This window comes from Cryobacterium sp. TMT1-19, from assembly GCF_004403055.1.
GTDB lineage: Bacteria > Actinomycetota > Actinomycetes > Actinomycetales > Microbacteriaceae > Cryobacterium > Cryobacterium sandaracinum.
In genome coordinates, this window is the sequence record NZ_SOHB01000001.1 from 1 (window position 1) to 57438 (window position 57438).

50 protein-coding genes, 2 pseudogenes and 1 riboswitch (1 of these 53 only partly in view) are annotated in these 57438 nt (G+C 68.2%); of the genes and pseudogenes, 27 read left to right on the forward strand and 25 right to left on the reverse strand.

The genetic code is table 11. The features are described from left to right. Nucleotides 1–176: 176 nt before the first annotated feature. A complete protein-coding gene (locus E3T40_RS00005; protein ID WP_134542364.1) occupies nt 177–2444 on the reverse strand; it encodes an ABC transporter ATP-binding protein in 2268 nt (755 codons plus the stop codon). 145 nt (nt 2445–2589) lie between these two features. On the opposite strand from E3T40_RS00005, the pseudogene E3T40_RS00010 reads away from it, so the two are divergent. Beyond that, a pseudogene (locus E3T40_RS00010) lies at nt 2590–2766 on the forward strand (ATP-binding cassette domain-containing protein); the annotation flags it as partial. A gap of 121 nt (nt 2767–2887) precedes the next feature. On the opposite strand, the pseudogene E3T40_RS00015 reads toward E3T40_RS00010, so the two are convergent. From E3T40_RS00015 to E3T40_RS00040, 6 genes and pseudogenes are all read right to left on the reverse strand, one after another. After that, nucleotides 2888–3985 (reverse strand): annotated as a pseudogene (locus E3T40_RS00015) (MFS transporter). An 84-nt stretch (nt 3986–4069) separates the two neighbouring features. Then, nucleotides 4070–4540 carry a 6,7-dimethyl-8-ribityllumazine synthase gene (gene ribH / locus E3T40_RS00020; protein WP_104100365.1) on the reverse strand — a complete coding sequence of 157 codons (471 nt, stop codon included), beginning with the start codon at nt 4538–4540 and terminating at the stop codon, nt 4070–4072. Further along, entirely contained in the window at nt 4537–5799 is a 1263-nt protein-coding gene (ribB, locus tag E3T40_RS00025; RefSeq protein WP_134542342.1) for a 3,4-dihydroxy-2-butanone-4-phosphate synthase, read from the reverse strand. The genes ribH and ribB overlap by 4 nt, the downstream gene beginning before the upstream one ends. Beyond that, nucleotides 5796–6428, reverse strand: coding sequence for a riboflavin synthase (locus E3T40_RS00030; RefSeq protein WP_134542343.1), 633 nt, complete (start codon nt 6426–6428; stop codon nt 5796–5798). Before E3T40_RS00030 ends, ribB begins: the two co-directional genes overlap by 4 nt. A 7-nt stretch (nt 6429–6435) precedes the next feature. Then, nucleotides 6436–7452, reverse strand: coding sequence for a bifunctional diaminohydroxyphosphoribosylaminopyrimidine deaminase/5-amino-6-(5-phosphoribosylamino)uracil reductase RibD (gene ribD / locus E3T40_RS00035; protein ID WP_104194183.1), 1017 nt, complete (start codon nt 7450–7452; stop codon nt 6436–6438). Nucleotides 7453–7550: 98 nt separating this feature from the next. After that, a riboswitch (FMN riboswitch) is annotated at nt 7551–7682 on the reverse strand. A gap of 81 nt (nt 7683–7763) precedes the next feature. Continuing rightward, nucleotides 7764–8549, reverse strand: coding sequence for an IclR family transcriptional regulator (locus E3T40_RS00040; protein WP_104171359.1), 786 nt, complete (start codon nt 8547–8549; stop codon nt 7764–7766). A 208-nt stretch (nt 8550–8757) separates the two neighbouring features. Here E3T40_RS00040 and dhaK point away from each other — a divergent pair, with 208 nt between their 5' ends. From dhaK to E3T40_RS00060, 4 genes are all read left to right on the forward strand, one after another. After that, nucleotides 8758–9756, forward strand: a complete 999-nt coding sequence (dhaK, locus tag E3T40_RS00045) for a dihydroxyacetone kinase subunit DhaK (protein ID WP_104171360.1) — start codon at nt 8758–8760, stop codon at nt 9754–9756. A gap of 4 nt (nt 9757–9760) precedes the next feature. Next, on the forward strand, nt 9761–10405 hold the full coding sequence (gene dhaL, locus E3T40_RS00050; RefSeq protein ID WP_104171361.1) for a dihydroxyacetone kinase subunit DhaL: 645 nt from the start codon (nt 9761–9763) through the stop codon (nt 10403–10405). A 3-nt stretch (nt 10406–10408) separates the two neighbouring features. Beyond that, nucleotides 10409–12859 carry a phosphoenolpyruvate--protein phosphotransferase gene (ptsP, locus tag E3T40_RS00055; RefSeq protein WP_134542344.1) on the forward strand — a complete coding sequence of 817 codons (2451 nt, stop codon included), beginning with the start codon at nt 10409–10411 and terminating at the stop codon, nt 12857–12859. 338 nt (nt 12860–13197) lie between these two features. After that, nucleotides 13198–14343, forward strand: a complete 1146-nt coding sequence (locus E3T40_RS00060; protein WP_104171363.1) for a glycerol dehydrogenase — start codon at nt 13198–13200, stop codon at nt 14341–14343. Nucleotides 14344–14400: 57 nt separating this feature from the next. Here the strand turns inward: E3T40_RS00060 and E3T40_RS00065 are convergent, their stop codons facing one another. Then, a complete protein-coding gene (locus E3T40_RS00065) occupies nt 14401–15369 on the reverse strand; it encodes a sugar-binding transcriptional regulator (RefSeq protein ID WP_104171364.1) in 969 nt (322 codons plus the stop codon). A 102-nt stretch (nt 15370–15471) separates the two neighbouring features. Here E3T40_RS00065 and E3T40_RS00070 point away from each other — a divergent pair, with 102 nt between their 5' ends. The 4 genes from E3T40_RS00070 to E3T40_RS00090 all read left to right on the forward strand — a co-directional run bounded on the left by E3T40_RS00070 (nt 15472) and on the right by E3T40_RS00090 (nt 21123). Beyond that, nucleotides 15472–17226 (forward strand): glycerol-3-phosphate dehydrogenase/oxidase, encoded by a 1755-nt coding sequence (locus E3T40_RS00070; protein ID WP_199180972.1) that lies wholly within the window; start codon nt 15472–15474, stop codon nt 17224–17226. A 210-nt stretch (nt 17227–17436) separates the two neighbouring features. Beyond that, the gene (locus E3T40_RS00075) at nt 17437–18201 is read left to right on the forward strand and encodes an MIP/aquaporin family protein (protein WP_104171365.1); all 765 of its coding nucleotides are present in this window, start codon (nt 17437–17439) and stop codon (nt 18199–18201) included. Nucleotides 18202–18269: 68 nt separating this feature from the next. Next, nucleotides 18270–19784, forward strand: a complete 1515-nt coding sequence (gene glpK / locus E3T40_RS00080) for a glycerol kinase GlpK (RefSeq protein WP_104171366.1) — start codon at nt 18270–18272, stop codon at nt 19782–19784. A 448-nt stretch (nt 19785–20232) separates the two neighbouring features. After that, entirely contained in the window at nt 20233–21123 is an 891-nt protein-coding gene (locus tag E3T40_RS00090) for an endonuclease domain-containing protein (RefSeq protein ID WP_134542347.1), read from the forward strand. Between the two features lie 460 nt (nt 21124–21583). On the opposite strand, the gene E3T40_RS00095 is transcribed toward E3T40_RS00090, so the two are convergent. The 10 genes from E3T40_RS00095 to E3T40_RS00140 all read right to left on the reverse strand — a co-directional run bounded on the left by E3T40_RS00095 (nt 21584) and on the right by E3T40_RS00140 (nt 30616). Further along, nucleotides 21584–22468 carry an HAD family hydrolase gene (locus E3T40_RS00095; RefSeq protein ID WP_134542348.1) on the reverse strand — a complete coding sequence of 295 codons (885 nt, stop codon included), beginning with the start codon at nt 22466–22468 and terminating at the stop codon, nt 21584–21586. Nucleotides 22469–22471: 3 nt separating this feature from the next. Continuing rightward, on the reverse strand, nt 22472–22624 hold the full coding sequence (locus E3T40_RS16490; protein ID WP_174843615.1) for a hypothetical protein: 153 nt from the start codon (nt 22622–22624) through the stop codon (nt 22472–22474). Between the two features lie 4 nt (nt 22625–22628). After that, complete coding sequence (gene trpS / locus E3T40_RS00105; RefSeq protein ID WP_104171369.1) at nt 22629–23633, reverse strand: tryptophan--tRNA ligase; 1005 nt, start codon at nt 23631–23633, stop codon at nt 22629–22631. Between the two features lie 64 nt (nt 23634–23697). Then, on the reverse strand, nt 23698–24465 hold the full coding sequence (locus E3T40_RS00110) for an exodeoxyribonuclease III (protein WP_241981614.1): 768 nt from the start codon (nt 24463–24465) through the stop codon (nt 23698–23700). A gap of 190 nt (nt 24466–24655) precedes the next feature. Further along, entirely contained in the window at nt 24656–25747 is a 1092-nt protein-coding gene (locus E3T40_RS00115) for a YihY/virulence factor BrkB family protein (protein WP_134542350.1), read from the reverse strand. Between the two features lie 99 nt (nt 25748–25846). Further along, nucleotides 25847–26635: a succinate dehydrogenase iron-sulfur subunit gene (locus E3T40_RS00120; protein WP_174843616.1), complete on the reverse strand. Its 789-nt coding sequence runs from the start codon at nt 26633–26635 to the stop codon at nt 25847–25849. 1 nt (nt 26636) lies between these two features. Beyond that, a complete protein-coding gene (gene sdhA, locus E3T40_RS00125) occupies nt 26637–28451 on the reverse strand; it encodes a succinate dehydrogenase flavoprotein subunit (RefSeq protein ID WP_134542351.1) in 1815 nt (604 codons plus the stop codon). A gap of 17 nt (nt 28452–28468) precedes the next feature. Beyond that, nucleotides 28469–28921 carry a succinate dehydrogenase hydrophobic membrane anchor subunit gene (locus tag E3T40_RS00130; RefSeq protein WP_104100347.1) on the reverse strand — a complete coding sequence of 151 codons (453 nt, stop codon included), beginning with the start codon at nt 28919–28921 and terminating at the stop codon, nt 28469–28471. A gap of 13 nt (nt 28922–28934) precedes the next feature. Then, complete coding sequence (sdhC, locus tag E3T40_RS00135) at nt 28935–29348, reverse strand: succinate dehydrogenase, cytochrome b556 subunit (protein WP_134542352.1); 414 nt, start codon at nt 29346–29348, stop codon at nt 28935–28937. 113 nt (nt 29349–29461) lie between these two features. After that, nucleotides 29462–30616 (reverse strand): glycosyltransferase family 1 protein, encoded by a 1155-nt coding sequence (locus tag E3T40_RS00140; RefSeq protein ID WP_134542353.1) that lies wholly within the window; start codon nt 30614–30616, stop codon nt 29462–29464. A gap of 79 nt (nt 30617–30695) precedes the next feature. On the opposite strand from E3T40_RS00140, the gene E3T40_RS00145 reads away from it, so the two are divergent. From E3T40_RS00145 to E3T40_RS00190, 10 genes are all read left to right on the forward strand, one after another. Continuing rightward, a complete protein-coding gene (locus E3T40_RS00145) occupies nt 30696–31817 on the forward strand; it encodes a mannose-1-phosphate guanylyltransferase (RefSeq protein ID WP_134542354.1) in 1122 nt (373 codons plus the stop codon). Nucleotides 31818–32029: 212 nt separating this feature from the next. Further along, entirely contained in the window at nt 32030–33124 is a 1095-nt protein-coding gene (locus E3T40_RS00150) for a BMP family protein (protein ID WP_104100343.1), read from the forward strand. A gap of 177 nt (nt 33125–33301) precedes the next feature. After that, the gene (locus tag E3T40_RS00155) at nt 33302–34822 is read left to right on the forward strand and encodes an ABC transporter ATP-binding protein (RefSeq protein WP_134542355.1); all 1521 of its coding nucleotides are present in this window, start codon (nt 33302–33304) and stop codon (nt 34820–34822) included. Beyond that, nucleotides 34819–36087 (forward strand): ABC transporter permease, encoded by a 1269-nt coding sequence (locus E3T40_RS00160; protein ID WP_174843617.1) that lies wholly within the window; start codon nt 34819–34821, stop codon nt 36085–36087. Before E3T40_RS00155 ends, E3T40_RS00160 begins: the two co-directional genes overlap by 4 nt. Beyond that, nucleotides 36084–37379: an ABC transporter permease gene (locus E3T40_RS00165; protein ID WP_370287836.1), complete on the forward strand. Its 1296-nt coding sequence runs from the start codon at nt 36084–36086 to the stop codon at nt 37377–37379. Before E3T40_RS00160 ends, E3T40_RS00165 begins: the two co-directional genes overlap by 4 nt. 5 nt (nt 37380–37384) lie before the next feature. Beyond that, nucleotides 37385–37813: a cytidine deaminase gene (locus tag E3T40_RS00170; protein ID WP_255453782.1), complete on the forward strand. Its 429-nt coding sequence runs from the start codon at nt 37385–37387 to the stop codon at nt 37811–37813. A gap of 2 nt (nt 37814–37815) precedes the next feature. After that, entirely contained in the window at nt 37816–39129 is a 1314-nt protein-coding gene (locus tag E3T40_RS00175; protein ID WP_104100341.1) for a thymidine phosphorylase, read from the forward strand. Nucleotides 39130–39225: 96 nt separating this feature from the next. Next, nucleotides 39226–40347: an adenosine deaminase gene (locus E3T40_RS00180; protein WP_134542356.1), complete on the forward strand. Its 1122-nt coding sequence runs from the start codon at nt 39226–39228 to the stop codon at nt 40345–40347. Nucleotides 40348–40388: 41 nt separating this feature from the next. Continuing rightward, complete coding sequence (locus tag E3T40_RS00185) at nt 40389–40853, forward strand: PTS sugar transporter subunit IIA (RefSeq protein ID WP_104171377.1); 465 nt, start codon at nt 40389–40391, stop codon at nt 40851–40853. After that, complete coding sequence (locus tag E3T40_RS00190; protein WP_104100338.1) at nt 40850–41122, forward strand: PTS sugar transporter subunit IIB; 273 nt, start codon at nt 40850–40852, stop codon at nt 41120–41122. Before E3T40_RS00185 ends, E3T40_RS00190 begins: the two co-directional genes overlap by 4 nt. 113 nt (nt 41123–41235) lie before the next feature. Here the strand turns inward: E3T40_RS00190 and E3T40_RS00195 are convergent, their stop codons facing one another. Continuing rightward, entirely contained in the window at nt 41236–43029 is a 1794-nt protein-coding gene (locus E3T40_RS00195; RefSeq protein WP_134542367.1) for a phospho-sugar mutase, read from the reverse strand. Nucleotides 43030–43163: 134 nt separating this feature from the next. Continuing rightward, nucleotides 43164–43997: a purine-nucleoside phosphorylase gene (locus E3T40_RS00200; protein ID WP_104100337.1), complete on the reverse strand. Its 834-nt coding sequence runs from the start codon at nt 43995–43997 to the stop codon at nt 43164–43166. Nucleotides 43998–44188: 191 nt separating this feature from the next. On the opposite strand from E3T40_RS00200, the gene E3T40_RS00205 reads away from it, so the two are divergent. Beyond that, a complete protein-coding gene (locus E3T40_RS00205) occupies nt 44189–45625 on the forward strand; it encodes an NAD(P)H-quinone dehydrogenase (RefSeq protein WP_104194458.1) in 1437 nt (478 codons plus the stop codon). A gap of 87 nt (nt 45626–45712) precedes the next feature. Here the strand turns inward: E3T40_RS00205 and E3T40_RS00210 are convergent, their stop codons facing one another. Continuing rightward, nucleotides 45713–47518, reverse strand: a complete 1806-nt coding sequence (locus E3T40_RS00210; RefSeq protein ID WP_134542357.1) for a biotin carboxylase N-terminal domain-containing protein — start codon at nt 47516–47518, stop codon at nt 45713–45715. A 109-nt stretch (nt 47519–47627) separates the two neighbouring features. Further along, nucleotides 47628–48281, reverse strand: a complete 654-nt coding sequence (locus E3T40_RS00215) for a nucleoside triphosphate pyrophosphatase (RefSeq protein ID WP_134542358.1) — start codon at nt 48279–48281, stop codon at nt 47628–47630. Between the two features lie 45 nt (nt 48282–48326). Between E3T40_RS00215 and E3T40_RS00220 the strand changes: the two genes are divergently transcribed. The 4 genes from E3T40_RS00220 (at nt 48327) to E3T40_RS00235 (ending at nt 52728) form a co-directional block, all read left to right on the forward strand. Continuing rightward, complete coding sequence (locus tag E3T40_RS00220; RefSeq protein WP_104171380.1) at nt 48327–49640, forward strand: class I SAM-dependent RNA methyltransferase; 1314 nt, start codon at nt 48327–48329, stop codon at nt 49638–49640. 79 nt (nt 49641–49719) lie between these two features. Then, the gene (locus E3T40_RS00225; protein WP_104194459.1) at nt 49720–50406 is read left to right on the forward strand and encodes a response regulator transcription factor; all 687 of its coding nucleotides are present in this window, start codon (nt 49720–49722) and stop codon (nt 50404–50406) included. Beyond that, nucleotides 50393–51691: a sensor histidine kinase gene (locus tag E3T40_RS00230; RefSeq protein ID WP_134542359.1), complete on the forward strand. Its 1299-nt coding sequence runs from the start codon at nt 50393–50395 to the stop codon at nt 51689–51691. The genes E3T40_RS00225 and E3T40_RS00230 overlap by 14 nt, the downstream gene beginning before the upstream one ends. Then, nucleotides 51688–52728, forward strand: coding sequence for a hypothetical protein (locus tag E3T40_RS00235; protein WP_134542360.1), 1041 nt, complete (start codon nt 51688–51690; stop codon nt 52726–52728). Before E3T40_RS00230 ends, E3T40_RS00235 begins: the two co-directional genes overlap by 4 nt. Nucleotides 52729–53123: 395 nt before the next feature. Here the strand turns inward: E3T40_RS00235 and E3T40_RS00240 are convergent, their stop codons facing one another. Together E3T40_RS00240 and E3T40_RS00245 are read right to left on the reverse strand one after the other, a co-directional pair. Then, nucleotides 53124–53426, reverse strand: coding sequence for an acyl-CoA carboxylase epsilon subunit (locus E3T40_RS00240; protein ID WP_233194038.1), 303 nt, complete (start codon nt 53424–53426; stop codon nt 53124–53126). Between the two features lie 9 nt (nt 53427–53435). Next, the gene (locus E3T40_RS00245) at nt 53436–55049 is read right to left on the reverse strand and encodes an acyl-CoA carboxylase subunit beta (RefSeq protein ID WP_370287838.1); all 1614 of its coding nucleotides are present in this window, start codon (nt 55047–55049) and stop codon (nt 53436–53438) included. A 185-nt stretch (nt 55050–55234) separates the two neighbouring features. Between E3T40_RS00245 and E3T40_RS00250 the strand changes: the two genes are divergently transcribed. Further along, nucleotides 55235–56077: a biotin--[acetyl-CoA-carboxylase] ligase gene (locus E3T40_RS00250; protein ID WP_104194430.1), complete on the forward strand. Its 843-nt coding sequence runs from the start codon at nt 55235–55237 to the stop codon at nt 56075–56077. Between the two features lie 6 nt (nt 56078–56083). Next, a complete protein-coding gene (locus E3T40_RS00255; protein ID WP_241981611.1) occupies nt 56084–56641 on the forward strand; it encodes a PH domain-containing protein in 558 nt (185 codons plus the stop codon). Here the strand turns inward: E3T40_RS00255 and E3T40_RS00260 are convergent. After that, on the reverse strand, nt 56638–57129 hold the full coding sequence (locus E3T40_RS00260) for a GtrA family protein (protein ID WP_134542361.1): 492 nt from the start codon (nt 57127–57129) through the stop codon (nt 56638–56640). The two genes, E3T40_RS00255 and E3T40_RS00260, sit on opposite strands and share 4 nt — an antisense overlap. A gap of 121 nt (nt 57130–57250) precedes the next feature. On the opposite strand from E3T40_RS00260, the gene E3T40_RS00265 reads away from it, so the two are divergent. Then, nucleotides 57251–57438 carry the start of a 5-(carboxyamino)imidazole ribonucleotide synthase gene (locus E3T40_RS00265; RefSeq protein WP_104194432.1) on the forward strand. 949 nt of this gene lie beyond the right edge of the window, so 188 of the gene's 1137 nt are visible here — the first part of the coding sequence; its start codon is at nt 57251–57253; the stop codon falls past the right edge of the window.

Here is a 57438-nt window from a genome sequence, read left to right on the forward strand (position 1 = left end):
ACGCCCTCATCGCCCTCGCCATGCTCAGCCTCGGCGGCCACAAACCCGCACTCCCCGGCCGGGATTAACCCACGGTTACGACAGGAGAGCCGAGATTTTGGCTAGATCGGGTGTTTCAGGCCCAAAACTGGCGGTTTAGACTAAAAACTCCGTCGAATTGGTTCGGGCAGCCCAGACTAAACGAGCAGCTGGTGCTTGGCGAGCTCGCGGTAGAGCGGCGTCGAGGCGACCAGCTCGGAGTGCGTGCCGGTGCCGATGACCTGGCCGTGGTCGAGCACCACGATCTGGTCGGAGTCGACCACGGTCGACAAGCGGTGCGCGATCACGATCAGGGTACGGTCCACGGCGACCGCGTCGATCGCGGCCCGCATCTTCTGCTCGTTGACGCCGTCGAGACTCGAGGTGGACTCGTCCAGCAGCAGGATGGGCGGCGCGGCCAGCAGGGCGCGCGCGATCGCCAGCCGCTGGCGTTCGCCGCCGGAGAGCATCACGCCGGACTCGCCGACCGCCGCGCCCAGCCCGGCCGGGTCGCGCTCGAGCACCTCGGAGAGGTTCACGGCGTGCAGCACGGCGATGCACTCCTCGTCGGTGGCGTCGGGCGTGGACAGGGTCAGGTTGTCCCTCAGCGAACCGGCCAGAACGGGGGCGTCCTGTTCGACGTAGCCGATCTGCGAGCGCAGCGCGGTGCGGTCGAGGGTGCGGATGTCCAGTCCCCCCATGCGCACAACGCCCCCGGTCGGGTCGTAGAAGCGCTCGATCAGGGCCAGGATGGTGCTCTTGCCGGCACCGGACGGGCCGACCAGGGCGGTGCGCTTGCCGCGCGGGGCGTCGAAGGAGACGCCGCGGAGCACCGGGCGGGGCTTGCCGGCGGCGTCGGCGCCGCTGCGCTCGGTCGCCCGTTCGGTCGCCTGCTCGGCAGCACGGTCGGCCGCGGCCGCGGCGGCGCGGTCAGCGGCCGCGAGATCTGCCTCGACGAGGTCGGGTTCGGCCAGCACGGCCTCCATCACGGCCGGAACCACGATGGCGGTCTCGAGCACGAACGGAGCCGCGACGGCGGTCTCGATCATCGCGTTCTCGGCGGCGACGAGCTCGGCGTCGGAAGCCGTGTGAGCGGAACGCCCGGCACCGGAAAGAGCGGCGGCATCCGCCGACGCGGCCGCAGCAGAGCCGATAGCCCCCGCACCGGCTGCGGCGCCGGCAACACGGCCGACACCGGCAGCACCGGCAGCACCGGCCTGCGACCCGGCCTGCGACCCGGCCTGCGACCCTGCCTCCGACCCTGCCTCCGACCCTGCCTCCGACCCTGCCTCCGACCCTGCCTCCGCACCCGCGGCATCCGTCGCTGCCGAGGCGACCAGGTAGCCGAACTGCACGTTCTCGAACGAGATCGCCGGGGCATCCGGCCGCACCGACTCGTTGGCGGCGCCGACCGTGATGGCCAGAGGGGCGATGTCGCGGTCGAACTGGTCCTCGGTGGGCAGGTCGATGATCTCCTGGATGCGGCCGAGGGCGCCGAGCGCGGCGTTCACGGAGGTGATGGCGCCGAACGCCTGGCCGAGCGGCACGATCATCAGAAACAGGAACAGGATGAACGCGATCAGGTCCGCGATCGTGATGGTGCCGCTGGCCACGCGGAAGCCCCCCACGCCCAGCACGACCAGGAACGACACCTGCATGGCGATGCCGGCGATCGGCACGACGAGGGCCGAGATCCTCGCGACCTGGATGCCCATCCGCCAGGCGCCCTTGGCGTCCTCCTCGACGGCGGCGATCTCCCGGTCGGTGGCGTTCGAGGCGCGCACGGTGCGCACCGCGCTGATGGCGCGCTCGACACTGGCGGCGAGGTCGCCGACCTTGGCCTGCGCGGCGAGGCTGGCGGCACGGATGCGCTGCGACAGCAGTGTGACGGTGACCACCGACACGGCGATCACCAGTACCGTCAGGCCGAGCAGCACCGGATCGATCACGAGCATGGCGATGAGCGCGCCGACGAACGTGAGCGAGCCGCCGATCGCTTCGACCAAACCCTGGGTGAGCACGGCCCGCAGCAGCGTGGTGTCCGACCCCACCCGGGAGACCAGGTCGCCGGTGCGGCGGGTGTCGAATTCGCTGATCGGAAGGCGGAGCATCCGCCCGATCAGTTTGCGGCGACTGGAGAGCACGACGCCCTCACCGGTGCGCTGCAGCAGATAGTGCTGGTAGCCGCTGATCAGGGCGGAGACGACGACGAGTGCGACCAGCGCCCACACCAGGCTGCCGAGCGCGTCACCCTCCTGCACGATGGTGATGACCTGGCTGACCAGGAGCGGCTGGGCGAGGCTGGCGAGGGCGCCGAGGATGCTGAGTACGACGACGAAGCCGAGCACCTTCTTGTGCTCGAGCAGATACGGGACCAACTGGCTGAACGTCGCGCGGGGTCCGCCGGCATCGTCGCGGCGCCCCATCCGGCCGAGGCGACCGCGACCGGCCGTGCGGCCGGCCGTACTGGTGGGCGGGCGGGCGGCGGAACGGGGGTTGCTGGGGGTACTCACTGAATGAGCTTAACCGCATCCCGCTTGGGATGGGCCCGGCGGTCTCCAGTAGGGAACCGTGCCGGAGCCCGTCGTCGTGGCCCGGAATCTCGTCACGAGGCACCAGGATTTCGCCGCCGTGGACGGCATCTCCTTCGAGGTGGCGCCCGGCGAATCCTTCGGACTGCTCGGCCCGAACGGGGCCGGCAAGACCACCACCATGCGCAGGCTGGGCGCCGTCTCGACCCGCACCGGCGAGACCTATGATCCTGCTCGGCCTGGCCTTCACGACCCGGCGCCTGCGCATCCTGTTCCTCGACTGACCCGGGTCTCGACAGGCTCGACCACCGGTGGTCGAGAGCCGGCCGAGAGCCAGGTCAGTGCTCGATGTCGATGTCGCGGGTCTCGCGGCTCAGCAGCAGGGCGACCAGGGTGATCACGGCCATCACCGAGAGGTAGACGCCGACCCAGAACGGGCTGCCCTCGCCGAGGGTCCACAGCCAGATCGCGATGAACGGAGCCACCGCCGCCCCGAGGATCGAGCTCATGTTGTACGCGAAAGCGGAGCCGGTGTAGCGCACGCTGGTCGGGAACAGCTCGGGCAGCAGCGCGCCCATCGGCCCGAAGTTCATGCCCAGCAGCGGCACGAAGAGCAGGCCGAATCCGATGATCGCCAGGGTCACGAAGATCAGGGTCTTGCGGCGCCCGTGCCTGTCGGCCTAGGGGCCGGAGGCCAACGTGAATATGCCGAAGACCAGCACGTAAGTGGCCAGCATGATGAAGGTGCCGAGGATCAGCTGGCGCCAGTGCGACCGGAACACGGCCGCGAGCGGCAGCTTCTCCACCCGCTTGGTGGCGACGACCTGTGTGAAGGCGTCGGATTCGACCAGGCGCAGGCGGACCCAGAGGCCGACGACGGCCATCACCGCGGAGAAGAGGAACGGGATGCGCCACGCCCACTCGAGGAACGCGTCCGAGGGGCGGGTCGGGTCGTCAGCGGGTCGGGTCGTCACCGGGCAGGGCCAGTGTGATGGCCAGGAACAGGCCGTTGGCGATAATGAAGCCGAGCGGGGCGCCGACCTGCGGGAACGTGCCGTACCAGGCGCGCTTGCCGACCGGGGCGTTCTCGGTCGCGACCAGCGCGGCGCCGGACCACTCCCCGCCGAGTGCGAAGCCCTGGGCGAGGCGCAGGACCACGAGCAGGGCCGGCGCGAGCCAGCCGATCATGGCGTAGGTGGGCAGCAACCCGATCAGGAAGGTCGCGATGCCCATGGTCAGCAGTGCCCCGACGAGAGTGGCCTTGCGGCCCCTCTTGTCGCCGAAGTGGCCGAAGACCAGCGCGCCGATGGGGCGGGCCACCATGGCCGCGCCGAAGACGGCGAACGACGCCAGCTGCGCCGTGGTCTCGTTTCCGGTCGAGAGAACAGGTGCGGGAAGTCGAGAAGGGCGGCCGTTTGTGACAGCCGCCCTTGCACCCTACGTCCGGAGTCTTGGCTCCGCTAATCCTCGGCTCACGCTCCGGTAACGATACGGATGCCGCCGCGCACCATGGTCGTGTCTTACTCGCGCAGCTTCTGCAGCAGCTGAGCGGTCGCGATGGCCGCCGCGGCCGCCTCTTCGCCCTTGTCCTCCTTCGATCCGGGCAGGCCCGCCCGGTCCAGGCCCTGCTGCTCGTCGTCGAGGGTGAGCACGCCGAAACCCACCGGCTTGCCGGTGTCCAGCGCCACCCGTGTGAGGCCATCCGTTGCCGCCGACGACACGTACTCGAAGTGCGGGGTGCCGCCACGAATGATCACGCCGAGCGCGACAACCGCGTCGGCGCCGTTGTCGAGGGCCACCTTGCACGCAACCGGCAGCTCGAAGCTGCCGGGAACCCGCACGAGCGAGTAGCGGGCACCGGATGCCTCGAGCACCCGGGTCGCACCGGCGATCAGCCCGTCGGTGATCACGTCATGCCAGCGTCCGGCGACGATCACGATGTCCAGCCCGGTTCCGTCGATCTCGATCTCCGGGGAGCCTGCTCCGCTCATAGTGCGATTCCTTTCAGCATGTCTGCTTCTGTGATGTGGTGGCCCATCCGGTCGCGCTTGACGGCCAGGTAGTCCTGATTGTGCGTGCCGACGCCGACGACGAGCGGCACTCGCTCGGTCACGGTGATGCCGTGCGCCTCGAGCTGGCGCACCTTCTCCGGGTTGTTGGTCAGCAGCCGCACGGCGGACAGGCCCAGGTCGTGCAGGATGGCCGTGGCGGCGCCGTAGTCTCGGGAGTCGGCGGGAAGGCCCAGCGCCACGTTGGCGTCGAAGGTGTCCAGGCCGTCCTCCTGCAGCTTGTAGGCGCGCAGCTTGTTGACCAGCCCGATGCCGCGGCCCTCCTGGCCGCGCAGGTAGACGACGACGCCGCCGAGCTCCTGAATGGTCTCCAGGGCGGCATCCAGTTGAGGCCCGCACTCGCATTTGAGCGAGCCGAACGCCTCACCGGTGAGACACTCGGAGTGCACTCGCACGATCGCGCCGTCGGCGGGGGTGCCGGAGACGATGGCCACGTGGTCGGCGCCGGTCATCCGGTCCCGGTAGGCGCGCACCTGGAAGTAGCCGTGCCGGGTGGGCACCGTGGTCTCCACCTCGAAGTCCACCCGCGGCGATTCGAGGATCGGGCTGACTGTGGGCAGCTCGGTGTCGGTGTGGAACTCCTGCAGGTAGGCGATCAGGTCCTTGATGGTGATCACCAGCACGCCCTCGCGCTCGCCGAGGGCGAGGAGCCCGGGCAGGCGCATCATCTCGCCGTCTTCGGCGACGATCTCGCAAATTCCGGCGACCGGTACGAGGCCGGCCAGTTTCATCAGGTCGACGGCCGCCTCCGTGTGGCCGTCCCGCTCGCGCACACCGCCATCCCTCGCGCGCAGCGGCATGATGTGGCCGGGCCGGTGCAGGCTGGACGGCGTCGAGGCCGGATCGGCCAGCACGCGCAGGGTGTGCGCGCGGTCGGCCGCGCTGATCCCGGTGCTGAGCCGGTCGGCCGCGTCGACCGACACCGTGTAGTTCGTGCCGCGGGGGTCCTCATTGTTCGGCACCATCACCGGCAGATCGAGCTTGTCGGCTAGGTCGTTGGTCATCGGCGCGCAGATGAAGCCGGAGGAGTACCGCACGGTCCAGGCGATCCACTCCTGCGTGGCCATCTGGGCGGAGATGATCACATCGCCCTCATTCTCACGGCCCTCGTCGTCGGCGACGATGACCGGTTTCCCGAGCCGGAGGGCATCCAGCGCGGTAGGAATGTCGGCGAGGCTCATGAGTGGCTCCTTTTCGATCCGGCGTCCGCCAGGGAGAGCATGCGCTCCACGTGGCGGGCCAGGATGTCGGTTTCGATGTTGACGTGATCGCCGATCGTGCGCTGTCCCAGCGTCGTAACGGTGAGGGTTTCGGGGATGAGAGAGACTTCGAACCACTGGTCCGGTTCGCTCGCCGGGCTGATGTTGCTGACGGTCAGCGAGACGCCGTCCACGGCGATGGAGCCCTTGCCCACCACGAGCGGGGCGAGTTCGGCGGAGAGGCTGAACCGCAGCACCCGCCAGGCCTCACCGGGGGTGACGGCCAGCAGGGTGCTGGTGCCGTCGATGTGGCCCTGCACGATGTGGCCGCCCAGGCGGTCGCCGACGAGGGCGGCGCGCTCGAGGTTGACCGGGCTGCCGGCGCGGGCGGCATCGAGGGTGGACATGAGGAGGGTCTGGGCCATCACGTCGGCGGTGAAGGTGTCGCCGGTCTGCTCCACCACGGTGAGGCAGACGCCGTTGACCGCGATCGAGTCGCCGTGGCCGGCGTCGGCTACGACTCTCGGGCCGCGGATGGTGAGGCGGGCGGCATCCGTGGATCGCTCCACCTTCTCGACCTGGCCGAGTTCCTCGATGATTCCGGTGAACATGATTGTCCTATCTCGGCCGGGCGACGACGAGGAGGTCGTCGCCGAGTCGGTCGTAATGGTCGATGGCCAGGCGGCGCTGGTCGGTGATGCCGGCCACCCCGATGTCGCCCAGGGCGAGCCGGGCGCCGCCGAGCAGCGTTGGCGCTAGGTACACGAGGTACTCGTCGACCAGCCCGGCCGCGACGAACGCACTGGCGAGAGTGGGCCCACCCTCGATGAAGGCGTGACGGATGCCGCGCCGGTGCAGGTCGTGCAGCACGGCCAGCAGATCGTCGGTGGCGAAGAAGAGGGGCGGATGCGGGTGGGCGCGGAGGGCGGCGTCGTTGGGGATGCCGCGGGTGCCGATCACGACCGGCACCGGCTGCGTGGGCAGAAGCTTTCCAGCGGCGTCGCGGGCGGTCAGGGCAGGGTCGTCGGCGAGCGCGGTGCCGGTACCGACGAGGATGGCGCCGGCTGCCGCGCGCCGCCGGTGCACGTCCTGCCGGGCCTCCGGTCCGGTGATCCAGCGGCTGGTCCCGTCGTCGGCCGCCGCGCGCCCGTCGAGGCTCGACGCCCACTTGAGCGTCACGAAGGGGCGCCCGAGACGGGCGGCGACGAGCCAGTCGGCGAGGAATCGTTCGACCTCGTCGACGAGCAGCCCGCCGGTGACGTCGATTCCGGCGCCGTGGAGCCGGTCGGCCCCGCCGGAGGAGCCGACGCCGGGGTCGGCGACGGCGTAGACGACCCGGCGGACGCCGGCGTCGATCAGGGCGAGCGAGCAGGGGCCGGTGCGGCCGGTGTGGTTGCAGGGTTCGAGGGTGACGACGGCGGTGGCACCGCGGGCGGCGCCGGCGGCGAGTCGGCTCAGGGCGACAACCTCGGCGTGGGGGGTTCCGGCGCCGAGATGCCAGCCTTCGGCCAGGACCTGCCCGGAATCGTCGAGGAGAACACAGCCGACGCGGGGGTTCGGGCCTGTGGCCGGCCCATTCGCGGCCAGCGCGAGCGCACGCCGCATGATGGCTTCGAGCGCCGCTTGTTCCGTCATTCCCGTCCTGTCCGTTGGTGCAACGAACTCCGGGTTTGCGGTGCGGCGAACACCATGTGGGTTGCGAAACCCGCCGACCGACCGGAATGGTCCATCGACTCGTGCGCCTCTCATCCGGACTTTAACCGTCGGTGCTGGAATTTCACCAGCTCAACCGTTCCGCTTTGGGAGCGGCACGGGTCGCGGACTTTCACCGCCGGTTCGGACTTACACCGACCCCGGAGCACGTTTCATATAACTACTACTAGTTATATCCCAACGCGTCGGCCACAGAAAAATTCCCGTTCGAGAGTGCGGCCTGCGATGGGCGCTCACGACTGCGGATGCGCGGCGACGGCCGGTTGGGGGGCCCGCGGCGGCCAGGTGCTGGCGCCGAGTTCCCGGGAGATGTTCCGGGCCGTCTCACGCAATCCGTTCAGCACGCTGGAGTCGGGAGGCCACTCGCTCGACGGTACGACAACGGCGACCGCGGCTATGACATTGCCGCGGGTGTCGACCACGGGCGCCGCGATCGACGACTCGCCCAGCACGGCCTCGTCCTCTTCGGTGGCGATGCCGTTGCTCACGATCGACACGAATTGGATGGCCAGCTGAGCCGGGTCGGTGATCGTGGCGCCGGTGAGACTGCGCAGGGGCATCCCCAGCAGTCCGGAGGCGTATTCCGGACTGTATGCGAGGAGAACCTTGCCCATTGCCGAGGCGTGGGCCGGGATGGACAGGCCCGTTTCGGGCATCTGCTGGCTGCCGTCAGGCCGCTGGTTGTGGTGAATGATGATGACCTCGTCGAACAATTGCACCCCCAGACGTGTGGACAGTCCGGTTCTGCGCGCGAGTTCGAGGGTCCAGCGCATGGCCCGCGCGCGCACGTCGAGCGTGTCGAGGTAGACATTCGAGAGTTTGAGCAGGGCCGGACCGAGCATGTACCGGGTGCCGCCAGGCTCCTGCGCGACAAGACCGTGGCCCTGCAGCGATTTGACGATGCCGTGCACGGTCGAGACCGGCAGCCAGAGTTCGGTGGCGAGTTCGGTGATGCCGAGGTGGCGTGCGCCCTGCAACGTCGACAGCACTTTCGCCGCACGATCGATGGCTTGAATCACAGCTGCACCTCCGGTTGATTCCTTAAGTATGCCGCGTCACCAACGCGTCTTCATGCAACGTGTTGACATCGGCCCACTCTCTGGAGGATATTCGACATTATCGAATTGCGTTCTGTATTTCTTTGAGTCGCGAGGGAACGTGTCTCGCGGATCCAGCTCGAAAAGTTCAACGGAGAGCAAACATGAAGATAATCCTGGAGGTCTCAACATGAAGAAACTAATCAATTCCCCGGAGACGGTTCTCGCCGATTCCCTCATCGGCGTGGCGGCCGCACACCCGGAACTTCGCGTCGACCACGTCAACCGCATCATCTACCGGACAGACCCGACCAGAGCAGGCAAAGTCGCCCTGCTCTCTGGTGGGGGAACCGGCCATGAGCCGCTCCACGGCGGTTTCGTCGGTGTGGGAATGCTTGACGCGGCCTGCGCCGGGGCGGTCTTCACCTCGCCGACACCCGACCAGATGCTCGAAGCCACGAAAGTCGTGGACAGCGGAGCGGGCGTGCTGCACATCGTCAAGAACTACACGGGCGACGTGATGAACTTCGAAATGGGCGCGGAACTGGCCGCGGCTGAGACCGGGATCGAGGTTGCCGTCGTGGTCGTCAACGACGACGTCGCGGTCGAGGATTCCACCTTCACCGCAGGCCGCCGGGGCGTCGGCACCACTGTCCTGCTCGAGAAGATCGCGGGTGCGGCAGCCGAGGAAGGCCGCGACCTCGCGGCCGTCACCGCGGTGGCCCGCCAGGTCAATGAGTCCGGCCGTTCCATGGGCGTGGCCCTCAGCAGCTGCACGGTTCCCGCGGCCGGGAAACCGACCTTCGAACTTGCCGAAGGCGAGATGGAGATCGGCGTGGGCATTCACGGGGAGCCGGGCCGCCGCCGCGTGCCGCTGGCCGGGGCCGCCGAGGTTGCCCGTCTGCTCGTCGAGCCGATCCTCGCCGACCTGGACTTCACCGGCGCCCCGACGATCGTGATGGTGAATGGGCTGGGCGGAACCCCGTTGATCGAGCTCTATGTCATGTATGCCGAAGTCAGGAAGATCCTCGACGCCGCCGGCATCACGGTTGCCCGCTCCCTCGTGGGCAACTACATCACCGCGCTGGACATGGCGGGCTGCTCCGTCACGATCCTCAAGGCCGACGAGGACCTGCTTCATCTGTGGGATGCGCCGGTGAACACCCCCGGGCTGCGCTGGGGAATCTAGCACCATGACGAATGACACGATCAGCCTTGACCAGCTCACCGGCTGGCTCACCCGTTTTCGCGACTTGGTGACCGAGCAGGTCTCGTACCTCACCGAACTGGATTCGGCCATCGGCGACGCGGACCACGGCTCGAACATGACCCGCGGCATGGGTGCGGTCCTCGAGAAAATCCAGGCCTCACCGGTCGTGGCCGTCGACGAACTGTTCAAGGGCGTGGGCATGACCCTGGTGACGTCCGTGGGTGGTGCCAGCGGCCCCCTGTACGGCACCTTCTTCCTGCGGATCGGTACCTCGGCAGGACCGGTCAGCACCCTGGACGCGCCCGGCCTGGCGGCCGCGCTTCGTGCAGGGCTGGGCGGCGTCGTTGCCCGCGGCAAGGCCGAGGCCGGGGATAAGACCATGTTCGACGTCCTCGCTCCCGCGCTCGACGCGTTCGACGCCGACCTCGTCGTTTTCTCCGATATCTCCTCGGCGGCCCGTGCTGCCTACTCCGCTGCACAAGCGGGGCGGGATGCTACCGCACCCCTGATCGCCCGCAAGGGCAGGGCCAGTTACCTGGGGGAACGCAGCATCGGCCACATCGACCCGGGAGCCGCGTCGACGTCGCTGCTTTTCCAGGCTCTGGCCGAGATCCTCGACAAGGAGTAGATCGTGATCGGAATCGTAGTGGTATCGCACAGCCCCCGGCTCGCGCAGGCAGCAGTGGACCTCGCAGTGGAAATGGTCGGGGTCAACGGCCCGGCCATTGCGATCGCAGCCGGTGCCGGCGCAGGAGTGATCGGAACGGACGCGTCCAAAGTCGCCGAGGCCATCGCCGAGGTTTCCTCTCCCGAGGGCGTGCTCGTGATGATGGATCTGGGATCGGCTGTGATGAGCGCGGAAATGGCGCTGGAGTTCTCGGACGACCCCGACCTGCCCGTCCGGCTCAGCAGCGGTCCCTTCGTAGAGGGCCTGATGGCCGCAGTGGTGCGCGCGGCGGGTGGCGCCACCCTTGACGAAGTGGAACGTGAGGCCCGAGGTGCTCTTCGCGCCAAGCAGAGTCACCTGGGCGACGAGGACCCGGCCGGCCTGCCGGTCGACTCCGGCCCGGCGGCGGAACACACGATCGAGGTGACGTTGCTGAACCCCGACGGCCTGCACGCGAGACCGGTCTCGATGCTCGTCACCGCCATCAGCGCCTTTGAGGCGACGGTGACGGTCGCCAACCTCCGCACCGGCCGGCCCCCGGTGCCGGCTAACAGCCCGACTGCCCTGTTGATCGTCGGCGCCCGGAAGGGCGACACGATCTCCGTCGCGGCGGCCGGGCGGCAGGCTGTGGAGGCGCTCGAGGCCGTGAGCGAACTGGTCGGGAAGGGCTTCGGCGAGCTCGCGGCCGCCCACGCTCCCGCGCCCAGGCCGGCATGTTCCGCGTCGCGGCCGCAGGCGCGGCCGCAGGGCGGGGCGCCGTCGAGCGGGCCTCTGGGCGTGAGCCCCGGCTTCGCCGTCGGTCCGATCGTGCGGATGCAGGAACCGGTGGACGAGCCGGGGCCGGCAGTCGCACTCCCCCTGCGCGAGCGGGCGGCGGCCGGGGAGAGGATCGTGGCCGCCGCGGCATCCGTAGCCCTGGCCCTGCGGGACAAGGCGGCCCGGGTGTCGGGAGCGGCGCGTGGGATCCTGGAGGCAACGGCGCTGATGGCGGCGGATCCCGGGCTGATCGATGCTGCCGTTTCCCGAGTGACCGGGCAGGGCCACACTCCGGAGCGTGCCGTCTGGGCGGCTGTGGGCGAGGTCACAGCGGTTTTTAAGGAGCAAGGTGGGCTCCTCGCCGAACGTGTCTCGGACCTGCACGACGTGCGCAACCGCATCGTGTCCGAGTTGCTCGGCCGACCGGCACCGGGCCTGCCGTATCGTGTGGAGCCGTATGTGCTCGTGGCCCGGGACCTGGCCCCCGCCGACACGGCGCTGATCGACCCCACGGTGTGTCGGGCGATCGTCACCGTCGAGGGCGGGCCCACCTCCCATACGGCCATTCTCGCGCGGGCGCTTGGCTTGCCTGCCGTGGTGGCGGCCCGCGATGCGATGGACCTGCCCGAGGGAAGCGTGGTGATCGTTGACGGCACGACCGGTGAGATCGTCGTGGCCCCCACCGACGAACAAGTGTTGCGAGCCGAGGAACAGATCCGCCGGGTGATCACCTTCGACGGTGCGGGAAGGACCAGGGACGGGCACCGCGTGCAGCTCCTCGCGAACGTGGCTTCGCCTGACAGCGTTGCCGCCGCGATCGAGGCGAATGCCGAGGGTGTCGGCCTCTTCCGCACCGAATTCTGCTTCCTCGACCACGCCGAGGCTCCGGGACTCGACGAACAGGTCGCCGCGTACCGCCAGGTGTTCGCCGGATTCCCCGGGAAGAAGGTCACTATCCGAACGCTGGATGCGGGAGCCGACAAGCCGCTGGCCTTCGTCACGGCGGCCGACGAAGTCAACCCTGCCCTGGGCATCCGGGGGTATCGCACAGCGTGGCAGCGGCCGGAACTGCTGGACACTCAGCTGCAGGCCATCGCAGCGGCGGCCGCCGCGGAAGACGCCGACGTCGGCGTCATGGCGCCGATGATCGCGACCGTCGACGAGTCCGTGGACTTCGCGGCCCGCTGTGCCGCGCACGGCCTGCACAACGTGGGCGTGATGATCGAGACACCCGCTGCCGCTATCACGGCGGGCCCCATCCTCGAACGGGTGGACTTCGCGAGTCTGGGGACCAACGACCTCGCCCAGTACACCATGGCGGCCGATCGGCTGATGGGGGAGCTCGCCCTGCTCAACGACCCCTGGCAGCCGGCGGTCCTGCGGATGATCCGGGAGGCCTGCCAGGCCGGTCTGGCGGCAGGCAAGCCGGTCGGGGTCTGCGGTGAGGCCGCGGCAGATCCGATGCTTGCCGCCATCTTGGTGGGGCTCGGGGCGACCAGCCTGTCGATGTCCCCGCGAGCCCTGGGCGGCGTGGCCGAGTTCCTACGCGGCGTGACGGTGGACCAGTGCCGGGATGCCGCACTCGCCGCGGTCGCCGCCGGCAGCGCCGACGCGGCGCGATCCGCCGCCGCGCTCCTGCTGGAGCCGACACGGGCGTAGCTGCCGGTGTCGGCCCCTCCCGGGCGTCCGATCTGCACAGATGTGCAACGCTGGCTTTCAGAAACAGCGACGTATTTTCTGTAAATCCTGAATAGCATTCAAAAAATTGGCCAAAAGCGCGTGTTGGTGCGTCAGATCCGATCTCTGAGCCGTGACATCAGACTGGGCGAATGTGCCGGAAACCGCTCGGAGGGTGCGCTCGCACGGTCGCCCGCTGCAGGGCAGCCGATGTCGGTCGAATCGGCGGGCGTAATGTGAAATCTGTGCCCCGGAAGACCGGTTCACCGCCACCGTCCCACAAAGATGTAGACGCAGTTCGACCAGGAAGAAGTTCCACGATGACCACTTCAATCCGCACAGTCATGAGCCCCGGACGTTACGTCCAAGGCAAGGGAGCGATCGATCGCCTCGGCGAATTCGTATCCCAGATCGGCTCCGCCCCCCTGATCGTCGCTGATGACGTCGTGTGGGGTTTCGCAGGGCAGCAGGTCTCGGCGAGCTTCGCTGCTGCCGGCCTCCGCGTCGAACGGGTCGAATTCGACCGCTTTGCGACTGCGTCCGCGGTCGACGCGCTGGTCGAGAAGATCCGCGTAACCACGGCCGACGTGATCATCGGCGTGGGCGGCGGAAGCACGATCGACTCGGCCAAGGCCGCCGGCTTCCTGGCTGGAATTCGTTGGGTCAGCGTGCCCACCGTGGCGTCGACCGACGCTCCCACCTCCGCACTCTCGGTGATCTACACGGAGGAGGGCGAGTTTGTCGAATACCGTTTCTTCCCGCGCAACCCCGACCTCGTGCTGATCGACACCCAGATCGTGGCCAACGCGCCGGTCGAGTTCCTCATCGCCGGAGTCGGCGACGCGCTGGCGACCTGGCTCGAAGCCCGGGCCACGGCGGCTGCCCATGCGACCACGATGGCCGGGGGGCTGCCGACCCAGACCGGCACCGCGCTGGCCAAGTTGTCGTGGGACGTCATCTGGGAGAACGCCCTTCCGGCCCTCGATGCCGTGCGTGACAACCTGGTCACACCTGCTCTCGAGAAGCTGGTGGAGGCGAACACGCTCCTGTCCGGACTCGGTTTCGAGTCGGGCGGTCTGGCCGCCGCCCACGCCATCCACAACGGCCTGACCGCGGCCCCGCAGACCCACGGTCTCACCCACGGTCAGAAGGTGAACATCGGTTCCCTGACCCAGCTGGTCCTCGAGGGCGCGCCACGGACCGAGGTGGAAGACTTCATCGAGTTCACCACTCTCGTTGGATTGCCCACCACGCTGACCGAGATCGGTCTCAGCCTGGACGACGAGAAGGAGCTGAGGGCCATCGCCACGGCGTCAACCCTGCCGGGTGAGACGATCCACAACATGCCGTTCGTGGTCACTGCCGACGACGTCTTCGACGCCCTCAAGTCGATCGAGCGGCTCTCGCGCTCCGTGCGCGTGGCACGCGGCCTGCCTGCCCCCGTCAAGTACGTGCAGAAGCACTGACTTGTCGGCCCGCCGGTCGCCACGAACCTTCCGTGGCGCCGGCGGGCCTCCGTCTGCTCACTCGCACAGTGACCGGGCGCTGCTCTCGTCGATGAACAGGTCAGTGATCAGGTTCGCGGCCAGCGCGCCGCGAAGACTGTCCACCTTAGACTGGCCCGAGACGATGCAGATGCGCCGGGGGGTGCGGCGCAGCACCGACAGTTCCGGGCCGGTGCCGCGATCATTAAGCGGGATGCCGTCGGTCGAGCCGTCCGCGCGGTAGAAGACCGTCGCGACGTCGCCAACGACCCCGGCGTCGCTAAGAGCCGTGAGCTCGTCGTCGTCCAGATAGCCTCCGACGTAGACGTGGCTGGGGACGTTGGAGAAGGGCGAACCCACGCTGAAGAGCGCGACGTCCATGTTCCTCTGCATTTCCAACAGCCGGCGCAGGCCGCGCTCCCGCCAGTACGCCGTGCGTGTGGCCGGGTCGTCGAAGAAGGTGGGAACCGGGAACTGTTCCAGGCGGGCGCCGAACGCGTTGCTGAACCGCTGCAGGATCTCGTTGGCGTAGTCCAGGCCGGTGCTGCGTGTGTTGCCGGCGCCGTTCAGCTGCACGATCTGTGCGTTGTGAGTGCGTTTGGGGGTCACGTGGCGGCTGACCGCATTCATCGTGGAGCCCCAGGCGATGCCCATGATCATGTTCGAGTCGAAGAACTCGCCGAGAATCCGTGCAACCGAGAGGGCCACGCGCTCCAACCGATCGACGTCGCTGGCGTGGTCGGGCACCGGCACGACGTGCGCGGTGACCTGGAAGCGGTTCAGGATGAGCTTCTCAACCCGGCTCGTCGCGTCGAGTGGGGACCGGATCTGGATGTCGACCAACCCGCTGGTTCTGGCCTGGCTGAGCAGACGGGACACCGAGGAGCGGGAGGTGTGCAGTTCCCGCGCGATGGCCTCCATGGTCAGGTCCTGCATGTAATACAGGTGGGCCGCCGTGAGCGCGTCACTGGTTCGGTCCGACAGGGACGGATCGTCTGGATGGGCCATTTTAACTCCTTGCACGTATGTTCAAACCTCTTGACCGTTTGTGTTGAACCTAGCAGGGTAGAAGCAATTCCCCCCCACCCACAGAGAAGTGAGCGCATAGTGCTGTCCACACCCGATCAGTCATCTTCCGCACCGGCACAGTCCAGTGGTGCCGCCGCGCAGGCCGCCATCCAGGACCGCCCCCGCGCTCAAGTTCTCATCATCGGAGCCGGCATCAACGGCATCGCGACCTTCCGCGATCTGGCCCTGCAGGGCGTGGACGTCGCCATCGTCGACAAGGGCGACTACGTTTCCGGCGCATCCTCGGCCTCTTCGCACATGATCCACGGCGGTGTGCGTTACCTCGAGAACGGCGAATTCCGCTTGGTCAAGGAGTCTGTGGAGGAGCGCAACAGCCTTCTCAAGATCGCTCCCCATTACGTCAAGCCGCTCAAGACGACCATCCCGATCTACTCCACCTTTTCCGGAGTGATGTCGGCGCCGATGCGGTTCCTCACCCACAAACAGGGTGCGGCCCAAGAGCGCGGAGCTCTGCTGATCAAGATCGGCATGATGCTCTACGATTCCTTCTCCCGCGACGGCGGCAATGTGCCCCGGCACGAATTCCTCGGCAAGAAGGCGTCGCTCGACGTGCTGCCGCAGATCAATCCGGGCCTTAAGTACACGGCCACCTACTACGACGCCTCCATGCACGACCCGGAGCGCCTCGCCCTCGACGTGCTGGCCGACGGCCTAGCCGCCGGCACCCACGCCCGGAGCGCCAACTACATCGAAGCCGTCGGCATGGATGCTGCGGGTGTGCGCCTCCGCAACACGGTCACCGGCGCCGAATTCAGCTTCGAGGCCGACATCGTGGTCAACACGTCCGGACCGTGGACCGACCTCACGAACACGGCCCTCGGCCAGGCCAGCACCTATATGGGCGGCACCAAGGGGTCGCACGTCGTGCTCGACAACCCCGAACTGCTCGCCGCGACCGGCGGTCGCGAGATCTTTTTCGAGCACAAAGACGGCCGCATCGTGCTGATCTTCCCGCTCGCGGGCCGCGTTCTCGTCGGCACGACCGACCTCGAGCACGACATGACTCAGCCGGCGCGCTGCACCGAAGCCGAGGTCGACTACTTCTTCGAACTCGTCAACCACGTTTTCCCAAAGGTGGCCGTCGACCGGGCGCAGATAGTGTTCCGGTTCGCCGGCGTGCGCCCGCTGCCCCGCCACGACGACGAGGCGCCCGGTTTCGTCTCGCGCGACTATCGCATCGAATCGCGCCCGCTCGGCGCCCGGCCCGGCACCCTGCTGAGCCTGGTCGGCGGCAAGTGGACGACCTTCCGCGCCCTGGCCGAACACCTGAGCGGCGACATCCTGACCCTGCTCGGCCTGCCGCGCACCGTCTCGACGGTCGGCCTGCCCATCGGCGGCGGTCGAGACTTCCCGGCGACGGATGCCGCACGCGGGGTCTGGGTTGCCGCCAACGGCGACAAGGTCGGCGCCGAGCGTGCCGATGTGCTGCTGACCCGGTACGGCACGCGCGCCACCGAGGTGATCACCTGGCTCACCGCCGAACCGGACGCGCCGCTCATGCAGCACCCCGGCTACACCCGGCGCGAAATCGAGCTCATCGCCCGGGCGGAATCGGTCATGCACCTGATGGACCTGCTGCTGCGCCGCACCAGCATCGCTTTCCGCGGCGAAGTGACTCTGCCGCTGCTCACCGAGCTGGCCGGCGTGCTCGCACCGGTCCTCGGCTGGGACGCCGCCCGGAGCGCGCATGAGGTCGACACCGCGGTGAATACTCTGCTCGACATGTACGGCGTGCACCTGGCCCCGGCGGAAACGCCGGCCGTGCCGGCCGTCTAGGGACTGCTCGGGACTGCCCTGCGGGCGGGCGGCCGCTGCGGTCGCCTGCCCGCAGCCTGCCCTCCGGCCCGGCTCCGTACCCGCAGACTTGAAGGCTGATCTGCACAAACGTGCAGAAAGGTCAGGACCATCGGCGGTCTCGAGTCGCTAGGTTTTCTACTATCCGTTTCCTTCGCTTTCTTCATTTCAATGACCTAAAAGGATGTCAACGTGGACAATCTCGGTATCGTATTCCTCTCGGAAGTGGTGGGAACCGCTCTCCTGATCCTGCTGGGCTGCGGGGTGGTCGCCAACGTCGCCCTGACCAAGAACAAGGGCTTCGGCGGCGGATTCCTGATGGTCACCATTGGCTGGGGCCTCGCGGTGTACGCCGGCGTGATCGTCTCCTATAACTCGGGCGCTCATCTGAACCCCGCCGTCACCTTGGGACTCGTGTCGTCCGGGGCCACCGAGTTCGGCTCGGGGGTTCCGGTCAACGCCTTGTCCGTGGCGGCGTACATCGGGGCCCAGATGGTTGGTGCCATCCTGGGTGCCACCGTCGTCTGGCTCGCCTACAAGCAGCACTTCGACCAGGAACCGGAGCCGGCCAACAAGCTCGGCGTGTTCGCGACCGGTCCGGCCATCCGTTCCTACGGCTGGAACCTCATTACCGAGATCATCGGCACCTTCGTGCTCGTCTTCGTCGTCATCGCGTTCGGCGGCGGACGCCAGGGCGAGAACGGCGGCCTGGCCGCCCTTGGCGCCCTTCCGGTGGCCCTGCTCGTAATCGTGATTGGCACCTCGCTGGGTGGACCGACCGGCTACGCGATCAACCCCGCCCGTGACCTCGGCCCGCGCATCGCGCACTTCCTGTTGCCGATCAAGGGCAAGCGTTCCTCCGACTGGGCCTACTCGTGGGTGCCCGTCGTCGGTCCCGTCATCGGTGGCCTGCTGGCCGGCTGGACCTCCGCGTTCCTCCTGCCGATCCTCGCGTAGGCGCCGCGCGCTTCTTCTTTTTCCATTCCTGAATACCCGTGTACCCAGCATTGACAAAGGAGTTAAAAATGGCAAAGTACGTCATCGCAATCGACCAGGGAACCACCAGTTCCCGTGCGATCATCTTCGACAAGACCGGGTCGATTATTTCGACCGGTCAGCTCGAGCACGAACAGATCTTCCCCCGGGCGGGCTGGGTCGAACACGACCCGTTGGAGATCTGGAGCAACACCCGTGAGGTCATCGGTCAGGCTCTGGCCAAGGCCAACCTGACCCGCCACGACATCGCGGCCGTGGGCATCACGAACCAGCGCGAGACCGCCGTCGTCTGGGACCGTCACACCGGCATCCCCGTCTACAACGCCATTGTCTGGCAGGACACCCGCACCCAGCCCATCGTCGACCGACTCGCCGCCGACGGCGGCGTCGATCGTTTCAAGGCCCAGGTCGGCCTGCCGCTGGCGACTTACTTCTCCGGCACCAAAATCGTCTGGATCCTCGAGAACGTCGAAGGGGCGCGAGAGAAGGCTGAGGCCGGCGACCTCATGTTCGGCACGACCGACACCTGGATTCTCTGGAACCTGACCGGCGGCCTCGAGGACGGTGTGCACGCAACCGACGTCACCAACGCCAGCCGCACCATGTTCATGGACCTGAAAACCCTGCAGTGGGACGACGAGATCCTCGCGGCGTTCGACGTGCCCAAGTCGATGCTGCCCGAGATCCGTTCCTCCTCCGAGGTCTACGGCATCGCCAGCGGCCACAGCCTGCTGCGCGAAACCCCGATTGCGAGCATCCTGGGTGACCAGCAGGCCGCGACGTTCGGGCAGGCTGCCTTCGACCAGGGTGAGGCGAAGAACACTTATGGCACCGGTAACTTCCTGATCTTCAATACGGGCACCGATATCATCCACTCCAAGAACGGTCTGCTCACCACGGTCGGCTACAAGCTCGGCGACGCCGAACCGCACTACGCCCTGGAGGGCTCGATCGCGGTCACCGGGTCGCTCGTGCAGTGGCTGCGCGACAACCTGGGCTTCATCAACTCGGCGGAGGAGATCGAGGCGCTCGCCCTGTCGGTCGAGGACAACGGCGGCGCCTACTTCGTGCCCGCCTTCTCCGGCCTGTTCGCGCCGTACTGGCGTGCGGATGCCCGTGGTGCCCTGGTCGGCCTCACCAGCTACGTGAACAAGGGCCACATCGCCCGCGCCGCCCTCGAGGCGATCGCGTACCAGACCCGCGAGGTGCTGGACGCGGTCAACGCCGACGCCGGTGTTCCGTTGACCGCGCTCAAGGTCGACGGCGGGGCCTCGGCCAACGACCTGCTGATGCAGTTCCAGGCCGACATCCTCGGCGTGTCTGTCGTGCGCCCGGTGGTGGCAGAGACGACCGCCCTGGGTGCCGCCTACGCGGCCGGCCTGGCGGTCGGTTTCTGGAACAACCTCGGCGAGCTGCGGTCCAACTGGCAGGAGGACGCCCGCTGGGAGCCGAGCCTGGACATCGCCGAGCGCGACCGTCTGCTGCGCAACTGGAAGAAGGCCGTCACCAAGTCCCTGGACTGGGTCGACGCCGACGTGATCTAGCCCGCGCTCCCTTCTTCCCCCCGCGTTCCCCGCGCGCGCACGACGCACCCTACCGAGACCCGGCGGCCGCACCTGGCCGCCGGGTCTCGGCATCCGTCCCCGTCCCCGTCCCCGTCCCCGTCCCCGTCCCCGTCCCCGTCCCCGTCCCCGTCTCCGTCTTCCCCCTGCGCCGGCCGGCATCCGTGCCCCGTCGGACAGTTCCTTCGTGGCGCTTCCCGGAGGGCAGCTCCCATGGGTGGTGTGTGTGGCTAACTCAGGAGATCTACCCCGGCGGCGCCAACGGATGCCGGACTGGTGCAGTTTGTCCCTCGCTTCACAGCCGTTTCTCCTGAATTAGCCACGGGTCGGCGGCGACACCGCGGGTCCTCCACAGCACAGGCTGACCAGAGCAGGCCACAGGTGGGCGGCCGACGCGGCAGAAGGGGCCCGCGCTGTCCACACTGTCGACATGACTTGGGCAGAGTACTTCCGCGTCCACAATGTGCAGATCGCCGAAACCGGGGCGCTGAACGCCGCCGGCGCCAATTGGCGGGTGCTGAGGGCGGCCGTGGAGAGTGGATATCTGGAGAGGGCGCGTCGAGGGCACTATGCGCTTCCCGATACGGATGCGCACATCCTCGAAGCGGTGCGGCTGGGTGGGCGACTCGCCTGCGTCTCCGCGGTTGCGAATGCGGGGATCTTCGCCCTGGACAGCACCTTCGCGCACATCCATGTCGACCCCACCGCTTCCCGGTTGCGGGCGCCACACGACCGATTTCAGCAGCTCAACGCTCACAATCGAGACGGTGTGGAACTCCACTGGGGTCAGCTGCTCGACCCCCGCGGCGGCACCGAGTTCCGTATCGGGCTGGCCGATGCGCTGGTCCAGGTTTTCCGGTGCCAGGAACCGAGATTCGCGATCGCCTCACTCGATAATGCCTTGTACAAGAGACTGCTCGCGGAGCAGGCCGTGGCCCAGATCTTCGCAGCCCTGCCCGCGGAGTTGCAGTCCCTGCGCCCGCTCATCGACTGTCGCAGCGAATCGGGCCAGGAAACCGTGCTCCGCCTCGTGATCACGGGAGCGGGCTTCGACGTCGAGATCCAGGTCGAGATCGGGGGCGTCGGTCGCGTCGATATGATCGTCGAGGGGCGCATAGCGGTCGAGGCCGACAGCCGGCAGTTCCACGACGGCTGGGAGGCGCACGCGCGGGACCGCACCCGCGACTGCGACCTCGCCATGCGGGGGTACCTGACTCTGCGGGTTCTCTACCGGGACATCATCCACCACCCGGAGCGCGTCATCGCCGCGATCACCGGCCTTCTGGCGTCGACCAGTCACTACCGCACCTTCATCGTCTAGTCGGTTCCCGGCAAGCCGACATCCGCTCCCGCGGGGCTGCCGGGTCCGGCTCGGCGGACACCCAACCTGCCGGTCATGCGGTTGAGACCCACCCCCCTGTGGCTAACTCAGGAGACCTGCCGAATCGCAGTATCAGACCCGCGTGTTTCCGGGGCGAAGTGGAACGCATGCGACGGATGTCCTGAGTTGGCCACGCAGGCAGGGGCCGTGCCTGCTTCGAGCCCGGCGTTGCCGTCAGCGTGGCCGGGCGGCGCGCGCAGCGGGGCGGCCCGCCCGCAGACCCGACCTCCTTGCGGTCGAGACCCACCCTCGTGTGGCTAACTCAGGAGATCTGCCGAATCGCAGTATCAGACCCGCGTGTTTCCGGGTCAAATAGAAACGGATGCGACGGATGTCCTGAGTTGGCCACACCGGGGCAGGCCAGGGGGACCCCAGCGGCACCGTCAGCGGGGGCCAGCGGTCAGGGGGCGAGGTTGCGGGCCGCGAGGGCCCCGGGCAGCGCGGCGAGGCTGGTGATCCGGATGATGCCCAGCCGGGCGGCCTCGGCCGCATCCGCCCCGGCCCCGGCACCACTACCCCCAGCCCCCGCCCCGGCCTTGGCACCACTACCCCCAGCCCCGGCCCCGGCCCCGGCACCACTACCCCCAGCCCCGGCCCCAGCCCCGGCCCCAGCCCCACCTCCAGCCCCAGTACCACCAGCCCCGGCCGCGGTCCGGTCCAGCCAGACTCCAGTCAGCCCGACCGCGGCGGCTCCGATCGCGTCCGTGCGCAGCCGGTCGCCCACGTAAACGGTCTGCTCCGGCTCCGACTCGAACACCATGCAGGCATGCCGGAAGATGCGAGGATCCGGCTTGGCGAAGCCCAGGCTGCCGGATGCGATCACGTGCTCCACCCGCACGTCGAGCCCGGTGTCCGCCAGTTTGTGCCCCTGAGGCGTCGACTCACCGTTGGTGATCAGCCCGATCCGCACGCCCGGAAAGGCGACGGCCAGCGCGTCGAGGCAGGGGAGCGCATCGGTGTGGAGGCGCCAGCTCGCCCGATAGTGCAGAAAATACGCGTCGAACCAGCTCGTCGCAGCCGGCCCGGTCAGGGTCACGCCGTGCGCCGCCGCGAAGTCGCGGGCCCGCTCCCGGCGCTGCCCGGCGAAGTCCAGACTGCCGGCGAGGTAGGCGTGGTAATGCCGCTCTTCCAGGTCGTCCCAGAGCGCCAGCGCCGTGCCGGGGTCGGCGTCGGTGAAGGTGCCGCCCAGAGAGCCGAGGTAGGCGCGGATGCCGTCGGCCACGGCACCGCGATGGGCGAACAGGGTGTCATCGAGGTCGAACAGAACGACCGCGGGCGCGGACATCCGCTACCCGACGACGACGTCGACGACCATGACGACCATGACGAACATGACGAACATGACGACGACGACGACCATGACGACGACGACGGCCATGACGACGACGTCGACGGGCCGGCCCCGCCCCATCGGCAGCGAGCTCACCACAATCGCCACCACCGCCCTAGCGCCGCGGTAGCAGACCGACGCGGTCGTAGGCGCGCGCCAGCGTCTCGTTGGCCACCGTCGCCGCCCGGTCCGCGTTGAGGGCGAGGAGTCGGTCGAGTTCGGCCGGGTCGTCGAGCAGCTCGAGAACGCGCGCCCGGATCGGCCCGAACGTGCCCGTGACCACCTCGGCGAGACCTTTCTTCAGGTCGCCGTAGCCGCGGCCGGCGTACTCGTCCTCGATCGAACCCACCGAGCGTTCCGCGAGCACCGAGTAGATCGTCAGCAGGTTGGCCACGCCCGGCTTGTTCTCGCGGTCGAAGACCACGCCGCCCTCGGCATCCGTGACCGCGCGCATGATCTTCTTATTCGTCACCGCCGGCTCGTCGAGCAGCCAGATCACGCCCGCGTGCGACTCGGCCGACTTCGACATCTTCGACGTCGGGTTCTGCAGGTCGTAGATCTTGGCGGTCTCCGTGACGATGGCGACCTCCGGCACCGTGAACGTCTGCCCGAACCGGGCGTTGAAGCGCGCCGCGAGGTCGCGGGTCAGTTCAACGTGCTGACGCTGGTCTTCGCCGACCGGCACGATCTCGGTGTCGTACAGCAGAATGTCCGCGGCCATCAGCATCGGGTAGGCGAACAGTCCCACGGTGGTCGCGTCCGATCCCTGCCGGGCGGATTTGTCCTTGAACTGGGTCATCCGGCTGGCCTCGCCGAAACCGGTGATCGTGTTCAGCACCCAAGCCAGCTGGGCGTGCGCGGCGACATGCGACTGCACGTACAGTGTCGACGCCGACGGGTCGATGCCGCTCGCGATGTATTGGGCGGCGGTGCGGCGGGTGTTCTCCCGCAGCTTCACCGGGTCCTGCGCCACGGTCAGGGCGTGCAGGTCGACGATGGAGAAGTACGCGTCGTGGGTCTGCTGCAGCGCCTTCCAGTTCAGGAGGGCGCCGATGTAATTGCCGATCTGCAGGGAATCGGCGCTCGGCTGCATGCCCGAGTAGAGGCGGGGCTTGTCCATGGGATCAGATCTTTTCGTAGCGTGTGGCCGCCGGCCGGGCCGAAGGCGCGAGTTGGAGGGGAGGTCAGATGGTGTAGTCGACGACCACGGGGGTGTGGTCGGACCAGCGCTGGTCGTAGGCGGCCGCGCGGTCGACGACGTAGCCGGTGACGGATGCCGCGAGCGCCGATGTGGCCAGCTGGTAGTCGATCCGCCAGCCGGTGTCGTTGTCGAACGCCTGGCCGCGCCACGACCACCAGGTGAACGGCCCGTCCACTTCGCCGGCCCACCGGCGCCCCACGTCGATCCAGCCGAGTCCGGCCCCGGCGTTGTAGTCCGGGGCGTCTTCGGCGCCGACGATGCGGTCGAAGTAGGCGCGCTCCTCGGGCAGGAACCCGGCGTGCTTCACGTTTCCGCGCCAATTCTTGATGTCGAGCGTGCGGTGCCCGACGTTCAGGTCACCGAGCACGACGGCCCGGTCGCTGTGCGCGGCGAGCTCGGGCAGTCGTTCGAGCATGGCGTCGAGGAACCTGTACTTCTCGACCTGCTTCGGGGTACCTACCTCGCCGGAGTGCACATAGGTGCTCACGACGGTGATCAATTTGCCGTTGACCTCGTAGTCGGCTTCGAGCCAGCGGCCGGCGCTGTCGAATTCGGCGGCGCCGAGCTCGACCCGGTGGATGGCCGCGGTCGATCGGCTGGCCAGGGCCACCCCGGCCCGGCCCTTCGCGGTGGCGGCGTCGTGCAGGATGCTCCATTCCGGCCCGAGCAGACCCTCGAGGTCCTCGGTCGAGGCACGCACCTCCTGAAGGGCGAGGATATCCACGTCGCGTTCGGACAGCCAGTCGCCCATTCCCTTGCGGAAGGCGGCGCGCACGCCGTTCACGTTCACGCTCGCGATCCGCAGGCGCTCGCCGGCGAAAGCCGCGGACACAGCGGAATCGGCGGAGGCGGCGGAGGAAGCAGGGTCGGACGCGGCCGGGGTGGAAGCGGCAGTCGAGGCGGCAGTCGAGGCGGAAGGCATTCCCCGATTCTACTTTGGCTCAGGCCGAGGGGCCGTCGTTCGTCAGCTCAGCGGCTCGCTTCTCGGCGGCGCGCAGGCGACGCGCGGTGAGCAGCCGCTGGGGCCAGGCCGCGGTGTCGTGTGCGAGGCGGGCCTCCCGAAGCTCGGCCTGCACCACCACGCGGAACGCCTCCTCCTCCTGCCGGCGCTTCTCGGTGGCAACCTCGTCCGCGCTGATCCGTCGCGGCGAGAACCCGGCGTCGTCCATGCCGACGGCGATCCAGGATGCCGCGAGCAGTGTCAGGGTGCTGGTCAGGTTAAACCAGATCAGGAGTCCGATGATCACCGCGAATGCGGCGAGCAGCGGGTTGCGGCCGGCGCCGGCGAGCAGCGTGCTGCCGAGGACCTTGAGGACACCGAGGCCCACCGCGCCCAGGATGGAGCCGGTGATGAGCTGGCGAACGGGGATCCGCACCCGCGACAGCACCCGGAACAGTGCGGCGAGGGTGATCGTGTCGATCAGGAGCACGAGGAGCAGGCCGACCGCTCGGGCGGCGCCGTTGAACCAGAACGAATCCCGGGACACCCCGAAAAGCCCGAACAGGGCCCCGAGCGCCTCGGTGCTCGCGATCGAGATCAACGCCGACACCACGAGCACGACCGCGAACAGCACTCCGAGGCCCAGCTCCCGCAGCTTGACGAGGAGGATGAAGGTCTTGTCGGGCGGCATCCGGAAGATCGTGCGCACTGCCTGCGCCGTTGTCGAGAGCCAGCCGAGCACGGTCGCGAGCAGGCCGACCAGTGCGATGACGCCCGACCAGCCGAGGACCCTGGCGTCGGCGAGGACGCTCGGGTCAATCACGCCTTCCTCGCCGATCAGCCCGGGCACGGACTGGTTGATGAAGGAGTAGAGCGTCAGCTCGAGGTCGGGATTGGACGTGATCCACAGCCCCGCGATGGAGAAGGTCAGCCAGAGGGCCGCGAACGTCGCGAAGATGGCCTGGTAGGACATGCCGCCGGCCAGGATGCCGCCGCCGCTTTCACCGAACCGGGTGAAGACCCGCACCGGGCGCGAGCGCATCACCCGCGCGATGAGTGTCTTGGTCCGGTCGATCGCCGTGGGAGTGTTCACCCGCTCAGCCTAAGCGGCAGCCGGGCAGCGGAGAAAGCGAAAGGCCGGTCTCGCCACGACGAAACGTCGTGACAAGACCGGCCCCAGGGTTCGGACCGGCTACACTGTGCCGCGCAGCATGGCCTGCTTGACCTCAGAGATGGCCTGCGTGACCTGGATCCCGCGGGGGCACGCCTCGGTGCAGTTGAAGGTCGTGCGGCAGCGCCACACGCCTTCCTTGTCGTTCAGGATGTCGAGGCGCACGGCGGCGTTGTCGTCGCGCGAGTCAAAGATGAAGCGGTGCGCGTTGACGATCGCGGCCGGACCGAAGTACTGTCCGTCGGTCCAGAACACCGGGCAGCTCGACGTGCACGCGGCGCAGAGGATGCACTTCGTCGTGTCATCGAAGCGTTCGCGCTGGGCGACGGTCTGGATGCGCTCCTTGCCGTCGGTGGGGGCGTTGTTCGCCACCAGGAACGGCTGCACGGCACGGAACGATTCGAAGAACGGCTCCATGTCCACGATCAGGTCCTTCTCCAGCGGCAGGCCCTTAATCGCCTCCACGTATACCGGCTTGGTGATGTCGAGGTCCTTGATCAGGGTCTTGCAGGCCAGGCGGTTGCGGCCGTTGATGCGCATGGCGTCCGAGCCGCAGATGCCGTGCGCACAGGAGCGGCGGAAGCTCAGTGAGCCGTCCTGCTCCCACTTGATCTTGTGCAGAGCGTCGAGCACGCGGTCCGTCGGGTACATCTGTACGTCGAAGTCGTCCCAGTGCGGTTCGTCGTCGACCTCCGGGTTGTACCGGCGGATGATCAGGGTCACGGTGAAGGACTGGATTTCCTCCGGCACGACCGGGGCACTCGCAGTTGTCGGTGCGGTTGTCGGTGCGGTTGCGGTTGCGGTACTCAACTCAGTACTTCCTTTCCATCGGCTGGTAGCGCGTGATGGTGACCGGCTTCCAGTCGAGCGCAATGTGGTCGGCGGCGTCGGCGGAGAGCGGGTCTCCGGTCAGGTAGGCCATGGTGTGCACGAGGTAGTTGGCGTCGTCGCGCAGGGGGAAGTCGTCGCGCATGTGCCCGCCGCGGCTCTCCTTGCGGTTGCGTGCGGAGTACACGACGACCTCGGCCAGGTCGAGCAAGAAGCCGAGTTCGACGGCCTCAAGAAGGTCGGTGTTGAACCGGCGGCCCTTGTCCTGCACGCCGATATTCTTGTACCGCTCGCGTAGGCCGTGGATCACGTTGGTGACGTCGGAGAGCGACTCGTCGGTGCGGAACACCTGCGCCTTGGCGTCCATCGTCTCCTGCAGCTCCTTGCGGAGCACGGCGATGCGCTCGGTTCCGGTCGAGGTGCGGATTCCTTCCAGCAGCTCCCGCACACCCCGGGCCGGGTCGGTCGGCAGCGGCGTGAACTCGGCCGTCGTGACATAGGCGACGGCGTTGTTGCCGGCGCGCTTGCCGAAGACGTTGATGTCGAGCAACGAGTTGGTGCCGAGGCGGTTGGAGCCGTGCACGGACACGCAGGCGCATTCGCCGGCCGCGTAGAGGCCGGGCACGACGGTCGTGTTGTTGCGCAGCACCTCCGCGTTCACGTTGGTGGGGATGCCGCCCATCGCGTAGTGCGCGGTGGGCATGACCGGCACCGGTTCGGTGACCGGGTCGACGCCCAGATAGGTGCGGGCGAACTCGGTGATGTCGGGCAGCTTGGTCTCGAGCACCTCGGCACCGAGGTGAGTGCAGTCGAGGTACAGGTAGTCCTTGTTGGGACCGGCACCGCGGCCTTCCGCGACCTCCTTGACCATGCAACGGGCGATGATGTCCCGCGGGGCGAGGTCCTTGATGGTGGGCGCGTAGCGCTCCATGAACCGTTCGCCGGCCGCGTTGCGGAGGATGGCGCCCTCTCCGCGCGCGCCCTCGGTGAGCAGGATGCCCAGGCCCGCCAGTCCGGTCGGGTGGAACTGGAAGAACTCCATGTCCTCGAGCGGCAGGCCCTTGCGCCACACGATGCCCACGCCGTCGCCGGTGAGGGTGTGCGCGTTGGAGGTGGTCTTGTAGATCTTGCCGAACCCGCCGGTGGCGAAGATGAACGCCTTCGCCTGGAAGACGTGCAGTTCGCCGGTGGACAGGTCGTAGGCGACGACGGCCGAGGGCTGGTCGACCCCGTCGACCGGTGTCATGACCAGGTCGAGTACGTAGAACTCGTTGAAGAAGTTGATGCCGCGTTTGACGCAGTTCTGGTAGAGCGTCTGCAGGATCATGTGGCCGGTGCGGTCCGCGGCGTAGCAGGCCCGCCGTACCGGCGCCTTGCCGTGGTCGCTGGTGTGGCCGCCGAACCGGCGCTGGTCGATCTTGCCCTCCGGCGTTCGGTTGAAGGGCAGGCCCATGTTCTCGAGGTCGATGACCGCGTCGATGGCTTCCTTGGCGAGGATCTCGGCCGCGTCCTGGTCCACCAGGTAGTCGCCACCCTTGACCGTGTCGAAGGTGTGCCATTCCCAGTTGTCTTCTTCGACGTTGGCGAGGGCCGCGGCCATCCCGCCCTGCGCCGCACCCGTGTGCGAACGCGTCGGGTACAGCTTGGAGATCACGGCCGTGCTGGCGCCGGAGCCGGCTTCGATGGCGGCACGCATACCGGCACCGCCGGCTCCCACGATGACGATGTCGAACTGGTGGTAGTGCACACCATCGACGACGGTGGACTCTGAGGGCGCGGTTGAAGCATCCGTAGTCATATGGGTTTTAGCAGCTCCTAAATGGCCGAGCAAAACGAGGGAAGAAGATCGGCGGGCGAACCGGCCGGGCAAGGGTCGAACGTGAAGACCACGAGCGTGCCGAGCACGATCAGGATCACGACGGCCGCCAGGATGGCGGACTTCAGGATGCCGCGGGTCAGACGCTGCGTGGCGTAGTCGTTGACCAGCGTGCGCATGCCGTTGCCGCCGTGGATCAGGGCGAGCCAGAGCATGAGAACGTCCCAGACCATCCAGAACGGGGTGGTCAGCTTGCCGGCGACGAAAGCGAAGTTGAGGGCGCTGACGCCCTCGCCGACCATCAGGTTGACGAAGAGGTGTCCGAAGATGAGCACGACCAGCACAACGCCGGAGACGCGCATGTAGATCCAGCCCCACTTCTCCCAGTTCACGCCGCGGGAGCGCGGCGCGCGGGAGTAGGGACTGCGGGGAGCTTCGATTGTGGATGTCATGGCTCTCCCCGTTCTAGTGGCTGAACACGTTGATCAGGTGGCGCGGCACGAAGGCGAGCATCGTTGCCACCCACAGGGCGACCACAACGTAGAACATGGCCTTCTGGTACTTGGCGTTCCAGAAGTCGATCAGGATGATCCGAATCCCGTTGAAGGCGTGGAACACGATGGCCCCGACGAGCGCGGTTTCGCCGAGGCCCATGATCGGCGTCTGATAGCTGCTGATGACCGCGTTGTAGGCCTCCGGGCTGACGCGCACCAGCGCGGTGTCCAAGATGTGAACCAGCAAGAAGAAGAAGATCGCAACACCCGTAATGCGGTGGAGGACCCACGACCACATACCCTCACGGCCCCGATACAGGGTTCCGGCGGGGCGAAGTGATGTCGTCTTCTGCTGGGATGTCAGTGTCGCTGCCTGCTCTGGCATGACCAACCCTCCCTGGCTGTGTGGCGGCCTCGACGAAGCAGGCCGACAATGCGCCGTGCGCGCATACCTCAATTATAAGTGTCTCTGTGCCGAGATAAAACGCGAATGTCCGGCTAGCGCTGCATTGACAGCGGAACCGCAACCATGGCGCGAACGGCGGCTCGTTCGTCGACGACCTGCTCGTAATGCGCCAGCAGCGCGCCGCACACGTTTTCCCAGGATCGACCGAGCACGCTCCGGCGTCCCGCCTCGCCCATCCGCCGCCGCAGCGCAGGGTCCAGGACCAGCCGGGCGACGCAGCGGCGCAGGTCTCTCTCGTCGTCCGGAATGAAGAGGAAGCCGTTTTCGCCGTGGCTGACCAGGTCGATCGGGCCGCCGGCCCGCGGTGCGACGACCGGCAGCCCGGCGGCGTGCGCCTCCTGCAGGGTCTGGCCGAAGGTCTCCTCGGTGCCCGCGTGCAGGAACAGGTCGAAGCTCGCGTAAGCCCGGGCGAGATCCGCCCCGTCCAGGCGGCCGAGCCAGGTCACCGGCATCCCGGCGAGCTCCCGCTCGAGCGCCGGCCGCGACGGGCCGTCGCCGACGAGGGCGAGACGGATGCCGGGCAGCCCGCGCAGGGCCCGGAACCTCTCCACCTGCTTCTCCGGTGCCAGGCGGCCGACGTAGCCCACGACGACCTCCCCGTTCGGGGCCAGCCGGCTCCGCAGCGCCGACGCCTCCGGGTCGGATCTCCGGTTGGGGTGGTAGCCGACCAGGTCGACGCCGCGGGTCCAGTGCGCCAGCCGCCGCAGGCCGATGCGGCGCAGGTCCGCCATCGACGCGGAGGAGGGAGCCAGGGTGAGGTCGGCTCCCTCGTGCACCCACTTGACGAAACGCCAGACGGACTGCGCGGCCGGGCCGAGCCGGTTGCGGCGGGCGTAGCCGGCGACATCCGTCTGGAAAACGGCGACGCTGGGAACGTCCTGCCGGTTCGCGGCCGCGATGCCCTGGGCGCCGAGCAGGAACGGCGACGCCGCGTGCAGCACGTCCGGGGCGAAATCGGCCAGCAGGCGGTGCACCTGCGGGCTGGGCATTCCCACCGGGAACTGCCGGTAGCGTGCCGCGGGCACACCGTGCACGGGGAATCCGGCATACTCGTCCGGGGCGCCGGCCGGGGCGATGACCATCGCGTCGTGGCCCGTGCGGGAAAGGTGCTCGAGCACCTTGCACACGCTCGTGGTGACTCCGCTGACCGTGGGCAGAAAACTTTCGGTGATGAGTGCAACCCTCATGGACATGAGCGTAGGCACGCCCACCGGCGGGCAGGTAAACACGCCATGAACGGGACGGTCCGGACGATAGTCTGGCCCAATGTCTCATTCCATGGAACCTCTCGATCGTTTCTACAGCGTGATTCCCGCCGGCGGGATCGGATCCCGGCTGTGGCCGCTGTCCCGCGCCGACGCCCCCAAATTTTTGCACGACCTGACCGGCTCCGGCCAGACCCTGCTCCGGGCGACCTGGGATCGCCTCGCACCTCTGTCGGGGGAGCAGCGCATCATGGTGGTCACCGGCCGCGCGCACCGCGCCGCCGTCGAGGAGCAGCTGCCCGAGCTTGCCGACCTGAACGTGGTGCTCGAAAGCGAGCCGCGCGAGTCCACCGCCGCCATCGGCCTGGCCGCGGCGATTCTGGAGAGACGCGAACCGGGCGTAATCATCGGCTCCTTCGCCGCCGACCACGTGATCAAGGGACACCACCTGTTCCGCCAGGCGGTCACCGACGCCGTGTGCGCCGCCGACGCCGGCTACATCGTCACCATCGGCATCCAGCCCACGGAGCCGGCCGTCGGCTTCGGCTATATCAAGACCGCCGGCGCGCTGCACATTGCAGGCGCAGCCAGCGCCCTGTCGGTGGACTCCTTCGTGGAGAAGCCCGACCTTGCCACCGCCCAGGGCTACCTGGCCAACGGCACCTATTTCTGGAACGCCGGCATGTTCATCGCCCGCGCCGACCGCCTGCTGGAAGAGATCGGGGCGTCCGAGCCCGAACTTCTCGCCGGACTGCTCGAACTGGCCGAGGCCTGGGATACCCCGCGCCGCGGCGCCGTGGTCGACCGCGTCTGGCCCCGTTTGAAGAAGATCGCGATCGACTACTCGGTCGCCGAGCCGGCGGCCGGCCGCGGCAAGCTTGCCGTGATCCCCGGCCAGTTCGACTGGGACGACGTGGGTGACTTCGCGTCGATAGCGAAAATCCACGCCAACGGTCGCAAGCGCGACCTCGCCATCCTCGGCGAGGGTGCCCGGGTGCTTGCCGACTCCTCGAGCGGGATCGTGGTCAGCCACACCGGGCGCATGATCGCCCTGATCGGCGTCGAGGACATCGTCGTGGTCGACACCCCGGACGCCCTCCTGGTCACGACCAGTGCGAACGCGCAGAAGGTCAAGGCCGTCGTCGACGCGCTGAAGCTGTCGGGCAGCAGCGACGTGCTCTAACCGGTATCAAACCCCCCGATCGGGGGCATTTTCGGGCCCGATTCGGCCGGGGCGTCCGGCAGGCCCGCCGCGGACCAGCATCGCGTCTTGATAACCTTTCGCCCACGGGCCCGTTTTGCTCCTCTGAGCAGAGAATCATTCGATAGCGTGTAACCCAATACAGCCCCTTGCGAACCCGCGCCGGGCGACCATTGGAGGTCATTTTGACAATCATGAAACGACGGGTCGCATTCAGCGGCCTTGCCACGCTGGGCGTCGTGGCCCTTCTCGCAGCCTGTGCGCCGGCGCCGACCGATGAGGGAACCGCTGGTGGCGGTGCCGAATCCGACTACCTGCCCTGCATCGTCTCCGACTTCGGCGGCTTCGACGACAAGTCCTTCAACCAGTCCAGCTTCGAGGGCATCACCAAGGCCTCCGACGAGCTCGGCATCGAATTCCAGCAGGCCGAGTCCAAGTCGGAAGACCAGTACGGCCCGAACGTCTCGAGCATGGTCGACCAGGGTTGCGACTTCGTCCTCACCGTCGGTTTCGCCCTCTCCAACGCCACCCGCGATGCCGCCCAGGCCGCGCCCGACACCAACTTCGCGCTGATCGACTCCGCGCTCTCCAATGACGACTTCAGCCCGCTGACGCTCGACAACGTGAAGCCGGTGCTGTACGACACGGCGCAGGCCGCATTCCTGGCCGGCTACCTGGCCGCGGGCACCACCAAGACCGGAGTCGTCGGCACCTACGGCGGACTCCAGTTCCCGTCGGTCACCATCTTCATGGACGGCTTTGTCGACGGCGTCGCGTACCACAACGAGAAGAAGGGCACCGACGTCACCGTCAGCGGCTGGGACAAGGCCACCCAGACCGGCCTGTTCGCCGGTGGCTTCGACGACATCAACCAGGGCAAGGCGCTCAGCACCACCCTGATCGACGCCGGCGCTGACATCATCCTCCCGGTTGCCGGACCGCTCTTCCAGGGCACCGCGCAGGCCATTCAGGACTCCGGCAAGGACGTCGCCATCATCGGTGTCGACAGCGACCTGTTCGAGACCACGCCCGAGTTCGCTTCGCTATACCTCACCTCGGTGCTCAAGCAGATGACGGATGCCACCGAGCAGATCATCCTCGACGACGCTGAGGGCGACTTCTCGTCCACCCCCTACGTCGGCACGCTCGAGAACGAGGGCGTCGACATCGCCCCGCTCCACGACTGGGAGTCCAAGGTCGACCCCGCGGTCATGACCGAGATCGAGGCCATCAAGGCCGACATCATCAGCGGCGCTCTCAAGGTTGAGTCGCCCGCGACCCCGAAGTAGCACCGAAACAGCACTCCAACGCAGTCGGGGAGGCACGCATTATGCGGGCCTCCCCTCCTGCGTCAGTGGGCGGATGTCGCCGGCCGGGATGCCTGCACACCCAAGCGAACCGCGCCACCCCGCCAACATATGAGCAAGAGCGTCAACTTTCGCTCACCACTGAATAGAATCGACGACATGAAGCTCGAACTTCGAGGCATTACGAAGCGATTCGGTGCCCTGGTCGCGAATGACCACATTGACCTCACCGTCGAGGCCGGAGAAATCCACGCACTGCTCGGCGAAAACGGCGCGGGGAAATCCACCCTGATGAACGTGCTCTACGGCCTGTACCGGGCCGAGGAGGGCGATATCCTCCTCGACGACGTGGTGCAGCACTTCAGCGGCCCCGGCGACGCCATGGCCGCCGGCATCGGCATGGTGCACCAGCACTTCATGCTCATCCCGGTGTTCACCGTCGCCGAGAACGTCATGCTCGGGCATGAGGAGACCAAGGCCGGCGGTCGCCTCGACCTGCCCGCGGCCCGCAAGCACGTGCGCGAGATCTCCCGGCGGTTCGGGTTCGACGTCGACCCGGATGCGCTCGTCGAAGACCTCCCCGTCGGCGTGCAGCAGCGGGTCGAGATCATCAAGGCGCTCTCGCGCGACGCGAAGGTGCTCGTCTTCGACGAGCCCACCGCCGTGCTCACGCCGCAGGAGACCGACGAGCTGATGGTCATCATGCGCCAGCTCAAGGCGAGCGGTACCTCCATCGTGTTCATCACCCACAAGCTGCGCGAGGTGCGCGAAGTCGCCGACCGGATCACCGTCATCCGTCTGGGCAAGGTCGTCGGCGAGGCGTCCCCGACCGCGAGCAACGTCGAGCTGGCCACCCAGATGGTCGGCCGTGCAGTCGACCTCACCGTGGACAAGTCCCCGGCACTGCCCGGTGAGGTGGTTCTGTCGGTGAAGAACCTCACCGTGCTGGGCCCGCACGGCCAGATCCTGGTCAACAACGTCAGCTTCGAGGTGCACAAGGGGGAGATCCTGGCCATCGCCGGGGTGCAGGGAAACGGCCAGACCGAACTCACCGAGGCGATGATGGGGCTCCAATCGCGGGTCTCCGGGGAGATCACCCTCGACGGCAAGTCGCTGCGCGGGCATTCGGTGCGCCAGGTACTCGACGCCGGAGTCGGATTCGTACCGGAAGACCGCAACGAAGACGGACTGGTCGGTGAGTTCACCATCGCCGAGAACCTCATGCTCGACCGCTCGAACGCGCTCCCCTTCGTCAAACGGTGGAACGTGCAGCGGGCCTTCCTCGCCGCGTTCGCCGAAAAAAAAGTCACAGAATTCGACGTGCGCGCCCAGGGCATCGAGACCCCGGTCGGCAAGCTCTCCGGCGGCAACCAGCAGAAGGTCGTGCTCGCCCGCGAGCTCGGCCGCGATCTGCGCCTCTTCGTCGCAGCCCAGCCCACCCGCGGGCTCGACGTCGGCTCGGTGGAGTTCGTCCACGAACGCATCGTGGACACCCGGGATGCCGGCACGCCCGTGATCGTCATCTCGACGGAGCTCGACGAGGTGGCAGCCCTCGCGGACCGGATCATGGTCATGTACCGCGGTCGCATCGTCGGCATCGTTCCCGGTGACACGCCGCGCGCCGTACTCGGTTTGATGATGGCCGGCGAAACGCCCGCCGGAGAAGGAGCTGCCGCGTGAGCGCGACACAGGGTCCCACGACCGAGTCAGGAACGCCGTCAAGCCCGGCCCCCGAACAGCCGTCCCGCTGGAACCAGGCGTTTCGCGAGATCACCACCGGCAACGCGATCATCTCCGTGCTCGCCGTCGTGCTCGCGCTCTTCGTCGGCGGCATCATGATCGCCTTCACCAACGAGGGCGTTCAGGAAGCCGCAGGCTACTTCTTCTCCCGGCCCGGCGACCTGCTGCGGGAAGTCTGGTATTCCGTGTCCGGCGCCTACTCGGCCCTGTTCCAGGGGTCGGTCTACAACTTCCGTCGACCGAGCTTCGCCGCCGGCATCAAGCCGCTCACCGAGACGCTCACCTTCGCGACCCCGCTGATCATGGCGGGGCTCGGCGTGGCGCTGGGTTTCCGGGTGGGCATGTTCAACATCGGTGGCCGCGGCCAGATGCTGATCGCCGCCGCCCTCGGCGGCTGGGTCGGTTTCGCCGTCGACCTGCCCTACGGCCTGCACATGGTCGCGGCCCTCGTGGCCGGCGTGCTCGGCGGCGCCCTCTGGGGTGGGATCGTGGGTCTGCTCAAGGCCCGCACCGGCGCCCATGAGGTGATCACCACGATCATGCTCAACTACGTCGCGTTCTACCTGGTCAGCTACCTGCTGCGCGAGGGCTTCCTGAAGACCCCCGGATCGAACAACCCGAAGAGCCCGGCGACGAAGGTCACCGCGGTCTTCCCCGACCTTCTCGGCTCGACGTACTCGCTGCACTTCGGCTTCATCCTGGCCATCGCCGCCACGGTTTTCACCTGGTGGCTGCTGTCCCGGTCGAACCTGGGCTTCCAGTTCCGGGCTGTGGGACTGAACCCCCACGCGGCGCGCGTCGCCGGCATCAGCGTCAAGCGCATCTACGTCTACGCGATGCTGTTCTCGGGCGGACTGATCGGCCTGGCCGGCATCAACCAGGTGCTCGGCACCACGACCAGCGGTTTCGGCGCCGGACTGGACTCCGGCATCGGCTTCGATGCGATCACGGTCGCGCTGCTGGGCCGTTCCAAGCCCTGGGGTGTGTTCGCCGCGGGCATCCTGTTCGGCGCGTTCAAGGCCGGCGGTTTCTCGATGCAGGCGGCCGAGGGTGTGCCGATCGACATCGTGCTCGTCGTGCAGTCACTGATCGTGCTTTTCATCGCGGCTCCGCCCCTCGTGCGGGCCATCTTCCGACTGCCGGCCCCGGGCTCCGCGCTCCGCCGGGCACTGCCCAACGTTTCCCAGGAGGTGGCTGCACAGTGAGCACCGTTGCCCCGGCCGTCCAGCCCATATCGTCCACCGCCGACGATCGCCCCGACTTCAAAATCGTGAAGAGTTGGAAGTCGCCCATCGCCCTGGCGATCTTCACCGTCGTCGCCTTCGCGCTCTTCGTGGCCTTCGGCCGCGAGGGCGTCAGCACCATGCGGCTCTCCACCTCGAGCGACCTGATCCAGCTTCCCGATCTCCTGCTGCCCACCCGGCTGACCGGCATCGTCATCAGTGTGCTGCTGCTTTTGATCACGGGCGTGAGCGTGTGGCTGGTGCAGTCCCGGCGTCAGGTGCCGATCTGGCTTATCTCCGTCTACGCGGTACTCTTCCTGATCGGATTCCTGGTCTGGGCCGCCGCCGGCGGGTCCATCCCGGTGCCCGGGCTGCTGTTCGGTTCGCTCAGCCTGGCCGTACCGCTGATCTTCGGTGCTCTCGGCGGTGTCATCTCCGAACGGGTCGGCGTGGTCAACATCGCCATCGAGGGGCAACTGCTCGCCGGGGCGTTCACCTCGGCCATGGTGGCGTCCCTGACCAACCAGCCCATTCTCGGCCTCGTCGCGGCCATGTTCGCCGGCGTTCTCGTCTCGATGGTGCTCGCCTCGTTCTCGATCAAGTACTTCGTCGACCAGGTCATCGTCGGTGTCGTGCTCAACGTTCTCGTGATCGGTGTCACCGGTTTCCTTTACTCCCAGGTGATGGCGCCCAACGCGGCCCTGCTCAACCAGCCGCCTCGATTCGAGCGGATCAACATCCCGCTGCTCAGCGAGATCCCGATCATCGGACCGGTCTTGTTCCGGCAGACCCTGATCGTCTACATCATGTATGTGGCCGTCGCCTTGGTGTACTACGGGATCTTCCACACCCGGTGGGGCCTGCGCCTCCGCAGCGTGGGCGAGCACCCCCAGGCGGCAGACACCGTCGGCATCAACGTCGGCCGCACCCGGTTCTGGAACGTGTCGCTCGCTGGCGCGATCGTCGGCCTCGGCGGCGCCTACTTCACCCTCGGTTCGGTGGGTGCTTTCGGCAAGGAGATGACCGCCGGAGCCGGCTTCATCGCGCTGGCCGCCGTGATCTTCGGCCGTTGGGATCCGATCCGGGCCACGCTGGCCGCCCTCCTGTTCGGGTTCGCGAGCAACTTGCAGAACGTGCTCAGTGTCATCGGTTCGCCGGTGCCGAGCGAGTTCATGCTCATGCTGCCGTACCTGATCACCATCGCCGCCGTTGCCGGGTTCGTCGGAACGTCGCGGGGACCGGCGGCATCCGGCAAGCCCTACATCAAATCGTGACCGGCGTGAGCCACGGCGCCTCGCCAGCGGCCGGCGACATCGACTGGGCGGCGCTGCGGGAGGCCGCGACGACGGCGATGGCCCAGGCCTATGTGCCGTACTCGAAGTTCCCGGTCGGCGCCGCGGCGCAGGTCACCGACGGTCGTGTGATCAGCGGATGCAACGTGGAGAACGCCTCCTACGGGCTCACCCTCTGCGCCGAATGCGCCCTAGTCTCCGTGCTGCACCTGACCGGGGGAGGCCACCTCGTCGCCTTCACCTGCGTCGACGGCAACGGCCGAACGCTGATGCCCTGCGGCCGCTGCCGCCAGCTGTTGTACGAACATTCCGCGCCCGGCATGCTGCTGGAGACGGTGTCGGGTGTGCGCACCATCGATGAAGTGCTGCCGGACGCCTTCGGGCCGAGGCAGCTCGCCGAATATCAGGAAGAGTAGCTGTGAGCACCAACGAGAACCGTATCGAGGCCTTCGACGCCGTGGACCTGATCCATGCCAAGCGTGATCGGGGCGAGCTCAGCACGCCGCAGATCGACTGGCTGATCGACGCGTACACGCGCGGTTACGTCGGCGACGAGCAGATGGCCGCTATGACCATGGCGATCTTCCTGAACGGCATGAACCGCCGGGAGATCAAGGATCTCACCATGGCGATGCTGAGCAGCGGCGAGCGGATGAGCTTCGCCGGACTCGGCAAACCGACCACCGACAAGCACTCCACCGGCGGCGTCGGCGACAAGATCACCCTGCCGCTGATGCCACTCGTGGCGGTCTTCGGTGCGGCCGTGCCGCAGCTGTCCGGCCGCGGCCTCGGCCACACCGGCGGCACCCTCGACAAGCTCGAATCCATCCCCGGCTGGCGTGCGCACCTCACCAACGAGGAGATGTTCGCGCAGCTGCAGGAATTCGGCGGCGTGATCTGCGCCGCCGGCGGCGGTCTGGCCCCGGCCGACGGCAAGCTCTACGCGCTGCGCGACATCACCGGCACCGTCGAGGCGATCCCGCTGATCGCGTCGTCGATCATGTCGAAGAAGATCGCGGAGGGCACCGGCGCCCTCGTCCTGGACGTGAAGTTCGGGTCGGGCGCGTTCCTGAAAGACATCGAACGGTCCCGGGAGCTCGCCCGCACCATGGTCGCCCTCGGCGAGGACGCCGGCGTGGCGACATCCGCTCTGCTCACCAACATGAACGTGCCGCTCGGGCTCGCGATCGGAAACGCCAACGAGGTGCGTGAATCGGTCGAGGTTCTCGCCGGCGGCGGGCCGGCGGATGTCGTCGAGCTCACCGTGGCCCTGGCCCGGGAGATGCTCGCTCTGGTGGGCATCACCGACGTCGACGTGGAATCCGCCCTCACCGACGGGCGCGCCATGGACAAGTGGCGCGACGTGATCCGTGCCCAGGGCGGCGATCCCGACGCCCCGCTGCCCGTGGCCCGCGAGACCCACGTCGTCACCGCCCTGCGCGACGGTGTTCTCGTCGAGCAGCAGGCGCTGCCGTTCGGCATCGGCGCCTGGCGCCTCGGCGCTGGCCGCGCCCGCAAGCAGGATCCGGTGCAGCACGCCGCCGGCATCGACCTGCACGCCAAGCCTGGCGATACCGTGCGCGCCGGCCAGCCCCTGTTCACCCTCAGCGCCGACGAACCCGAGCGCTTCGCGCGGGCCCTGGAGGCCGTGGACGGCGCATATCGCATCGGCGACCCCGGCGAGCCCGTGCAGGACGGCGGCCCGCTGATCGCCGAGCGCATCGGCCGCTGAACCGCCCGGCCGGTCTCGGCCCGTGCATCTGAACGGATGTGCGGGCCGGCTCGGCCAGCAGTGTGACTCTCAGCACCCAGCCGGTAGATTAGGGGGGTGAACACGAGCCCTGAGGACTACCTGCTGCCCGGTGCCGGCACGAGCATCAACGCACTGCCGAAGATCTCCCTGCACGACCACCTCGACGGCGGCCTGCGCCCGCAGACCATCATCGAGCTGGCCGACGCGGTCGGGCTGGCGCTGCCGGCGACGGATGCCCGATCGCTCGGCTCCTGGTTCAGCATCCAGGCCGACTCCGGCACCCTGGTCGACTACCTGAAGACTTTCGACGTCACCGTCGGCGTGATGCAGACCCGCGAGGCCCTGGTGCGCGTGGCCCGCGAATTCGTGGAGGACCTCGCCGCCGACGGCGTGATCTACGGGGAGATCCGCTGGGCCCCCGAGCAGCACCTGGCCCGCGGCCTCACCCTCGACCAGAGCGTCGAGGCGGTGCAGGAGGGCATCGAGGCCGGCATCGCGCTGGTCGCGGGTGCCGGGTCCCGCATTGGGATCGGCCAGCTGATCACGGCCATGAGGCATGCCGAGCGCAGCCTGGAGATCGCGGAACTCGCCGTGCGGCATCGTTCCAACGGGGTTGTCGGCTTCGACATCGCCGGGGCCGAACTGGGGTTCCCGGCCCACCACCACCGGGACGCGTTCGACTTCCTCGCGAAGGCCTTCCTGCCCGTCACCGTGCATGCGGGCGAGGCTGACGGGTTGGAGAGCATCCGTGGGGCGCTCTACGACGGCCGGGCATTGCGCCTGGGCCACGGCGTGCGTCTGGCCGAGGAAATCGTGATCGGGCGCGAAGACGCGGAGAACACCTACGTCACGCTCGGCCCGGTGGCGCAGTGGGTGCGCGACCGCGACATCGCCCTCGAGCTCAGCCCGTCGTCCAACCTGCAGACCGGCGCAATCGCCGCGTGGGGCGCGGACCTGCTCGACCACCCCTTCGACCTGCTCTACCAGCTGGGCTTCCGGGTCACGGTCAACACCGACAACCGCCTGATGAGCAGCACCACCCTGACCCAGGAACTCGCGCTGCTCAGCGATGCGTTCGGCTACGACATCGACGACCTCGAGGTCTTCCAGCTCAACGCGGCGCAGGCCGCGTTCCTTCCGCTCGACGAACGCGAAGAGCTGGCGGACGCCATCGTCGCCGGTTTCGAAAGCGCCTGAGCGACTCGCGAAAGCCGACCCCCTACCCCGTGAAAGTTCCCATGCCCCTTCCGCCCCTGCCCCTCGAAGCCATCGCGATCGGCGTCCACGTCGACGATTGGCGCGGCGCGGTGGCCGCCGCCGGTGGTGCCCTCGAGCGCTCCGGCGCCACCGCCCCCGAATACACGAAGCGCATGATCGCCGTCATCGAGGAATTCGGTGCCTACGTGGTCATCGCCCCCGGGCTGGCGCTCGCGCACGCCCGACCCGGACCCGATGTGCACACCGAGGGCCTCAGCATCGTGACCCTGGCCGACCCGGTCGCGTTCGGACATCCGCACAACGACCCGGTCAGCGTGGTGCTCGGGCTCGCCGTCACCAGCTCCGACGAGCACGTGCTGCTCGTGGCCGAGCTGGCCAACGTCTTCAACGACGCGCACGTCATCCCCTCGCTCGCCGCGGCCACGGACGCCGACGCCATCCGCGCCCTGCTCGGCGTGCCGACCGCAACCGAGGAGCCCTCATGAAGATCGTCGCACTCTGTGGGGTGGGAGTGGGAACCTCCGCCATCCTCAAAATCAACGCCGAGCGCGCGCTCAAACGCCTCGACATCGAAGCTTTCGTCACGGCCACCGACATCGCCGGGGTGAGCACGGTCGGGGCGGATGCCCAGGTCATCCTTACCTCGTCGGAGCTGGTCGACGCCATCGGCAAGACCAATGCCGATATCGTCGTGATCGACAACTACTTCGATGTGGACGAGCTCACCGCCAAGCTGGAGACCGCCCTGGGCTGACGCCCTCGCGGCGGTGCGCCGCAGCTGCGCCGTTGCGCGCGAGGCACGCCACCCGCGCAGCGGCGCAACACCCGCGCGCCGTGCGAACGGATGCTGCACCGCGTTTCGCGGGGCTACGCGATCAGGTCGCGCATGCCCCGGTCGAGCTCCGCGAGGGTTGCCTCCGCGGCGGCCCGGCGTTCGGCGACCGTGCCGACGGAACTGCTGGTGTCGAGGTAGACCTTGAGCTTGGGCTCGGTGCCGCTCGGGCGCACCATGACGCGGGAGCCGTCGGCCAGCCGGATGCGCAGCACGTCGCTGGGCGGCAGGCCGTTGAAGCCCCCGGAGAGGTCGTCGATGTGGTCGACGGCGATGCTGCCGACGAAGACCGGGGGTGTCTCGCGCAGCCGCGCCATGACCTGCTCGATCTCGGTCAGGTCGGTGACGCGCACCGAGATCTGGCCGGAGGCGAAGTGGCCGAAGCGTTCGCTGAAACGGTCGAGGTGCTGGGCGAGGGTGACGCCCTCCGCCTTCAGATTGCTGACCAGGGAGAGCAGCGCCACGGCGGCGGAGATGCCGTCTTTGTCGCGCACGGTTTCGGGGTTCACGAGGTAGCCGAGGGCCTCCTCGAAGCCGAAGATCAGGTCGGGCGCGCGCGACACCCACTTGAAGCCGGTGAGGGTGTCGGTGAACCGCAGCCCGTAAGCCTTCGCCACGGCCTCCAGCGCCGGGGTGGAGACGATGGAGCACGCGAGGGTGCCGGTGGCGCCGCCGTCACCGGTGACGCTCGCGGCCAGTTCCGCGGCTCGCCAGCCGAGGATCGCCCCGACCTCGTTGCCGCTGAGGCGCCGGTACCCGTCGGGCGACCCCTCTTGCGGGATGGCGATCGCAAGGCGGTCGGCGTCGGGGTCGTTGGCGATGATCAGCTCGGCGCCGGTCTCACGGGCCGTCTCATAGGCGAGGTCCATCGCGCCGGGTTCTTCTGGGTTGGGGAAGGAGACCGTGGGGAAGGCGGCATCCGGGGCGATCTGGGCGTCGACGAGCGTGGGCAGGTCGAAGCCGGCGGCTTCAAACACCCGGCGGGTGGTGTCCCAGCCGACGCCGTGCAGGGCCGTGTAAACCGTGTTGACCTGCGCGAGGGGCCGGCGGGCAAGACCTGCCGTCGCGTCGATGTAGGCCTGCACGATCGACTCGGGCGCTGTCTCGTAGGGTGCCCGGGGCAGGTCGGGAACCCGTTCCTCCGCGGCGACGCGCAGGATCTCGGCCGCGATCGCGGCGTCGTCGGGCGAAACGATCTGGGAGCCTTGGTTGGCGCCGCCCAGGTAGACCTTGTAGCCGTTGTCGTTGGGCGGATTGTGCGAGGCGGTGACCATGATGCCCGCGCCGACGTCGAGGTGGCGCACAGCGAACGCGAGCACGGGGGTCGGTAGCAAGCGGGGGAGCAGGATGGCGCGTACCCCGGCACCGGCCATGATCGCGGCCGAGTCAGTGGCGAAGACCTGCGAGTTCTTGCGCCCGTCATAGCCGATGACGACCGAGGGGACCCGGCCCGGGGCGGCGTTCTTCGTCAGGAACGCGGCGAGGCCGGCGGCTGCCTGGCAGACGAGTACGCGGTTCATCCGGTTGGAGCCGGCGGCGATGGCGCCGCGCAGACCCGCCGTGCCGAAGGCGAGGCGCTCGTCGAAGCGGGCATGCAGCTCCGCGAGTGCGACGGCGTCGCCGTCGCCGGCCCCGCGCAGCAGGAGGCGCAGCTCGGCCTGGGTCTCGGGATCGGGGTCCTGGCTGAGCCAGGCATTGGCCACGGCGATCACGGTCGGCGTGGCAGCCGCGGCCGGAGCGGAGTCGGTGCCGGTCTCGCTGCCGCTCACGGCATCCGTGCTGGTGCTGGTGTCTGTGTCGTCGTCGGCGCCGATGGTGTTGATGACCATCGTGTCGGGCAGGACTGTTTCGGTGGCGCCGGTGCCGGTGGCGGCATCGGCATCGGCATCGGCAGCGGACGCGGGAGCAGCGTCGGCGGCGGCGGAATGCCGGCCGGTGATCTGCGGGTCGGTGTTGTCGAGGCTCACAGTGCGGCCACGATCCGGGCGAGGAGCGCGCTGATGACGGGCTCGGCGAGCTTTCCGGCCTCGAGCACCTCCGAGTGGCTGAGCGGGTCCTGCTGGATTCCGGCCGCGAGGTTGGTGATCAGCGACAGACCGAGGATCTCCATGCCCGACTGGCGGGCGGCGATCGCCTCGAGAGCGGTCGACATGCCGACGATGTGGCCGCCGATGACCTTGGCCATCTGCACCTCGGCCGGCGTCTCGTAGTGCGGGCCACGGAACTGGCAGTACACGCCCTCGTCGAGCGACGGGTCGATGGTGCGGGCCAGGTCGCGCAGGCGGCGCGAGTAGAGGTCGGTCAGGTCGACGAACGTCGCGCCCTCGAGGGGCGAGTCGGCGGTGAGGTTGATGTGGTCGCTGATCAGCACGGGGGTGCCGGCTTTCCAGGTCTCCCGGATGCCGCCGGCACCGTTGGTGAGGATCATGGTCGTCGCGCCGGTGGCGGCGGCGGTGCGCACGCTGTGCACGACCCGGCGCACACCGTGGCCTTCGTAATAGTGGGTGCGGGCGCCGATGAGGAGGGCGCGCTTGCCGCTGGGCAGCAGCACCGAGCGCAGCGTGCCGGCGTGGCCGGCCAGGGCGGGTGCGCTGAAACCGGTGATGTACTGCGCGTCGAGGGTGTGCGTGGTCTCGCCGATGAGATCGGCGGCCTTGCCCCATCCGCTGCCCAGGGTCAGGGCGATGTCGTGGCGGGCTACGCCCGTGGCTTCGGCGATTTCAGAAGCGGCGGTCCGTGCAACATCAAACGGATCGGTTTCTGGCGCGTCAAGCAAGTTATTGTCGGTCTTCAGCATCCCCCTACTCTAATTGCCCGCCGATTTCGGGACCGTTCCCTTGTTCAATTCGACGGAGATTTTGCGATTTCACGGCGAAAAAGGGGCCTGAACGTCAATTTTGGGCAGAATCTCCGTCGAATTGGTTCGTCGACGGGGGAGCGGAGCCCCGGGGTTTGGCGGCGGGCGCGCCGGGGCAGGAGAATATGAGCATGGCCTACGACTTCGAACGCAAGCAGCGCATCGCTATCCTCGGCGGAGGCCCCGGCGGGTACGAGGCCGCCCTGGCCGGCGCTCAGCAGGGCGCCGAGGTCACCCTGATCGAGCGTGTCGGCGTCGGCGGTTCGGCCGTGATCACGGACGTCGTCCCGTCCAAGTCCCTCATCGCGACGGCCGAGGCCACCAACTCGATCCACGACGCGACCGAGCTCGGCGTACAGCTGTTCGTGCGCGGCGAAAAGGGCAAGCCGGCCCGCCCCGAGGTGGCCATCAACCTCGCCGCGGTCAACAAGCGGCTCCTGGCCCTGGCCCGGCAGCAGTCCGAAGACATGAAGTCCACCCTGATGCGCGCCGGGGTCAACCTGGTGCACGGCCACGGCCGGCTGGACGGTACCAGCGGCGTGATCGTGTCCACGGCCGAAGACGGCTCCGGCACGGACTTCGACCGGATCGAGGCCGACACGATCGTCGTCTCCGTCGGGGCAACCCCCCGCATCCTGCCCACCGCGCTCCCCGACGGCGAGCGCATCCTCACCTGGACGCAGCTCTACAACCTGCGGGCCGTACCCGAACACCTCATCGTCGTGGGCTCCGGGGTGACCGGGGCCGAATTCGCCTCCGCCTACCGCGCCCTCGGTGCCAAGGTCACCCTGATTTCCAGCCGCGACCGCGTGCTGCCCGGTGAGGACGCCGACGCCGCGAACGTGGTCGAGAACGTATTCAAGCGCAACGGCATGGTCGTGCTCAGCAAGTCCCGCGCCGAGTCCGTCGTGCGCACGGTGGGTGGAGTGCTGGCCACGCTGGCCGACGGCCGAACCGTCGAGGGTAGCCACTGCCTGATCGCGGTCGGGTCCGTGCCGAACACGAAGGGCCTCGGCCTCGAGGAAGCCGACGTGCAGCTCACCGACTCCGGTCACATCCGGGTGAACCGGGTCGCGCGCACGTCGATGCCGAACATCTACGCGGCCGGGGACTGCACGACCGAGCTGCCGCTGGCATCCGTCGCCTCGATGATGGGCCGCACGGCCGTGTTCCACGCCATGGGCGACGCGGTCAACCCGATCGAGATTCGCAACGTCGCGGCCAACATCTTCACGCAGCCGGAGATCGCCACGGTCGGCTGGACCCAGAAGCAGATCGAGGACGGCCTCACTCGCGGCAGCATCTACAAGCTCCCGCTCGCTTCGAACCCTCGGGCCAAGATGATGGGCATCAAGGACGGCTTCGTGAAGCTGTTCGCCACCACCACCACCGGCACCGTCATCGGCGGCGTGATCGTGGCCCCTAAGGCCAGCGAACTGATCTTCCCGCTCGCCCTGGCCGTGGAGCACCGGCTCACCGTCGACGAGGTCGCACGAGCGTTCCCGGTCTACCCGTCGCTGACGCATTCGATCACGGATGCCGCCCGCGCTATGCACATCGTGCTCTGACGCCTTCGAGAGACACCACAAACGAAAGAAAAGACAACGCCCTCGTTCTTGGAACGAGGGCGTTGACGTGTCAGCCGGTGACGCGGGTCAGGCGTCCACGGCTTCCACGGCGTCCACGGCGTCCACGGCGTCCATGACGGCCATCAGCAGGAAGCCGGAGGCCACGGTCGCGCCGATGATCGCCCCCACGTTGCCGACGATGCCGTCCTTGTGGGCGGTCAGTGGTTGCTCCATCTTCATGGCCTCCAGCACCAGCAGCAGATCGCCCTTGACGACGAGGTCGCCCTCGGCCACGGCCAGCTTCACGATGGTCGCCTGCATCGGGGCGTGTACGGCGTCGCCGGTGGCCGAGCTGACGGAGGGGGAGCCGCCGCGCCGACGGGGTGCCGGGCCGGCCGTGTTCTCGGAGGCGGCGCCGGGCAGCAGGCGAACCGGCAGACTGACCTCGATCCGTCGCCCCTCCACCTCGACGACGACGTTGTGGCGCTTAGCGGGGCTGGTCAGCACTTCCGGCGAGCCGTTCCACGGCTCGATGTCGTTGACGAACTCGGTTTCGATCCACCGGGTGAAGATCGTGAACGGCTCACCGTCGGCGGGGGCGAACGCGGGGTCGCGCACGATCCGGCGGTGGAACGGCAGCACGGTGGGGAGACCCGCGACCTCGAACTCGTCCAGGGCCCGGCGGGAACGCTCGAGCGCTTCCTCGCGGGTGGCGCCGGTGACGATGAGCTTTGCGAGAAGGGAGTCGAACGAACCCGAGATGACGTCGCCGGCGGTGACGCCGCTGTCCACGCGCACCCCGGGGCCCCCGGAGGGCTTGAAGACGTGCACGGGGCCGGGGGCCGGCATGAAGCCGCGGCCGGCATCCTCGCCGTTGATGCGGAACTCGAAGGAGTGTCCGATCGGCTCCGGGTCGGGGTAGTCGAGGCGACCGCCCTCGGCCAGGCGGAACTGCTCGCGCACCAGGTCGATTCCGGTCACTTCCTCGGACACGGGATGCTCGACCTGCAGCCGGGTGTTGACCTCCAGGAACGAGACGGTGCCGTCCTGGCCGATCAGGAACTCGCAGGTGCCGGCGCCCACGTAGCCGACCTCGGCGAGGATCGCCTTGGACGCGCGATACATCTCGTTACGCTGCGCGTCGGTCAGGAACGGCGCGGGGGCCTCCTCGACCAGCTTCTGGTGGCGGCGCTGCAGGGAACAGTCGCGGGTGGAGACGACGACGACCGTACCGGATGCGTCGGCGAGGCACTGGGTCTCGACGTGGCGCGGCTTGTCCAGGTACTTTTCGACGAAGCATTCGCCGCGACCGAACGCGGCAATGGCCTCGCGGGTGGCGGAGTCGAAGAGCTCGGGCACCTCCTCGCGGGTGCGGGCGACCTTGAGGCCGCGACCGCCGCCGCCGAAGGCCGCCTTGATCGCGACCGGCAGGCCGTGGAGGTCGACGAAATCGAGCACCTCCGCGGCATCCGCCACCGGGTTGAGGGTGCCGGGCGCCATCGGCGCATGCACCTTCTCGGCGACGTGCCGCGCGGAGACCTTGTCGCCGAGCTTCTCGATGGCGTCGGGGGAGGGGCCGATCCAAATCAGGCCGGCCCCGATCACGGCGCGGGCGAAGTCGGCGTTCTCGGCGAGGAACCCGTAGCCGGGGTGCACGGCATCAGCGCCGGACCGTCGGGCCACGGAGAGCAGCTTTTCGATGACGAGGTAGGTGTCGGCGCTCGTGGTTCCGTCGAGACCGTAGGCCTCGTCGGCCAGATGCGAATGCATCGAGTCGCGATCCTGGTCAGCGTAGACGGCAACCGAGGCAATGCCGCTGTCTTTTGCGGCTCGGATCACCCGGACGGCGATTTCGCCCCGGTTTGCGATGAGGACCTTCGTTATTGGGGGCACAGTGCCCTAGCTTATGGGGCAGAGCGACCGGGTTTTTGGTTCTCTCCCACAAAAAGAGGCCGGAGAAAGGTGCGGATGCCTACAAACAACCTCGAAAACCAGCAATCTGTCAGTTGTCGGTGCGGTTCCACAGGCTCGGCCACGCGTGCCCGAGACCGGTCACCAGCCGGCGCAGCGTCGGCAGCGAGAGCCCGACGACGGTGGACGGATCCCCGCTGATGTTGGTGATGAACGGCGCCCCGAGGCTGTCGATGGTGAAGGCCCCGGCCACGAGCAGAGGCTCGCCGGTGGCGATATAGGCGTCCAGCTCCGCATCCTCGATGTCGTCGGCGAAGGTGACGTCCGCGACGGCGACGGCGCCGACACCGCGCCCGGCCACGCCGGCCGAGTGGTCGATCAGCCAATGGCCCGAATACAGCTGCCCGGTTCGGCCGCGCTGCAGGTGCCAGCGTTCGCGCGCCTTCGCGGCGGTGTGCGGCTTGCCGTAGATGACGTCGTCGATCACGAAGACCGAGTCGCCGCCGAGCACGAGGCCGTCGGTGATGTCGCCGCTGTCGGTCAACACGCGGGACACGGCCTCCGCCTTGGCCCGCGCCAGCAGCTCCACGACCCGGTGGGGAGTCAGCGGTCCGCTGCCCGACCGGGCCGCGTCGGCGGTGACCACGTCCTCGTCGACGTCGGGCGCAACTGTGACAGGTTCGATCCCCGCGGTGCGCAGCAGCGTCAGCCGGGCCGGAGACGTGGACGCCAGGTACAAGCGCATGGGTTTCCTTCGGTGGGGGTGCAAGCGGTGTGGGATCATCGAAGGATGGGCACCAGCAATGACATTCAGGCAGATTCGAACGGGCACTCCGCAGAAGTGGGCGCGGAACTCGAACTCGACGTCACCAACGTAGCCCACGGCGGCATCTTCATCGCCCGGCACGAGGGCCGCGTGGTCTTCGTGAGTGACACACTGCCGGGGGAGCGCGTGCGCGCCCGGCTGACCTCGGCCAGCCACAAAAGCTTCTGGCGGGCGGAGACCGTCGAAGTGCTCACCCCGGCACCGGAGCGTCAGCCGCACATTTGGGCCGCCGCCGCCCTCGACCGCGACCCCGTCGACCGCGCCGGCGGCGCCGAGTTCGGCCACATCGAGCTCGGTTTCCAGCGCGAGCTGAAGCGCCAGGTTTTGGCTGACGCCTTGAAACGGATGGCCGGCATCGAGTCCGAGGTCACGGTCGAGCCGGTCCCGGTCGGCCCCAACGCCTCGCCCGGCGACGCCGCCGACGGCACCGGCTGGCGCACCCGCGTGCGCCTGCACGTGGACGAGGACGGCTCTGTCGGCCCTTATGCCGCCCGCTCGCACCGGGTGATCCCGGTTGGCGACCTGCCGCTGGCCGACCGCCTACTCGAGGCGGCCGCGCCGCTGGACAAAATGTTTCCCGGCGCCGCATCCGTCGACATCGTCGCCCCGAGCCTGGGCACCGTGCAGATCCTGGTGGCGGAGCAGGACGACAAGGGCCGACGCCGGCACACCCCGAAAACGCTGATCCGCGAGGTTGTGGGCGAGCGCGAGTTCCGCCTCGACGCCGCTGGGTTCTGGCAGGTGCACACCAGCGCCGCCGAGACCCTCTACCGCGCGGTGCAGGACATCATCGACGCTGACGCCTTCGACCCCCGGGCCGCGAACCTGGACCTCTACGGCGGGGTCGGCCTGCTCGCCGCCGCCGTGGGCGACCGATTCGGCAGCACGGTGCGCATGACCAGCGTCGAGAGCGACCCGCAGGCCACGGACTTCGCGGCTGAGAACCTCGCCGAATGGGTGGGGGCCAGCGTGCAGACCTCCCGCGTCGACCGGTTCCTGAACGCGCTCGTGCGCGATTCGAGCGCCGCCGAGAGGGCTCGCCAGTCGGCCGCCACGGTGATCCTCGACCCGCCACGCTCCGGCGCCGGCAAGGAGGTCATCGACCTGCTCGGCGCCGTGGAACCGGCCCAGATCGTCTACGTGGCCTGTGACCCCGTCGCCCTGGCCCGCGACATCGCCCTCCTCGCCGGTCACGGGTACATCCTGCGCCGGCTGCGTGCCTTCGACCTGTTCCCCAATACCCACCATGTCGAAGCCGTCGCGCTCCTGTCCCGGTAGCTATCGTTGACCTGTACGACAACGTGAGGATGTAGGAACCGTGAACCAGCCAGCAACACCTCTCCCCTCGGCCCCGGGAATTCCCGGCGGCCTCGAACTCGGCCATCCCGTGCGGGTGGGCATCGCCGACGATCATGAGTCGGTGCGCCTGGGCATCAAGGCGGCCTGTGAGAACGTCGGCTACGAGGTCGTCTTCACCGCGCCCACCGTGCAGGAGCTCGTGGACGGCATCGACGGGCGCGCCGTGGACGTCATCGTGTTGGATCTGTCGCTGGGCGATGGATCCCGCGTCACCGACAATGTGCACCGTGCCCAGAGCACGGGCGCGTCGGTCCTCGTGCACAGCATCGCCGACCGGGTCGCCCTGGTGCGCGAGGCGCTTGCCGCGGGCGCGGCCGGTGTCATCCCCAAATCGTCCCCCACCACCACGGTCATGGCGGCCGTCGCATCCGTGGCCCGCGGCGACGTTCTCAACAACCTCGAGTGGGCCACGGCCATCGACGCCGACCGCGACTTCGCCAAGGCCCAGCTCGGCCGGCGCGAACGTGACGTGCTGCACCTCTACGCGTCGGGGCTCCCACTCAAAATGGTGGCGATGCAGCTTGGCATCGCTCACTCGACCGCCCGTGAGTACCTCGACCGGATCCGGGTGAAATACGTGGAGGTCGGCCGTCCGGCACCCACCAAGGTGGACCTGCTCCGGCGCGCCGTCGAAGACGGAATCCTGCCGGGCCTCGACCCGGATGGCGGAGATGCCCGCGGGTAAGCCCGCGGGCTCCGGCCCTCTGGGCTCCACCGCGGCGCACTCGGACGCCGAGCTGCTCGATTCCGACCCGATCGTGGGGCCCAAACAGCCGCGCAACCCGATCAGCCGCACCCGGATCGAAGTCGTGGCCTCGCGTTCCGTCGCCGGCGTCGGCGTGGTCTTCGCCCTCCAGGCGATGCCGATCATGCTCGCGCAGGCCCCGGTGCGGGTGCCGGTGATGGGTTTGCTCGCGCCGCTGCTGCTCGGTCTGTCGCTGGCGGCGGTCGTGGTGGCCGCCGTGACCAAGGTCGGGGTGCGGGCATCCGCCGGAACCGTGGCGATGCTCTATCTGGCGGCGCTGCTGGCCTGGCCCATGCTGATGCGTGACCCCGCGGCCGTGCTCGACGGCAAACCGTGGCTCTGGTACATGTGCACCATCGCAACGGCCTGCGCCGCTCTGGCCTTCCCGGTGTTCTGGGCCGTCATCTACACGGTGGTCGTGCCGATCGTCTACGGCGTGGTGCGGTCGACACCGTCCGGCGGCAACGCCGATGTTCTTCTGTCGTCTCTGGACACGGTCTACGCGATAATCCTCGGCCAGGTCATCCTGATCATCATCTTCATGCTGCGGCAGACGGCCCTCGCGGTCGACAACGCGCAGACCAACGCGCTGCACCAGTATGGGAACGCCGTGCGGCAGCACGCGACGGAGGTCGAGCGCGTGCAGGTCGACTCGATCGTGCACGACAGCGTGCTGGCCACGTTCCTCGCCGCGGCCGCGGCCGGCAGCCCGAAGGCGGCCGAGCTGGCCTCCGGCATGGCCTCTGATGCCCTCACCCGGCTCAACGACGCCGCCATCGTGCCTGCCGGTGACGACAGCACGGTTGCCTTCAGCGAGCTCAGCGCGCAGATCCGTGCCGCCGCCGACCGGCTGCCGGTGCCATTCACCGTCGACGAGTGCGAGATCGACGGGTTGCGCCTCCCGGTCCACGCGAGCGAGGCGATCCTCGCCGCCAGCGTGCAAGCCATGGTGAACAGCGTCCAGCATGCCGGCACGCCGAGCTTCGAGCCCGACCGCGCCCTCACGATGAGCGGGAACGCCCGGGGGGGCTGCACCATCACGATCGCCGACACCGGCGTGGGCTTCGACCCCCAGCTTGTGCCGGCGGAACGGCTCGGACTGCGCATCTCGATCCAGGACCGGGTGGCCAGCGCCGGCGGATCCGTGCGCGTGCGCGCCGGGGTGGGCCGCGGAACGACGATCATCATCGAATGGCCGCCGGCCCAGGAAGGACGTCCCGAGTGATCACCGTTCCGCGCGGACTCGTGCTCTCCCTGGCCGCAATGTTCTCCGCCTATCACATCGTGCTCGGCTTCTACTCGCTGGGCCAACCGCGCAGCCCGGTGCCGGCGATCCTGGCGCTGCTCGTCTACGGTGTGGCGACCGTGCTCAGCCTCTGGCCGACGAGCCCGATGCGGATGCCGGTGTGGCTGGCGTTCTTCAACGTCGCTGTTTGTGCGATGCTGCCGCTGCTCGTGGGGAGCCAGCTCGACGGCTCCGTCGACAACGGCTACGCCACCTGGAATGTCGCGGCCGTGGGCACCCTGATGACTATTACCGCCACCCGCCGGCGCCCAGGCCTGGCCTGGGTCGGCGCCGCGGCGCTGGTCGTGCACACGATTTTCTGGGCCGGCCCGGCGGCCCTGGGCTCCATGGGCGTCATCGGCAGTGTGGTCTGGGTCGCGGTCGCGGTCATCCTGGCGCGGGCGCTGGCCAAGGCAGGCCGCGACGCCCGGCAGTACGCCCTGGCCGAGCAGGAGGCCACCGAGTGGCAGGCCGCCCAGGACGCGCACCTCTACGAGCGCCAGGTGCGGCTCGCCCAGACCATCCGGCTCGCGGCCCCGATGCTGCGCCGGATCATCGACCAGGGCGGGGTGCTGAACGACGAGCAGCGTCAGGAGTCCCGCTACCTGGAGGCGGCTGTGCGGGACGAGATCCGCGGACGGAAGCTGCTCAATGACGCCGTGCGTGACGCGATCATGGCCGCGCGTCGCCGCGGCGCCATCGTCACCCTGCTCGACGAGGGCAGTATCGACGACATCCGCGGCGCGGAGCTGGAATCGGTGCTCAACACTCTGGCGACCGCGATCGACTCCACCCTGGCGGACACGATCATCGCCCGCACCGCCGGCGACGGGTCCGCGACCGCGGTCACCGTGGTGGGTCTCAGCTCCGCAGACGCGAAGCTGAGCGCCCTCGGCCAGGAGTCACCGGAGCCTGAGGTGCACCTGTGGCTGGAGATCCCGCGCAACCCGGTCCTGACGTCCTCCGGCCCGGGCTAGCTGGTCAGCACGCGGAGCACCGTGCGCCGACGACGCACCAATTCGACGGAGATTTTCGTCCGAAACCACTTTTTCGGAGTGTTTGGGGCCGTTTCCCTCAAAATCTCCGTCGAATTCGTTCGAGACGGGGTTACACCCGGGCCACGCCGGGGCCACGCCGGCAAATGCGAAAGGGACCAACCGTGGTTGATCCCTTTCGACTTTCGTGCCAGGGCGACAACCCGAATGTCACCCTGACGCGCCCCCAAAACCCGACTGCTTACCCTAGTCGACGGACTTTAGTCGTGAACTCTTAAGAGCATCACCGAGCAGTCCCAATACTGGTCGAACCGGTTCGGTAAAAAAAGTCGGCATTTAGGGGGACCGGGAGCCCCCGACGGTTGGGAACCGAAGGGTCAGGCCGAGAATCCGCGCCAGCGGCCTGCGCCGGGGGTCAGAGCCACCCGAACACTGCGCTGGCTGCGCTGCCACGCGCTCTGGCCGCGCACCGGCGTCTGGCGCAGGTTGTCGCCCTCCTCGCGCACCAGGCCGTGCAGCACGGCCGACACGGCGGCCGCCTCGGTGGGGGAGACGCCGCGGGTCAGGAAACGCAGCCCGGGCACCGGGGGAACCTCGGGCGACGCAGACTCGGTCTCCTCGGCTGAGCTCGGGGCGCTCGGGACGCTCGGGTCATTCGTAACATTCGATGAATCGGTCATAGCACCCGCCTACAGCGGAATGTTCCCGTGCTTCTTGGGCGGCAGACTCGCTCGCTTGGTGCGCAGGGCGCGCAGGGCCTTGGTCACCGCGACGCGGGTCGTGGCCGGCTCGATGATGCCGTCCAGTTCGCCGCGCTCGGCCGCCAGGAACGGACTCGCCACGTTGTAGGTGTACTCGTTGGCCAGCCGGGTGCGCACGGCGGCAACATCCTCCTCGGCTGCTTCGGCCTTCTTGATCTCGGCACGGTACAGGATGTTCACGGCGCCTTGGCCGCCCATCACGGCGATCTCCGCGGTCGGCCATGCCAGGTTGATGTCCGCGCCGAGCTGCTTGGAGCCCATCACGATGTACGCGCCGCCGTAGGCCTTGCGCAGGATGACGGTGACCAGAGGCACGGTCGCCTCCGCGTAGGCGTAGAGCAGCTTGGCGCCGCGGCGGATGATTCCGGTCCACTCCTGGTCGGTGCCGGGAAGGAAGCCCGGCACGTCGACCAGGGTGAGGATCGGAATCGAGAACGCGTCGCAGAAACGCACGAACCGGGCGGCCTTCTCGCCGGCCGGAATGTTGAGCGTGCCGGCCATGGCGTTGGGCTGGTTGGCGACGATGCCGATCGAGCGTCCCTCGACGCGGGCGAAGCCGACGACGATGTTCGGGGCGAACAACGGCTGCGTCTCGAGGAAGTCGCCGTGGTCGACGATGTGCTCGATCACGGTCTTCACGTCGTAAGGCTGGTGCGCGGAATCGGGGATGATCGTGTTCAAGCCCCGGTCGCCATCCGTCGTCTCGAGCTCGATGTCGCTGTCGAAGACGGGCAGGTCGGCCAGGTTGTTGTCCGGCAGGAAGCTGAGCAGGGTGCGGGCGTAGTCGAGGGCGTCGGGCTCGTCGCTGGCCAGGTAGTGCGCCACACCGGAGATCGTGTTGTGCGTGAGCGCGCCGCCGAGCTCTTCCATGCCGACGTCTTCGCCCGTGACGGTCTTGATCACGTCGGGGCCGGTGACGAACATCTGGCTGGTCTTGTCGACCATGATCACGAAGTCGGTCAGGGCGGGGGAGTAGACGGCGCCGCCGGCGGCGGGGCCGCAGATGATCGAGATCTGCGGGATGACGCCGGACGCGGCCGTGTTCCGGCGGAAGATCTCGCCGTACTTGCCGAGGGCGACGACGCCCTCCTGGATGCGCGCTCCGCCGGAGTCGAGGATGCCGATGATGGGCACCCCGGTCTTGAGGGCAAGGTCCATCACCTTGATGATCTTCTCGCCGGCAACCTCGCCGAGCGAGCCGCCGAAGATGGTGAAGTCCTGCGAGTAGACGCAGACCTGGCGGCCGTGGATGGTGCCGGTGCCCGTGACGACCGCGTCGCCGTAGGGCCGCTTCTTCTCCATGCCGAATGCGTGCGTGCGGTGCCGCACGAACTCGTCGATCTCGACGAAGGAGCCCTGGTCGAGCAGCAGGTTGATGCGTTCCCGCGCGGTCATCTTGCCTTTGGCGTGCTGTTTCTCGATCGCGGCCTCGCCGCTGGCGGTCACGGCTTCGTGATAGCGCAGCTTGAGGTCGGCGAGCTTTCCAGCCGTCGTGTACAGGTCGGGGCCCGCAAGGGGCGAGTTCTCAGTCACGCGGTTCACTCTACCGGCCAGCCCCTGCTCCCGATCGTTGACGATTGTCTACAAAAACCGGCCGGTTTGCTGGTCGGGTGCGTCTGCCTTCCCGTGGCCAACTCCTGAGGATTGGCGGATTCGGGCCGGAATTGTGCCATTTGCGCTCGTATTCGCCAGAATTACAGGAGTTAGCCATAGGGAGAGAGAACCAGATGGAGTTTCCGCTCAGCCGCGAGGTCGTGCCGCGTTTCGAGTACCTGCCCGAGACCGGGTCGACGAACGACGTGCTCGTCGCCCACGCTGCGGGCGAGGATGTCGCAGCCTGGCCCGACCTGTCGACGGTCGTCACCGACAACCAGACCCGCGGTCGCGGCCGACTGGGTCGCACCTGGCTCGCCCCCACCGGAAAGTCGCTCGCCATCTCGGTGCTGCTCCGCCCGAGGGCCTCGGCCGCCCCGCTCCCGATCGACCACTTCGGCTGGTTCCCCCTGCTCGCCGGAGCCGCGATGACCCGGGCCGTGCGCGCGGTCGTCGAGGCGAGCCTGGCAGCCCGGGTGGACGAACCCGGCGAGGAGGCGCCCCGGCACGAGGTCACCCTGAAATGGCCCAACGACGTGCTGATCGACGGTTACAAGGTGTCGGGCATCCTCTCGGAGCTGCTGCCCGGCGCGCAGGGGCTGGTTATCGGCGCCGGCCTGAACGTGTCCCTCGACGAGCACGACCTGCCCACGCTCACCTCGACGTCGCTGCTGCTGGTGACCGGTTCGGCCCCCGACCCGGATGCCGTGCTCGCCCGCTACCTCACCGAACTGCGGCAGCTCACCCGGGCCTTCCTCGACGCGGAGGGCGACCCGGTCCAAAGCGGGCTGCTGCACGCGGTGACCGAAGTGTGCGGCACACTCGGTGGGGTCGTGCGGGTGGAACTTCCCGGTGGCACCGACCTGGTCGGCACCGCGATTGCTCTCGACCGGAGCGGCCGGCTCATCGTCGAAGACCAGACGAACGGTGAACTGCAGGCTGTCGCCGCCGGGGATGTCACCCACCTGCGGTATTAATAGATTATGACAAAGACAGCGGGCTTCGGGGCGGCCGAGGTGCTTCCCCCGGCCGAGTCGGTCGTGGCCGGGCTCCGGCCGCACGCCCGAATCCTGTTCTGGCCCACCCTGGCACTGCTGGCCATTTCCGCGGCGACCGGGTACTTCTACGGTTCTCTGCCGGAGCCGTGGCAGAATATCGCGCTGCTGGCAGCCGCGGCCGCCCTCGTGCTGCTGCTCTGGCTGCTGCCGCTGGCGTCGTGGCTGAACAACCGCTACACGATCACCACCCGGCGCATCATCTTCCGCCACGGATTCTTCGTGCGCACCCGCCAGGAATTGCTGCACAGCCGCGGCTACGACGTGACGGTGCGCCAGAACTGGCTGCAGTCGCTGGCCCACTCGGGTGACGTTCTGATCAGCGCCGGGCTGGAGCATCCGCTCGTCTTGAAAGACGTGCCCAACGCCGCCCTGGTGCAACAGGTGTTGCACGACCTGATGGAGTCCTCGCGTACCTTGATGGGCTTGCGCCGCCTGGAACAGTCTGCACTCGCCGACGAGACCGCGCACTGGGGCTCCCGCTAGGCAGCCAGCGCCCGCTTCGAGTCGGCCGTCGCCGCGCGCCGCGGGGAGAACACCCAGTGCCGGTAGAGCACGAAACGGAAGGTCGAGCCCAGCCCCAGCCCGACCACGTTCGACGAGATGTTGTCGGCGAGCAGGCTGGTGTAGCCGAGCCCGTAGCGGCTGACCCAGAGGCAGGCGAGGCCGATGGCCATGCCGACGAGACTGACCGCGAAGAACTCGGCCGCCTCGCGCAGCGTGCGCGACTGCCGGTTGGCCCCGAAGGTCCAGAAGCGGTTGCCGATCCAGTTCACAATGATGGCCAGCGTGGTCGACACGACCTTGGCATAGATCGGTCCGGACTCCACCACGGCGGGGTCGAAAACCGTGGTGCGCAGCAAGTTGAAGACAGTGAAGTCCACGACGAAACCGACGAGGCCGACAGCCCCGAACTTGCCGAGTTGGTGGACGAAGGCCAGAAGCCGTGCTGATCGGCGCTGTGTACTCGGCATGCATCCCTCCGAATGATGGGCAAAGATAGAAGTCGAGAACCCGAGTCTACGGCGAGGTCCAGCCTGCAGCCTGAGAGAACCCGTACCGGAGAATGACCGGTACCAAGGAATTGGTGGAGCGATGAACACGACTGTGGGCGTTATCGGCGGCGGCCAGTTGGCCAGGATGATGATTCCGGCGGCCGTCAACCTGGGTATCCGGATCCGGGTGCTGGCCGAGAACGAGGGCATGTCGGCCGACCTGGCTGCGGTGCAGGTGGGCGACTACCGCGACCGAGACGTGGTGCTGGCCTTCGCCGACACCGTCGA

What these genes read in the sequence shown, in the direction of transcription:
- E3T40_RS00145 (WP_134542354.1), top strand. Translation starts at nt 30,696, where the DNA reads ATGTCTCATTCCATGGAACCTCTCGATCGTTTCTACAGCGTGATTCCC.
- E3T40_RS00200 (WP_104100337.1), bottom strand. Translation starts at nt 43,997, where the DNA reads ATGCTGAAGACCGACAATAACTTGCTTGACGCGCCAGAAACCGATCCG.
- E3T40_RS00190 (WP_104100338.1), top strand. Translation starts at nt 40,850, where the DNA reads ATGAAGATCGTCGCACTCTGTGGGGTGGGAGTGGGAACCTCCGCCATC.
- glpK (WP_104171366.1), top strand. Translation starts at nt 18,270, where the DNA reads ATGGCAAAGTACGTCATCGCAATCGACCAGGGAACCACCAGTTCCCGT.
- E3T40_RS00030 (WP_134542343.1), bottom strand. Translation starts at nt 6,428, where the DNA reads ATGTTCACCGGAATCATCGAGGAACTCGGCCAGGTCGAGAAGGTGGAG.
- sdhA (WP_134542351.1), bottom strand. Translation starts at nt 28,451, where the DNA reads ATGACTACGGATGCTTCAACCGCGCCCTCAGAGTCCACCGTCGTCGAT.
- E3T40_RS00255 (WP_241981611.1), top strand. Translation starts at nt 56,084, where the DNA reads ATGACAAAGACAGCGGGCTTCGGGGCGGCCGAGGTGCTTCCCCCGGCC.
- E3T40_RS00240 (WP_233194038.1), bottom strand. Translation starts at nt 53,426, where the DNA reads ATGACCGATTCATCGAATGTTACGAATGACCCGAGCGTCCCGAGCGCC.
- E3T40_RS00005 (WP_134542364.1), bottom strand. Translation starts at nt 2,444, where the DNA reads ATGGGGCGCCGCGACGATGCCGGCGGACCCCGCGCGACGTTCAGCCAG.
- E3T40_RS00095 (WP_134542348.1), bottom strand. Translation starts at nt 22,468, where the DNA reads ATGTCCGCGCCCGCGGTCGTTCTGTTCGACCTCGATGACACCCTGTTC.
- E3T40_RS00150 (WP_104100343.1), top strand. Translation starts at nt 32,030, where the DNA reads ATGAAACGACGGGTCGCATTCAGCGGCCTTGCCACGCTGGGCGTCGTG.
- E3T40_RS00205 (WP_104194458.1), top strand. Translation starts at nt 44,189, where the DNA reads ATGGCCTACGACTTCGAACGCAAGCAGCGCATCGCTATCCTCGGCGGA.
- E3T40_RS00110 (WP_241981614.1), bottom strand. Translation starts at nt 24,465, where the DNA reads ATGGGCGACTGGCTGTCCGAACGCGACGTGGATATCCTCGCCCTTCAG.
- E3T40_RS00215 (WP_134542358.1), bottom strand. Translation starts at nt 48,281, where the DNA reads ATGCGCTTGTACCTGGCGTCCACGTCTCCGGCCCGGCTGACGCTGCTG.
- E3T40_RS00130 (WP_104100347.1), bottom strand. Translation starts at nt 28,921, where the DNA reads ATGACATCCACAATCGAAGCTCCCCGCAGTCCCTACTCCCGCGCGCCG.
- ribD (WP_104194183.1), bottom strand. Translation starts at nt 7,452, where the DNA reads ATGACGGAACAAGCGGCGCTCGAAGCCATCATGCGGCGTGCGCTCGCG.
- ribH (WP_104100365.1), bottom strand. Translation starts at nt 4,540, where the DNA reads ATGAGCGGAGCAGGCTCCCCGGAGATCGAGATCGACGGAACCGGGCTG.
- sdhC (WP_134542352.1), bottom strand. Translation starts at nt 29,348, where the DNA reads ATGCCAGAGCAGGCAGCGACACTGACATCCCAGCAGAAGACGACATCA.
- E3T40_RS00090 (WP_134542347.1), top strand. Translation starts at nt 20,233, where the DNA reads ATGACTTGGGCAGAGTACTTCCGCGTCCACAATGTGCAGATCGCCGAA.
- E3T40_RS00065 (WP_104171364.1), bottom strand. Translation starts at nt 15,369, where the DNA reads ATGGCCCATCCAGACGATCCGTCCCTGTCGGACCGAACCAGTGACGCG.
- E3T40_RS00220 (WP_104171380.1), top strand. Translation starts at nt 48,327, where the DNA reads ATGGGCACCAGCAATGACATTCAGGCAGATTCGAACGGGCACTCCGCA.
- E3T40_RS00060 (WP_104171363.1), top strand. Translation starts at nt 13,198, where the DNA reads ATGACCACTTCAATCCGCACAGTCATGAGCCCCGGACGTTACGTCCAA.
- ribB (WP_134542342.1), bottom strand. Translation starts at nt 5,799, where the DNA reads ATGAGCCTCGCCGACATTCCTACCGCGCTGGATGCCCTCCGGCTCGGG.
- E3T40_RS00140 (WP_134542353.1), bottom strand. Translation starts at nt 30,616, where the DNA reads ATGAGGGTTGCACTCATCACCGAAAGTTTTCTGCCCACGGTCAGCGGA.
- dhaL (WP_104171361.1), top strand. Translation starts at nt 9,761, where the DNA reads ATGACGAATGACACGATCAGCCTTGACCAGCTCACCGGCTGGCTCACC.
- trpS (WP_104171369.1), bottom strand. Translation starts at nt 23,633, where the DNA reads ATGGACAAGCCCCGCCTCTACTCGGGCATGCAGCCGAGCGCCGATTCC.
- E3T40_RS00195 (WP_134542367.1), bottom strand. Translation starts at nt 43,029, where the DNA reads ATGGTCATCAACACCATCGGCGCCGACGACGACACAGACACCAGCACC.
- E3T40_RS00155 (WP_134542355.1), top strand. Translation starts at nt 33,302, where the DNA reads ATGAAGCTCGAACTTCGAGGCATTACGAAGCGATTCGGTGCCCTGGTC.
- E3T40_RS00230 (WP_134542359.1), top strand. Translation starts at nt 50,393, where the DNA reads ATGCCCGCGGGTAAGCCCGCGGGCTCCGGCCCTCTGGGCTCCACCGCG.
- E3T40_RS00185 (WP_104171377.1), top strand. Translation starts at nt 40,389, where the DNA reads ATGCCCCTTCCGCCCCTGCCCCTCGAAGCCATCGCGATCGGCGTCCAC.
- dhaK (WP_104171360.1), top strand. Translation starts at nt 8,758, where the DNA reads ATGAAGAAACTAATCAATTCCCCGGAGACGGTTCTCGCCGATTCCCTC.
- E3T40_RS00260 (WP_134542361.1), bottom strand. Translation starts at nt 57,129, where the DNA reads ATGCCGAGTACACAGCGCCGATCAGCACGGCTTCTGGCCTTCGTCCAC.
- E3T40_RS00250 (WP_104194430.1), top strand. Translation starts at nt 55,235, where the DNA reads ATGGAGTTTCCGCTCAGCCGCGAGGTCGTGCCGCGTTTCGAGTACCTG.